At 48.7% G+C, this 41424-nt stretch carries 35 protein-coding genes; 3 read left to right on the top strand and 32 right to left on the bottom strand.

All coding sequences use genetic code 11. The annotated features are described in order from the left end of the window. Positions 1–214: 214 nt before the first annotated feature. From PMI05_RS19195 to PMI05_RS19205, 3 genes are read right to left on the bottom strand one after another with little or no spacing between them, the layout of a single operon-like run. Entirely contained in the window at positions 215–769 is a 555-nt protein-coding gene (locus PMI05_RS19195) for a peroxiredoxin (protein WP_007725301.1), read from the bottom strand. A gap of 36 nt (positions 770–805) precedes the next feature. Further along, entirely contained in the window at positions 806–1054 is a 249-nt protein-coding gene (locus tag PMI05_RS19200) for a glutaredoxin family protein (protein ID WP_007725302.1), read from the bottom strand. Positions 1055–1075: 21 nt separating this feature from the next. Then, positions 1076–1999 (bottom strand): NAD(P)/FAD-dependent oxidoreductase, encoded by a 924-nt coding sequence (locus PMI05_RS19205; protein WP_007725303.1) that lies wholly within the window; start codon positions 1997–1999, stop codon positions 1076–1078. Between the two features lie 333 nt (positions 2000–2332). Between PMI05_RS19205 and nhaC the strand changes: the two genes are divergently transcribed. Then, positions 2333–3685 (top strand): Na+/H+ antiporter NhaC, encoded by a 1353-nt coding sequence (nhaC, locus tag PMI05_RS19210; RefSeq protein ID WP_007725304.1) that lies wholly within the window; start codon positions 2333–2335, stop codon positions 3683–3685. On the opposite strand, the gene PMI05_RS19215 is transcribed toward nhaC, so the two are convergent. The 9 genes from PMI05_RS19215 to PMI05_RS19255 all read right to left on the bottom strand — a co-directional run bounded on the left by PMI05_RS19215 (position 3682) and on the right by PMI05_RS19255 (position 12883). After that, positions 3682–4896, bottom strand: a complete 1215-nt coding sequence (locus PMI05_RS19215) for a GGDEF domain-containing protein (protein ID WP_007725306.1) — start codon at positions 4894–4896, stop codon at positions 3682–3684. The genes nhaC and PMI05_RS19215 overlap by 4 nt on opposite strands. Positions 4897–4923: 27 nt before the next feature. After that, positions 4924–5238: a DUF3870 domain-containing protein gene (locus tag PMI05_RS19220; RefSeq protein ID WP_007725309.1), complete on the bottom strand. Its 315-nt coding sequence runs from the start codon at positions 5236–5238 to the stop codon at positions 4924–4926. 12 nt (positions 5239–5250) lie between these two features. Continuing rightward, positions 5251–6663, bottom strand: a complete 1413-nt coding sequence (locus PMI05_RS19225) for a PAS domain-containing sensor histidine kinase (protein ID WP_007725311.1) — start codon at positions 6661–6663, stop codon at positions 5251–5253. A 127-nt stretch (positions 6664–6790) separates the two neighbouring features. Next, positions 6791–7771 (bottom strand): N-acetylglucosamine kinase, encoded by a 981-nt coding sequence (locus PMI05_RS19230; protein WP_007725312.1) that lies wholly within the window; start codon positions 7769–7771, stop codon positions 6791–6793. Beyond that, on the bottom strand, positions 7758–8582 hold the full coding sequence (locus PMI05_RS19235) for a carbohydrate ABC transporter permease (protein ID WP_007725314.1): 825 nt from the start codon (positions 8580–8582) through the stop codon (positions 7758–7760). The genes PMI05_RS19230 and PMI05_RS19235 overlap by 14 nt, the downstream gene beginning before the upstream one ends. Positions 8583–8615: 33 nt before the next feature. Further along, the gene (locus PMI05_RS19240; RefSeq protein ID WP_039961028.1) at positions 8616–9509 is read right to left on the bottom strand and encodes a carbohydrate ABC transporter permease; all 894 of its coding nucleotides are present in this window, start codon (positions 9507–9509) and stop codon (positions 8616–8618) included. 144 nt (positions 9510–9653) lie between these two features. Next, a complete protein-coding gene (locus PMI05_RS19245) occupies positions 9654–10937 on the bottom strand; it encodes an ABC transporter substrate-binding protein (RefSeq protein WP_007725319.1) in 1284 nt (427 codons plus the stop codon). 24 nt (positions 10938–10961) lie between these two features. Further along, complete coding sequence (locus PMI05_RS19250; protein WP_007725321.1) at positions 10962–11999, bottom strand: serine hydrolase; 1038 nt, start codon at positions 11997–11999, stop codon at positions 10962–10964. 17 nt (positions 12000–12016) lie between these two features. Next, complete coding sequence (locus PMI05_RS19255) at positions 12017–12883, bottom strand: MurR/RpiR family transcriptional regulator (RefSeq protein ID WP_007725322.1); 867 nt, start codon at positions 12881–12883, stop codon at positions 12017–12019. Positions 12884–13093: 210 nt separating this feature from the next. On the opposite strand from PMI05_RS19255, the gene PMI05_RS19260 reads away from it, so the two are divergent. Further along, a complete protein-coding gene (locus PMI05_RS19260) occupies positions 13094–14386 on the top strand; it encodes an amidohydrolase (RefSeq protein WP_007725324.1) in 1293 nt (430 codons plus the stop codon). A 12-nt stretch (positions 14387–14398) separates the two neighbouring features. On the opposite strand, the gene PMI05_RS19265 is transcribed toward PMI05_RS19260, so the two are convergent. The 9 genes from PMI05_RS19265 to citZ all read right to left on the bottom strand — a co-directional run bounded on the left by PMI05_RS19265 (position 14399) and on the right by citZ (position 25304). Continuing rightward, the gene (locus PMI05_RS19265) at positions 14399–14857 is read right to left on the bottom strand and encodes a TspO/MBR family protein (RefSeq protein WP_039961029.1); all 459 of its coding nucleotides are present in this window, start codon (positions 14855–14857) and stop codon (positions 14399–14401) included. 644 nt (positions 14858–15501) lie between these two features. Next, a complete protein-coding gene (locus tag PMI05_RS19270) occupies positions 15502–16446 on the bottom strand; it encodes a VanW family protein (RefSeq protein ID WP_007725327.1) in 945 nt (314 codons plus the stop codon). A gap of 92 nt (positions 16447–16538) precedes the next feature. Continuing rightward, positions 16539–17627 (bottom strand): PRK06851 family protein, encoded by a 1089-nt coding sequence (locus PMI05_RS19275; RefSeq protein ID WP_007725328.1) that lies wholly within the window; start codon positions 17625–17627, stop codon positions 16539–16541. 192 nt (positions 17628–17819) lie between these two features. After that, positions 17820–18476, bottom strand: coding sequence for a phosphate signaling complex protein PhoU (phoU, locus tag PMI05_RS19280; protein ID WP_007725330.1), 657 nt, complete (start codon positions 18474–18476; stop codon positions 17820–17822). Between the two features lie 108 nt (positions 18477–18584). Continuing rightward, positions 18585–20348 carry a two-component system histidine kinase PnpS gene (gene pnpS / locus PMI05_RS19285; RefSeq protein WP_007725332.1) on the bottom strand — a complete coding sequence of 588 codons (1764 nt, stop codon included), beginning with the start codon at positions 20346–20348 and terminating at the stop codon, positions 18585–18587. A 13-nt stretch (positions 20349–20361) separates the two neighbouring features. Beyond that, entirely contained in the window at positions 20362–21057 is a 696-nt protein-coding gene (locus PMI05_RS19290) for a response regulator transcription factor (RefSeq protein ID WP_007725334.1), read from the bottom strand. A gap of 710 nt (positions 21058–21767) precedes the next feature. After that, on the bottom strand, positions 21768–22706 hold the full coding sequence (gene mdh / locus PMI05_RS19295) for a malate dehydrogenase (protein WP_007725335.1): 939 nt from the start codon (positions 22704–22706) through the stop codon (positions 21768–21770). Positions 22707–22758: 52 nt separating this feature from the next. Further along, complete coding sequence (icd, locus tag PMI05_RS19300; RefSeq protein ID WP_007725336.1) at positions 22759–24042, bottom strand: NADP-dependent isocitrate dehydrogenase; 1284 nt, start codon at positions 24040–24042, stop codon at positions 22759–22761. A 149-nt stretch (positions 24043–24191) separates the two neighbouring features. Next, positions 24192–25304, bottom strand: a complete 1113-nt coding sequence (gene citZ / locus PMI05_RS19305) for a citrate synthase (protein WP_007725337.1) — start codon at positions 25302–25304, stop codon at positions 24192–24194. A gap of 422 nt (positions 25305–25726) precedes the next feature. Here citZ and ytvI point away from each other — a divergent pair, with 422 nt between their 5' ends. Continuing rightward, complete coding sequence (gene ytvI, locus PMI05_RS19310) at positions 25727–26857, top strand: sporulation integral membrane protein YtvI (protein WP_007725338.1); 1131 nt, start codon at positions 25727–25729, stop codon at positions 26855–26857. A 77-nt stretch (positions 26858–26934) separates the two neighbouring features. On the opposite strand, the gene PMI05_RS19315 is transcribed toward ytvI, so the two are convergent. From PMI05_RS19315 to PMI05_RS19365, 11 genes are all read right to left on the bottom strand, one after another. After that, positions 26935–27330 (bottom strand): FxsA family protein, encoded by a 396-nt coding sequence (locus tag PMI05_RS19315; RefSeq protein ID WP_007725339.1) that lies wholly within the window; start codon positions 27328–27330, stop codon positions 26935–26937. Positions 27331–27332: 2 nt separating this feature from the next. Further along, the gene (locus tag PMI05_RS19320) at positions 27333–27764 is read right to left on the bottom strand and encodes a thioesterase family protein (protein ID WP_007725341.1); all 432 of its coding nucleotides are present in this window, start codon (positions 27762–27764) and stop codon (positions 27333–27335) included. Between the two features lie 619 nt (positions 27765–28383). Continuing rightward, positions 28384–30645 carry a ribonucleoside-triphosphate reductase, adenosylcobalamin-dependent gene (nrdJ, locus tag PMI05_RS19325; protein ID WP_007725342.1) on the bottom strand — a complete coding sequence of 754 codons (2262 nt, stop codon included), beginning with the start codon at positions 30643–30645 and terminating at the stop codon, positions 28384–28386. Between the two features lie 442 nt (positions 30646–31087). Continuing rightward, positions 31088–32842, bottom strand: a complete 1755-nt coding sequence (gene pyk, locus PMI05_RS19330) for a pyruvate kinase (protein WP_007725343.1) — start codon at positions 32840–32842, stop codon at positions 31088–31090. 39 nt (positions 32843–32881) lie between these two features. Continuing rightward, complete coding sequence (gene pfkA, locus PMI05_RS19335; protein ID WP_007725344.1) at positions 32882–33841, bottom strand: 6-phosphofructokinase; 960 nt, start codon at positions 33839–33841, stop codon at positions 32882–32884. A 221-nt stretch (positions 33842–34062) separates the two neighbouring features. Beyond that, positions 34063–35019 carry an acetyl-CoA carboxylase carboxyl transferase subunit alpha gene (gene accA / locus PMI05_RS19340; RefSeq protein WP_007725345.1) on the bottom strand — a complete coding sequence of 319 codons (957 nt, stop codon included), beginning with the start codon at positions 35017–35019 and terminating at the stop codon, positions 34063–34065. Further along, positions 34986–35930 carry an acetyl-CoA carboxylase, carboxyltransferase subunit beta gene (gene accD, locus PMI05_RS19345; RefSeq protein WP_007725346.1) on the bottom strand — a complete coding sequence of 315 codons (945 nt, stop codon included), beginning with the start codon at positions 35928–35930 and terminating at the stop codon, positions 34986–34988. The genes accA and accD overlap by 34 nt, the downstream gene beginning before the upstream one ends. A gap of 20 nt (positions 35931–35950) precedes the next feature. Further along, positions 35951–36133: a hypothetical protein gene (locus tag PMI05_RS19350; protein ID WP_007725347.1), complete on the bottom strand. Its 183-nt coding sequence runs from the start codon at positions 36131–36133 to the stop codon at positions 35951–35953. Between the two features lie 81 nt (positions 36134–36214). Further along, positions 36215–36886: a FadR/GntR family transcriptional regulator gene (locus PMI05_RS19355; RefSeq protein WP_007725348.1), complete on the bottom strand. Its 672-nt coding sequence runs from the start codon at positions 36884–36886 to the stop codon at positions 36215–36217. 105 nt (positions 36887–36991) lie between these two features. Continuing rightward, positions 36992–38236 (bottom strand): NADP-dependent malic enzyme, encoded by a 1245-nt coding sequence (locus tag PMI05_RS19360; protein WP_007725350.1) that lies wholly within the window; start codon positions 38234–38236, stop codon positions 36992–36994. 169 nt (positions 38237–38405) lie between these two features. Then, on the bottom strand, positions 38406–41424 hold a 3019-nt coding region (locus tag PMI05_RS19365; RefSeq protein WP_007725354.1), incomplete at its 5' end, for a DNA polymerase III subunit alpha.

Consider the following 41424-nt stretch of genomic DNA (forward strand, 5'->3'; position numbering starts at 1 on the left):
CAGCAACTACACACTACCAGGTGATCACCGCCGCTGCTCTAGGCTCTGCGGCTGGAATGAGTATCAACAACGAACTGCTTTTAGAGGAATGGAATCGTCAACGTTAGCTCCATCTCCACGTGTTCCTTCCATAAAAAAGGACAATCCCTCCGTCTGCAATAGACGAGTGGGACTGTCCCTCTTCTATATTATAGAAGCAATGCTCTTCCTTTGATTACAACGTCTTCTGTCCTGGCTTCCAGTTTGCCGGGCACAGACCGCCAGCCTGCAGGGCTTGCAAAATACGAGTCGTCTCTGCCACACTGCGGCCTACGTTCATGTCAGTTACCACTTGGTAGCGCAGAATGCCGTCTGGATCGATGATGAACAAACCACGGTGAGCTGCACCGGTCTCTTCGTCCAAGACACCATAAGCTCGTGCCGTCTCTTTTTTAAAGTCGCTCGCGAGCGGGAAGTTTACTTCACCGATACCATTTTCATCGCGCGGTGTTTTTATCCATGCCCGGTGCGTATGTACGCTATCGGTGGATACGCCCAGCACTTCGCAATCCAAATCTTCGAACTCTTCCATGTTGTCACTAAACGAAGTTACCTCTGTCGGGCAAACGAATGTGAAGTCGAACGGCCAGAAGAACAAAATCAGCCATTTTCCTTTATAATCAGCCAGCGACACACGTTCTTCCAGTGTCTCGAGGTTTTTCGTTGTGAGCATGTTAAAGTCAGGTGCTGGTTTTCCTACTTGTAGTTGAATCGTTTGCTGTGTTGTCATAATAAATCTCTCCTTTTATATGGTGTCTGATGAAAATTACTTCGCAGCCTCTTCCAATGCTGCCAGTGCTTTTTTAATACGTGTCGGGTTGAAGCCCAAAATTTGCTTCTCGCCAATGACGGTCAAGGGAACAGACATCATTCCTAAACGGCTCAGCTCCTGGAAGTACTCTTCTTTTTTATCGATGTTTCGCTCTTCGAAAGAAATGTTTTGTTCTGTCAAATACGTCTTTAATTGCTTGCAGAAGTTGCAATTCGTGCTGGAGTATACGATTGCTTGTGCCATGTTTGTTTCTCTCCTTTTCATCTATTTATATTGAGGGACAACTTTGGAACGCTTGTTGATGTATTTGTCTACAGCCATAGCTGCAATGGCACCGTCTGCCGCAGCGACTACTGCTTGCTTCACAGGTGTTTTGCGCACCTCACCCGCTCCAAATACGCCTGGAACAGAAGACTGCATGAACTCATCTAGAATCATAAATCCTTCCTCATCGAGAGGAACTTGTCCATCCAAGAAATCGGTACCCGGCTTGCTGCCAGACAGGAAGACGAAGACCCCGTCTACGGACAGCATTTCTTCTGCTCCTTCTGCCGTGCGAATACGCAACCCTTCGACCGCCTTCTCGCCAACGATTTCCAATGGGCGCGTACGGAAACGCATTTCCGTGTTCGGCAGCTCAGGTAGTCCTTCTACCCCTTGAAGATCAACGCGCGGCACCAAGAAAGTGATTTTGTCCGTAAATTTGGTCAGTGCATGCGCTTCTTCCAAAGCTTCCTCCGTATCACCGATGACCGCAACATGCTTGCCTTCATAAAAAGCTCCGTCGCATGTTGCGCAAGTGCTCACTCCGCGTCCGAGCAATTGCTCTTCTCCTGGAAGCATACGGTTACGTCCTTTGGAACCAGTCGCTATGATCACGGCCTTCGCTTCGAAAGTACCATGAGCCGTGAAGACGCTTTTTTCCTCATCCTCTACATCTACCGCAGAAATCGTTGTCTGGATGAATTCTGCACCGAATCCCTCCGCTTGTCTGCGCATTTTATCCAATAGTTCCTTCCCAGTCATCTCGCCTTCTACCCCTGGGTAGTTGGCGATTTTATGTGTCAGGGCAAGCGCCCCAGTTCCGGGTGCCTTATCGATGACGAGCGTCTTTAGATTTCCACGAGCTGTATAAATGGCAGCGGAAGCACCAGCTGGTCCTCCGCCGATGATGATGACATCATACATGAACGCTCCCCCTTTCCTTATTATCAAATTATAATTATTATCAACTAGGAACAATTATCATTGTACTTGATATAATTTGAAAGTCAATATCTTTTTATAATTAATCTAAATAAGGTCTTATTATAAAAAGGCGTACTAAAAAGTCCGCCCCTCTGCCCTGAATTATTTTACGATTCCGAATTCACCCGATTTCGTTGACGAAACAAGTAATTCAGGATAAAGTACCACTAACACTTGAACGCACAAAAGCAAAGAAGCAAGAAAGCACAAAAGTACGAAAGTAAAAATGTACCTTCTCACTGCTTCAGCCTGATTTAACAAGGAGTTGCCATTATGAACAAGCCATTATCTTTTTCGCAAAGTATTTGGGTGCTTGTCACCGTATTCGGAATCTTGTTTCCCGCCCTTTTCTGGGGCAAAGTTGAGCCGCATATGCCGCTCTTCCTCGCAACCATTGGAGCTTCCACTCTTCTCTTCCTGTTCGGCGTTCCGTGGAAGCAAATGGAGGAGGGCTTGATCAAAGGAATTCAAACTGCGATCGCCCCCATGCTGATTCTTTCTTTAATCGGAATTTTAATCGGGGTTTGGATGATGAGTGGAACCGTTCCGATGATTCTGCACCTCGGCATTTCGATCATCTCACCGGAGTACTTCACACTCTCCGCCCTATTTCTGACGGTAATCGTTTCTTCCGTAACAGGAAGCTCTTTTACCACAATTAGTACGGTAGGGGTCGCTATGATGGGGGTCTCGACTGCACTCGGACTTGATCCCTTGATTACAGCTGGAGCCATTATTTGTGGAGCATGCTTCGGGGATAAAATGTCGCCTCTCTCCGACACGACCAACTTTGCAGCAGCCATTGCAGGCGTTTCCTTGTCGGAGCACGTCAAGTTCATGTCACGCACTGCCGTTCCTGCCCTTGTCATTACCGCGGTTTTCTTCGGATTTCAAGGACAAAGTGCTAGTGTTAATCTAGACGCCATTCAAGAAATCCAGCTTGCTTTGGAACAAAACTTCTCACTTGGCCTTTTATCGCTGCTGCCAGCATTCGTCGTCCTGTTATGCTCAGCGCTGCGAAAACCGATTTTGCCTACATTGGTATTCGGGATTTTGAGCGGGATTGTCACAGCTGCTCTTTCGGAAGGAGTTACCTCTCCAGTCGAATGGATGACTGTCATGCAAAAAGGCTTCGTCAGCAATATCGCCAATGAAGCCGTTGCATCAATTGTGGACCGCGGTGGACTGTTGTCGATGACCTGGTCCCTCGCCTTGATTTTGATTGCCTTGTCTTTAGGTGGCATCCTGCAATACAGCGGTGTGTTTCATTCTCTCTTTTCCGGATTCATCAATCGAATCAAACGAGACTCTCAGATGGTCGGTCTTGCCGGATCTTCTTCTATTCTCGTGAATCTGCTGACAGGAGAACAATACTTGTCCATCCTGCTCCCTGGACAGATGTTTCGTGAAGCATTCGAAGCGCGCGGAATGGCGGGCAGACGACTGTCTCGTACTCTAGAAGACTGCGGGACACTCGTCAACCCACTCATTCCATGGGGGGTAAGTGGTGCATTCTTTACCGCTACCTTGCATGTATCCACACTGGAATACTTGCCTTATGTCATCTACCTGTGGATCTCGCCAATTTTGACGTTTCTATTCGCCATGCGTTGGCAGAAAGCTTAGCCGGCTGCATACACGGTCGTACAGTTTTTTCCTTTGCGCTTGGAGCGGTACAGTGCCTCATCTGCTGCCCGCTTCAAGCCATCTGCCGTGTTTGCGTCTTTAGGGAAGCGCGCGATGCCAACACTGACCGCAATCAAGATGCAGCAATCGTCCTGTGTTAAGGGGCGCAAGCGCAAATACTCTCGAATGGCATGCGCTTTTTCCTCCGCCATCTCCATAGATGATCCTGGGCAGAGCAGCATGAACTCGTCTCCCGCATAACGATACGCAGTATCCTCTGGTCCCGACACTTCTTTCATCGCTTCGGCAATTTGCTTAATCAGTGCGTCCCCTGCATGATGACCATAATGATCGTTCACCGCTTTTAAGCTGTCTGAATCCAGCATGATCAAAGAGACAGACGTATCCTCTTCACTCAGTAGCTTTTCCAAATCACGATGGAACGCACGATAGTTCGCAATCCCTGTCAGCTCATCCTGAAACGACATCTGGTACATTCGCTCATACAAACGCGCCGTTTCGATAGCACTTGCTACCTGAAAACCAATGATTTTCAGTAGTTCCTCATGCTCTTTTTTATAGGCGAATTCGCGATAAGACTGGGCAGAAATAACGCCCTTGATCTGATTCCCCAGCATGAGTGGAACGAAAATGCATGTATTCGTATCAATTTCCGGACTTCCCCAGCGGATCATTTCTGGCTCGCTTGGCTCGTTCTTCATCGTCTTGATGTGGATTGTTTCTCTTGTATCGATCACTTTGGACACCATCGCTTGCCCATAGGGAATCGTGAGCGGACCGTAATTGACCCCATTATCGATGCTGATCGGAATTTTGATCTCACTGTCGCCTTCATCATAAATGGCAATAAAGAAAGCATCTGCACGCATCACGCGCGAGACCAGCTCAAATGCTTTCCACAAAATTTTGCTTTCCTCAAACGTTTTCGCAAAAATGTGGCTGAGGTCATGTAAAATCTTCATGTGCTCGGAGATCCACATCATTTCGGTTACCTTATTTCGCAGCTCCACAATCTGCTTCAGCAGTTCTGCATGCAAGACACTGTCCTGCTCCGACAGTATGCTGTCTACCTCACGAGATAACGCTTCGACCTCGCCAAGCTCGACTTCTTCTATGTTTCCGAGCCATTGGCTATAACGCTCCAACAACTGTCTTGCATACGCTTCTCTAACGTCGTGCTTCTCATGCATATTCAACCCTCCGGCTATTGGGTAGCTTTACGCTTTTTTTTCATGATATCGCTCAATAGCTGCACGGATGGCTTGCAAGACAGCTCCCTGACCAGGTGCTAAAAAACGTTCTTGGATCGCCTTTGTGATCTCCTGCATGCCATCTGCAACTGTCTTGCCTACAAGCAAGCTAACCAAAAACTCGCTCGTCTTGTCCATGACAAAGGTAAAGCTGGCGTCGCAAATCACTTCGGCGTCTACATCAATGATGAGTACGCAGCCAACCATGGTAGAAACCTCGTACAAGGTAGTTCCCTTAGGAATTTGGGCGAAGCCTGCTGTCAGTACCGTATTTTTGTTCATCCAGTCGTCCTCCTAGCTGCTGATTGGCAAGCATACCTCGACTGCCGTTCCGTTACCTGGGGTGCTTATCAATCGCAGAGTCCCTCGATGGTTCTCAATGATTTTGCGGCTCACCATCAATCCCAGGCCCGTCCCCGTTTCCTTCGTCGTGAAAAAAGCCTCTCCCAATCTCGCAATCTGATGAGCCGGGATACCCACTCCATTATCTTCAAACCGAATGACGACTCGATCATCTTCACACCGCAGTCGAATGACAATTTCTCCATTCCCTGAGGTCGCTTCGATTCCATTTTTCAAAAAGTTAATGAAGGCTTGCTTCAACTGATTCTCATCGCAATGGATCAAGGGGACTTCCGATTCGAAAACGACCTGAATCATGACCTTTTTCAAAATCGCCTCCGTCTCCAAGAGCGTCACCACATGCGTGATCAGGTTGGACAGATCGCGGGCTTCAAACACAGCCGTATGCGGCTTCGCCAAGACCAACAGCTCCGTGACAATCATCTCGATTCGCGCCAATTCCGAGCTCATGATCGAGAAGTATTCTGGCTTTCTCATGCCATCCTTTTGCATTAATTGCACAAAGCCTTTTAGCGAGGTAAGCGGATTGCGTATCTCATGTGCAATCCCTGCCGCCAATTGCCCGACTAGCGCAAGTTTTTCCGAGTTTTGCAAAAATTCTTGCGCCCGTTTGCGTTCTGTGATATCTCGGATCAGTATGTACATGGAGGGCTTGTCCTGCATCGGCACGGATGTTCCACAAACTTCTACCTCCGTCCGAGTGCCATCCAAGCGGATCAGCTCGACTTCAATCGGCGTGGCCGTTTCCCCTTCTTCCAAAATGCGGAGGAGTCCCTTGATCTTCGGTACATCACGGGGATGGAAAAACGACTGAAAAGGATACCATAACAGCTCGTCCAAGCCGGAAGCCCCAACTAGTTCCATTCCTGCTTGGTTGACGTATTGAAGCTCCCCAGCATGGTAGATGAACGCACCTTCACCGGAAATATCCAATACTCTGCACTGTTTGGAGCCATAGCTGTTCCCAAACGAGGCTGGAAGCTTCTGCACCATTGAATAATACCCAATAGACGTGCCTTCCTCCCAAAAGGTTCCATATGTAATATACACGGGAATACTTGTCCCATCCTTATGACGAAAAGCGGTGTAAAAAGGTCTCGGATCGCCATTCATCGCAAACTGCGTTTGAAGGCGTACCATTTCCTGTTCTTCCGAAACAGCCAGCTTCCAAAATGAAGACCCTTCCCATTCTTCTACGGAGTAGCCATTCAACACTTGGCAGGCAGGATTGCCTTTAAAAACTCTACCAAATTGATCGAGCAGAAAAGTGGCCTGAATCATTTGATCAAAGAAGGAACGATAGAGATGACCACTTCTCCATCCACTGTCCAATAAGTTTTTCATCGTGCCCCTCCCTCCTGGGACGAGAAAACGGCTACTCCAAATTACGGAAATAGCCTACAACGTTCTCAAATCCTATTCTCACCCAATTTTACCCTATTCGCTCTGTTGTTTCCATCCCCCGAAAAATTTAAATGTGCAATTTTTCCAGTACCGCTGCGCTGACACGCAGTTGCTCTGCCATTTTTTCGTCAACAGCCAAGCCCAGCCTTGTAACTGCCGCGACCAGTGCTCCGACAACAGGTGATACTGCGGGAAGGATCGTTTGAAACGAAGCTCTCGCAACCAGTTGTTCCTGAAGGATTGTACCGGCAGTTAACAATCCTCCCGCCAAAACGACCGGTATAGGCTCCTGGACCTTTTTTAAGCACGCATCGGCCAATTCTAGCAAATCCTCCACTGCTTGCATGATCAACACATTCGCCACCGGATCGCCTAGTGTTGCGGCTTGTTCCACGAGCTGACTCGTTTTTGCCAGCTCCATTCGCGGATTGCTTCCCCCGTAGATCAGGTTGATCAGCTCATCAGGACGTACTACGCCATAGTGGTCCATAAACAGTCGCGTCAGTACTGTCGATTCACCGCGCCCATCGTATTCGCGCAATACGGCGATTGCCGCTTTTTTGCCCAAATCAAACCCGCTGCCCTCGTCTCCTACCAGATACCCCCATCCGCCTACACGGTGCCGCGCCCCCTCTTTTGAAAAGGCACAGGCAATCGAGCCGGTACCGGCAAGGAGAACGACGCCTGGCTGCCCCCATGTCCCCGCGTAAAGAGCTGCGACGACATCGTTATCAATCAACAGCCGTTCTCCCCACTCATCGGCAAAGGCATGCTGAATTCTTTCCTTGATTTGCGGACGATCTGCACCGCCAAGCCCGATAAACAGACCGGCTACTTCCTCTTCTTTGGCACCTGCCTTTATCCTCACAGCATCAATGAGTTGGCGCAGGGTAGATTCCACATCCCCCCAGCTCCTGGAGAGCGGATTTGATGATTCCCCCACTACAATTGCCTGTACCTGCCCCGCCTCATTGCAGATCGCTGCCCTTGTCCTACTTCCACCTCCATCGATCCCGACAAACCACTTTTCCCCATTACTTGACTGCACCTGCCGTCAACCCCTCCATAAACTGCCTCGATGCCATCAAAAACACGACGATCATCGGTAAGGCAGACAACGTGAGCCCAGCAAACAGCAGGCTCCAATCCGTTTCATATTCTCCAAACAACACCATCATGCCTACCGGAATCGTCTTGATCGCTTCCTCTTGAATGAAAATCAACGGGAAGAAAAAGTCGTTCCACGCATGGATGAAATTAATAATGATCACCGTAGCCAAGGCCGGACGAATCAGCGGCAGTAGCACGCGCCAAAACACCTGAAAATGGCTGCACCCATCGATCCGCGCCGCTTCCTCCAGCTCAATCGGCAAGGTCCGGAAGAAGCCCGTCAAAATAAAAACAGAGATCGGAATGCCACTCGCCGTATAAATTAGAATCAGCGACCACAGTGAATTCAAGAGCCCGAGATTCTTCATCAGCAAAAATAAGGGAACGATCCCCAGCTTGATCGGAATCATCAGGCCAACAATGAAAAAGAAATATAGCCCCCCTGTCCATTTAAAGGAAAAGCGCGACAAGTAAAAGGCCGCCATCGCTGAAAAAACCGTAATCAACAAGACAGACATGGCACTGACGAATACACTGTTCCATAAAAAATCAGCAAAAGGCACGGCTTCCCACAGCTTTTTATACGTATCCAGGCTAAACGTCTTCGGAAGGGAGAGCGGACTCGCAAATATCTCCATATTCGTTTTCAAGGAAGAAGAAATCATCAGTACGATCGGATATAGCGCGATTAACGCAAATAAATACGCTAGCACATAAGATACAGCTCTCCCACCCACAGTCATCTTCACATCGCATCCTCCTTTCCACTCAGGAACACGCAACTAGTGTTGGACTTCTCGTTTCCTCATCAAATAGAGTGACAGCGCCGAAACAGATCCGACGATGAAAAACAACACGACAGCCAACGCCGAACCGAGTCCAAGTGTGACATCCCCAGCTCCGCTGCTAAACGCCATGCGATAAAAGTATACAGCCAGCGTATCCGTCGAATAAAACGGCTCACCCATCGAGCCTTGCATGGCGTAGACGAGCTCGAACGCTTCAAACGCCTGAATGAATGTAAATATCGTCATAATCGTGATTGCTGGCATGCACAGTGGCAAAATCATTTTCCACAGCATCCGCCAGCCTGTTGCCCCATCCAACCTCGCCGCCTCGATCAAATCCTCCGGGATCGACTGAAGTCCCGCCAAAAAGATCAGCATAGCAAAGCCTATGCCAAACCAGCAGTTAATCAAAATAATCGCGAGAAGCGCTGTATCCGGGTCACCGAGCCATGGTCTGGCCCATTCTCCCAGACCAATATTTGCTAAAATGGTATTGAGTGCCCCGTAATTCGGATTTAAAATCAACTTCCATAAAAACCCAATAACAATAACAGACAACAGCCTTGGCATGAAATAAGCGATCTTGAGAAACCCGGAACCTCGTATTTTGCGATAGATGAGAAAAGCCAGTCCGAAAGCGATTCCATTTTGCACAATCATTTCGATCACAAAGTAGAAGACGTTATGACGAAAAGCATTCCAGAACATTTCGTTGAAGGGCTCTACCGTAAGCAGCGTTATGAAATTTTGCAGTCCGACAAAAACCCCGCGTTTGATGCCATTCCAATCGTACAAGCTGTATAAGAATGCCGAAAAGATCGGGTACACGACAAACAACGTATAAATAACAAGCGCGGGCAGCGGAAACAAGTGAATCATCCAGCGCACTTGCCCCTTTGTTCGAATGCTTTTCCTGTTTACCGTCTGTCTCTCGATGATACCCACCCCTTTCTTACGAAAATCATCGCGGCCTGTTTGGAAGCCAGGAGTGAACCACCTCGGGTCCACTCCCCTTTTTCCGTCTGCTATTTTCTACTTTTTAAAGGGAGGAAACCAGGTAGCCGCCGACTTTTGTACTTCTTCTACGACTTGTTCAGGGGTGAGCTTGCCTAAATACATGCCTTGGAGGGCGTTTTCCAATGTTTGCTTCGTGGTTGGTTTTCCTTCCGCGAAGTTGACGACCATCAAATAAGGTGTGGCGCTTGATTGGGACAGCTCTGCCATCTTGTTTACCAACGGATCGTCCGTCGATACACCTGGCACCGCGCTGATTCGTTTGAACTGATTCGCGAATAGCTCCCCGAACTTTTTCGTCGCCATGAATTCCATGAACTTCAATGCCTCTGCTTTGTGTTTGGACTTGGCATTGACGGCATAGGAACCATCGACCCAGGTTGTCAGGACTTGTTTTCCGTCATCGGTTGGCATCGGGAAGAAATCAAGTGGCAAATCGGGGTTGAGCTTTTTGATGCCTTCCAATTCAAAGCTGCCATTGATGAACATCGCTGCTTTTTCCGTGGCGAACAACGTCCGCATATCATTCAATTCGAGACCTACATAATTTTCCGGGAAATAAGGGATAAGTTCTTGCATACGCTGCACGGATTGGAGGAACTCGGCGCTTTTCAGGTCACTTTCTCCTTTTAGCAGCTTGTCGAGATAGTCCGTTCCGCTGTAGCTAGCTGGAGCAATCACACCATGACTGAGAGAGAGAAGCCAGCCTTCCTTTGCTCCGAAAGAGATCGGGACGATTCCTTTCTCTTTCAATGTTTTGGCTGTCGCGATCAACTCATCCCAGCTTTTCGGTGCCTGGAGTCCGTTTTGCTCGAAGATTTTCTTGTTGTAGTAAAATTGCGTGGAGTTCAGGGATAGTGGGACACCGTAGACTTTACCATCTTTACCTGTAGCCGCTGCGAGAACGTCTTTTGGTATGGTAGATAGGCCTGGCACATTGTCGAGAGGCTCCAGATGTCCAGCTTCAGCCAGGGTAATCCCCGGAGCATAGGGACGCAGCTGCAAAATATCTGGACCACTGTCGCTTTGGAGCGCCGTGTTTAGGATGGTATTGTACTCCGTTGCTTTAAATGGTTTGAAGTCGATCTTGATATTCGGATTGTCTGCCTCAAAAGCCTTGATGATGGCTTTGTAGCCCTCTGTGTCTTCTACACGCCAGCTATGCATCGAGAGTGTTACCTGCTGTCCTCCACCCTGCCTGCCGCCAGACGGTGTTTCGGTTCCTCCACTGCTACATCCTGTCACTACCATAACCGCAGCCAACACGATTGAAGCTACATAGCGAAAACGAAATTGCTTCATGCGAAACCCTCCCTTTTTCTTCCCTTAGGTCTGCAAAAGCTGGGCCGTAACAGCATCGTGCAAAATCGGTCGTAATTGCCGAAGCTGATGATTGCGGCCTAGATGAACGGCGTTAGTGAGAAAGATGACAGCAAACTGTTGCTCCGGGTCGATCCACATACTGGTTCCAGTAAAGCCCGTATGCCCGAAGCTCTTACGATGCAAGCCGTTTCCACAGCTCAAGGTGGTGGACGCTTGATTGAGCTCCCAGCCATACCCTCTACTCCCCCCTGCTTGTTCTGTATGATTGCGAATCGCCAGTTCGTACCATTCGCTCGCAAGTATTCGAGGATCTTGGTACAACCAGCTCATCGCGTATCGGCACAAATCGTCAGCCGTTGAAAATAGTCCAGCATGTCCGGCGACCCCTCCCATCGCAAATGCTTTCTCATCATGAACCTCGCCTGTAATGTAGGCGTTGGTGAGGCTACAATATTCAGAAGACGCAATATTCCGATAAATCAGCTGATTCGGACAGTAGACGGTATGTGCCATGCCCAATGGGGTGAAGATGCGGCGAGTAACAAACTGGTCCAAGCGCTCTCCGGTTACTTGCTCGATAACGAGGCCCAACCAGATCATGCCCAAATCACTGTAAACTACCTGGGCCCCTGGCTCGTGAATCAATTCTTGCGCATACAACAACTCTGGCAAATCGATCTCGCTATCGCGCCTTCTCTCTGCCAAATCTGCCGGCATTCCTGAAGTATGCGCAAGCAGCTGCGCGAGCGTGATCCGCTTTTTATCAGCGGGACAATCGGGAAAAAATCGACCAATCTGATCATCTAGCGCTACCACTCCCTCCTGCACGAGCAAGAGGATAGCAGGCAGCGTCGCTGTCACTTTGGTGAGCGACGCCAGGTCAAACATGGTATCCGGCGTCACCCGCTGGTCTTTGGCGATACTCGTCGTTCCGACATCACACGCATACCAGATACGACGATCACGTACGATTCGCAAGGCAGCTCCCGGCAGCAAACCGTTGTCCACCCATCCTTGCAATAGCAGCTCCAGATCGTCCATGTCTTCCCTCCCTTCTCCTACGTCGATGAGCGTTTCGTTCGACTGACAGCAAGCCTTGATTTTTCCAACAGGGGTATGACTTGCTCTTGCATCCTGCTGATCATGGTAATAAACAAAATATCGATGACGTTCAATTGAGCAATGCGTGAAGCCATGGCTCCACTGCGAATGCTTTTTTCGACCGAGCTGGTGAACAGCCGGATGTTGGCTAGTTCGGCTACTGGCGAGGGGCCGAATTTGGTCAGAGTAATGATGGTCGCTCCCTGCTGCTTGGCCTCCGTCAACGATTGAATAATGTCTTCGGTCTGTCCTGAATAAGATATGCCGATGACCACGTCTTTTTCCGTTAAAGTGACTGCCGACGTCAATTGTGCGTGAAAATCCGAATAAGCCTCACACCACAAGTTAATCCGCGAAAATTTTTGCCGGATATCGTCAGCAATGACTGCCGATGCACCAACGCCGTAGACATCGATCTTCCTGGCTACCGACAGCACGTCGACTGCTTTCTTTACTTCTTCGTTGGACAAGACGGAGAGCGTATCCTGGATGGATTGAATATTGTTCCAGCTGACCGCTTGCATAATCGATTCAACTGAACCCTCCATCATAATCTCCTGATAGCTGCCCATCGCCGTCTGTTTCGTCAAATCTCCCGCGACGCGCAGCTTTAGCTCCTGATATCCCTTCATATTAAGAGAGCGAGCCAAACGGATTATCGTCGCCTCGGAAACCCCACTAAATTCTGCCAGTTTTTGTACAGAAAGCTTCACGACATCTTCCGGGTGAGCCAGGATATAATCAGCGACTTTTCGCTCCGAAGGTTTCAATTGATCCAAGATTGCTTGTAGGCTGACAAGCCCTCCATTTAACATATGTGACATCGCTTTCTTCCCCCAAATCTTAACTACATTTTATGTAGCATTATTTCTCTCGTCAATTGTTATCTAATAAACAATATTTCAAAATCACGAAGCTCAGCACAACACTTCTGAATTTGTTCTCTCTTTTTCTAAAAATTCCCTCCTTGACTTTCTCGCGGCGTCAAGCTTTACGCTTGCATCGCTAACAGGAATAAAAAGGAGGATTTTCCCATGAAAACGTTACTGATTAAAGACTGCATGATATTGACGATGGCTGAGGGAGAGAAGCCATTTCTTGGGGATATTTGGATTGTGGATGGTCGAATCACCAAAATCGGACCATCCCTTGAGGAGGAAGCAGACCGTGTCATACTGGCTAAAAATAAGGTAGCGATGCCCGGTCTCATCAACGCGCACAACCATGCCAGCATGTCCTTGCTGCGTGCTTTTTCCGATGACCTCAAGCTGATGGATTGGTTGGACAAAAAGATGCTCCCGGCTGAAGCTCGGATGACAAGAGAAGATGTCTACTGGGGAACGACACTGGGGATCGCAGAAATGATCGCTTCTGGCACGACCGCTTTTGCCGATATGTACGTGCATATGGATGCTGTTGCCCAAGCGGTACTTGATTCCGGGATACGCGCTTCCTTGACTCGGGGCATGGTCTTTTTCGAGGATGACGGTGGACGACGAATGGCCGAAGCATTAGACCTCCTCGACAACTGGACGGGGGCTGGCGATGGCAGAATCACAACGATGCTCGGTCCACACGCTCCTTATACGTGCCCGCCGAAGCCTTTGCAAGGAGTCATCGAGCTTGCCCGCGAGCGCCAGATCCCGCTCCACATCCATCTGGCTGAAACGATTGAGGAAGGAGAGAAAATCCGGGCCAAGTACAATCAGACTCCCACGGAGTATTTGCATGAACTGGGCATGTTTCACGATACGCACGTCTCGCTCGCGCATGCTGTTCATTTGAATGAATCCGATGTCAAACTTCTTCGCGGGATGAGAGGCGGCGTCGCACATAATCCTGTCAGCAATTTGAAGCTCGGCTGCGGCATCTCCCCTGTCAAAGAGCTGATCGAGGCTGGGGTCACTGTCGGGATGGGAACAGATGGTGCTGGCAGTGCTACGACTCTCGATATGTTTGCCGAGATCAAAGCCGCAACTTGGATGCAAAAGCTCAAGCACGGCGATCCGACGGTACTGCCTGCCGAAGCAGCCTTGCGCATGGCTACCATCGAAAGTGCAAAACTGCTTGCGATCGATCACGAAGTCGGAACTCTGGAAGCTGGGAAAAGAGCTGATCTCATCCTGATCGATCTGGATAAACCGCACCTGCAGCCTGTCCATGACATACCTGCCTTACTCGCATACAGCGCGACGGGAGCCGATGTGGATACAACCATTGTGAACGGAGAAATTTTGATGCATCAGCGCCAATTCCAAACCCTCCATTGGGAGGAAATAAAGAGAGAAGCGACATCACGAGCCAGCCGACTCGTCGAGGGTCTGTAATTGCTATTGTGCTCACAGGTTGAGCAGGCAAAAGCCAATGGCGAGACACATCACAAACACGCTCCACATGAAAGAGGGAATGAGCAGCGAGGATGCGATTTTGTGGTGGGGACGAATGGCGCGAATGAGTACCCATGTCGAATACATCACCAGAATGGTATCCAGCGCAGCCAACACGAGCAGTTGATAACCGATAAACAACACGAAAAAAAGTTGATGAAAAAACCAATTGATTCCATATAGAAGCAAAAGCTCGCGGTCTATCTGCTTCGTTCGAATCAAGATCAGAAACGACCATGCTATGAGTGCGTATAAAATCAGCCAGATGATACGAAACAAGTAGATTGGCGGTGTTCCATTGGGCTTGGCAAGGGAATCATACCAGGCCCCACCGTCTGGAAAAGCAAGACCACCCAGTGAATAGAGGACTACTCCAGCAAGAAACAGAAGACTATTGTGCACCAATCTCATCCAGGCAGTCACCCTTTCCTCTTCTTTCTCTTCTATATCTATGAGTGGTCCTTCTGTTTTCATGCTAGTTTCAGAGATTTCTTTTTGGGATGGAAAAAATCTTGGTACGTTGCTGTAGTGGTGGGGAGGAAACAGGAGAAAACGCTCAGCTTCTTGTCCCACCCGCTGGGGGATTCACTGCCCGGCTCCATGCAAAAAGCGAAACCGCGTCCAAAGTGGCCCTTTCAGGATGCATTTTCAGAGGTGGACGCTTAAGGACGTGTTTCGCTTTTTGCATTCCGTCTCGGTCGGTGTACCAAAGATCTTCGCTTTTTTCTCCTGTTTCCTCTACGAGATTTCAGAGTTGATCGTTTTTTAAAGAAGGGAAAGAATGAAGAACCTATTCAGTTACGCTAGAGAAGAATATTTCCAGACGTAGCGACTTGTGGAGTCCTACCAAGCGGAGAAGGGATTTGCGGGCAAAAGAAACGCAACGTGCCCCTACGTCGAAGCGGCTACCACTTTTGCGTTTCCCCGCAAATCCCTTCGGAGCGGACAGTCTTGACCCTCAGTAGGACGGAGCACTGAGCCTAGACTGGAAATATTCTTCTCCCCACCGCAGCCTCGTACCCAAGACGTAAAAAGACCGACACCCCCTTTCATCTCTAAGGGATTGTCGGTCCGTTTCCATTCAAAATAGATGGTGCATCAGGTGCTTCCTCAGGGGTCGTGCGGCGTACGCTTGGTACATTTCGTGGCTCATGCTCAATTTCTGGAAAGGAGTGAACTGTCACGTACATGCTGCCATTGCTCGCGATCGCCCGGATCAAGACCGGATAGGCGTATTTGTTTTGAAACACAAAATCAGGGCCGTACCAGCTCACGGTCGCATCCCGGCCTGGAGGTACGTACGCTACGTTTCGGCTGTGAGAATAGCGCTGCATAATGTGCAAACCTGCCTGGTCTACCGCATTGAACAAAGTAGACGATACTTGGCAGATTCCTCCCCCGATGCCTTCCGACAGCTCTCCTCTAACAATAATAGGCGCCTGCAAATACCCTTTTTCTTTCGTACGCTGGCCCACTACCTTATTAAAAGAAAAAATTTCTCCTGGCAATACCACGTAATTGTTAATCGCCTGCGAGGCGAGCTTGATGTTGTGTACTCGGTTCCGGTTGCCTGCATTGAAATAGGTCGCATATTGTCCGATCCTTTTTTTCCGAACCTGACTCATGAGCGTCTTGTCTACCTTCGGGAATACCTCTTTGTAGCTGACATTCATGCTTGCGGCTCCCGTACCGTAAAAATAATCGTAAAAACGTTCGCGAAATACCGCGTCATCTAACCTTCTTCCCTTGGTTTCCGGAACGATGGCCCCAGCGTTATTAATCGTCGCATTGATGGGCTCGATGTGCGCTTTTTTCGCCAACTCTTCCACCATTCGTACAAGCTTGCTTTCATCAACCAAAGGAACGCCATCAAAGGGAAGAGAATAATCAGCCCGATTGAGAATAGCTACCGTCTTGTCATCCATCTCTATCTGCAAAAAATTCGTTGGGTCGAGGGGATTGATTAACAGTAACAGAGCCAACGTCATAGCAAAACCCATCCGGCTGCTCACCTCCATTCTCCAACAACGATCATCTTCCGTTATTGTAGTATGAGCAGTCGAACAGGTTTCATTCTGCGATCTAAATGCCATTAGCTCATCTTTGTTAGTCTGCTTACGAGAGCTTGCGAAACAGCCTTTAAACGCTGTTGGTCAACTGCTTCCTGGTACGTGGTGTTTAACTGGTCACGCAGATCCTTGGCTGCCACTAGATTGGCTGTGGCCTCTTTGATTTTTTGGGTATATCTTACCTTAATATCCAATAATTCTTCTTCGTATTTCTCATCGGTTCCTGGGGTAATCGCACGTTCGTACATATCAATGACCTCATCCGTATCTTTGCTAGGAAAATACTCATGCGGAGCCGTACTGTCAAAAATCGCGAGGCTCTTCTCAGGTACAATCACCATATCGAGGCTGTGCGGGTCCAAACCACAGTGGTACACTTCCACATCAAAGCCACGTGTCTGGGCTTCCTTCACCAGCTTTTTCAGCATGGTTGACTTGCCAGAGCCTGGTCTGCCCTTGATGAAATAGCGCTTCTCCAATTGGTCTGTCAGCTTCATGATATGATCGACTGGTCCCTGTGGAGTGGCAGCTCCCAAGTACATACGCCGAACTTTTGCTTTCTTCTCTAGCTGCTCATCCCTGAAGAATAGCCCGATGACTTCTTCCGTGACACGATTGGCTTCTTCTCTGTCCAGGTTTTCAATGTAAGGGGCTTCCCACTCATCATGGATGCGCAGTGCTTCGCCAAAAGCTTGATAAGCCTCTTCACTCTTATTAAAAATCTCTTCGTACCAGAAGGCGATCCGGTCTTTGTCATCCACGAGCTGATCAACGTCTACCATCGCCTGCAAATTGATCTGAATTTCAGTTACGCCAGGGGAAGCCGGTCTCCACAAGCGCGGATAACTTCCGTCCATGATCGCTACTTTATAACGGGGAAAAATGACACCATCAAACTGTCCGTTCACAAAAGGGGAATGAATCCATTCCACTTCATCTGTTTTTCGTGCCATTTGATTTCCAATCGACTCGATCAGTGGCGATGTAATTCCTTCCACTGTCCCTGTCAAAATATAAACGCGCTCCAAGCCTTCCAATACGGAGTCATAAAAAGTCTTGTATCCTCGCGCAGTATTCCCTGCCGCATATATATGGCGCACTTTTTTCGTCATTGCTTTTCCCTCCTGTGCATCTTCTCGCTGCGGTTGAAACGATGTATTGTATGCACAACAAGAGAAATAGGCGTCTGTCTACAACGATATGAAAAACTCTATCGAGGTTTTCTCATGGATGAGCGACCGCGTATGGAAAAACCGCTGCAAGCTATTATTCATAGCTCGCAGCGGCTTTTTGTCATTCGGGTATTATTTATTCAAATCCGTCATTTTACCAGTAGACATATAGATAATCCATTCGCAGATGTTCGTAACATGATCGGCAATCCGTTCCAAATATTGCGCGACCAAGAGCAAATGCGTTCCTTGCGAAATGGCCTGACTGTTTTTCGTCATCAATTCAATCAGATCATGGAAAATCGTGGAGTACAGTTTATCAACAATGTCGTCGCGTGCCGCAATTTCTTCTGCCGCTTCTTTGTTGCGTGCAATATACGCATTTAAGCAATCGCGCACCATAGCCTTGACGTGATCAGCCATCATCGGAATATCGATGAGGGGTTTCACGTACGGGTCCGCCATCAAGCGTCGGGTCGTCTTGGCAATGGAAACGGCATGATCACCCATTCGCTCCAAATCCGTCACCAGCTTCAACATGGTTCCCAAGCGTCGCAAGTCACCTCCGACTGGCTGCTGCAATGCAATGAGACGGAAGCAATCGCTCTGTATTTCTTGCTCCAACTCATTGATCACAGGATCGCTTGCGATAACCTGTTCAGCCAGTTCAGCATCTCGCTCAACCAGACTCTTAATGGATTTATGAATAGCTTCTTCCACCAATGTGCCCATCGTCATGAGCTTGCGGTGCAGTACATCCTGCTGTTCTTCAAAAGCGTGCCGTGACATTTCCCTTTTCCCCCTTCTAGTGTCTGACATGTCAAATGGTACAAGGCGATTGTATTGTAGAAGTAAAGCTACTATTTTGTTTGTGTAAATGTTTTTGCAGTAGCTTTTTTAGGTAAGGGGAAGTGTAACTGTGAAGGTTGTCCCTCTTCCTTCCTTGCTCTCCACACTGATATGTCCGTGCAAATTTTCCACGAGATGCTTCACAATTGCGAGGCCCAAACCTGTTCCACCTGAATCACGGCTACGCGCCTTGTCTACACGATAAAACCGCTCAAAGATACGCGTGAGTTCCTTTTCTGGAATGCCGATCCCGGTATCCATCACTTGAATGGTGATGTTTTCGCTGTCTGCCTGTGTCTTGACGTTGATTTTTCCACCTTCTGACGTATAGGCGATCGCATTCGTCAACAGATTCAAGATGATCTGCTGCAAGCAATCTTTATCCGTCATGAGCCAAATATCTGGCTTCGGTGAAGGGAGCGTGATCGTCAATTCCTTGCGCTGTGCCTGGTCATGCATGATGGCAACTGCCGAACTGATTAAATCCTGCAAGTGAACCTTACTCAGATGCAACGGGATTCGCTTCTGCTCGATTTTGGACAGGTCCAAAATATCGCGGATCATCCGGTAGAGTCGCTCGCTCTCATCCGAGATGATTTGCAGGAAATTGCGACATGTTTCCTCGTCCTGCATCGCCCCTTCAAGCAAGGTCTCTGTAAAGCCCTTGATCGAGGTAATCGGCGTGCGTAGCTCATGCGATACGTTAGCCACGAATTCACTGCGCATCTTCTCCAGGCGGCGAATGTCGGTAATGTCGTGCAGCACCACGACTACACCCCTCGACTCCCCCTTGAAGTTGATATAGGGAGCAAAATTTACGTCGAGGATGCGTTCCTGCGGGTAATAGATGTGTACCTCTTGGCGGAACTTCTCGCTTCTGTCGAGGCACCTGTCGATGTATTGGCTGAGCCCAAAGCTCTTGCCTGCCTCGATATGCAGCTTCCCTACGATCTCATGTCCAGCAGTCCCCAACAGCTTTTCAACGGCGGGATTGACCAGCATGATCCGACGTTGCTCTGAAATAAAGATCACGCCACTCGTCATATTGGTCAGCACACCTGCTAGGCGCTGCTGATTCTCCGAGATTTCGTACATCTGCTGCTCCAGGCTCGATGCCATGAAGTTGATCGCTCCTGCAAGCTGACCGATCTCATCCTTTGCTTTGATTCTCACACGGCTCTCGTATTGACGCTGTGTAATGTTGCGGGCTACCCGGGTGATCTCCTCGATCGGACGAATAATGGAAAAGGAAATGCGGGAAACAACAATCGATCCGACTACCAAAGTAACCAATAAACCGGTGAGCAAGCTGTACCACATCTTGTGGATCGTATCGGTAATATCTTTCATCGACATCGCTGAACGAACAACACCGAATATTTCGTTGTTCAGTTCAACAGGTACTGCAACGTACATCATGTCATAGCCGAGCGTCTCACTGAAACGGCGGGAAATCCCTGTTTCTCCTTTTAACGCTGCCATCATCTCCGGTCGGTCATGATGGTTTTCCATCTCTTCCGAGTGGGAGGAGTTGTCGTACATTACCTGACCATCTTTGTCGATAATGGTAATTCGTACTTCATCCGTTGGCGCTACTTGTGTGACCCGATCCGCTAACGTCGCTTTATCGGTAAAGACGTTCGGGAAACGGACCGCCTGAGAGATGAGCTTCGACTCGCGGGACAATAGCTCATTCAGTGATTGGAGGTAGGAATTCTCCAGCACTTTGGCAAAATACATCCCCATCACCAATAGTACGAGGGAGATTAAACCCAAAATAGTCAAAGTGAGTTTGATTCGAAAGCGAGTCAAGGTAAATCCTCCGTTATCCTTCCAGTTTGTATCCTAATCCGCGAACTGTTTTGATGTATTTCGGGTTCTTCGTGTCATCCTCAAGCTTTTCGCGTAAATGGCTGACATGCACGTCCACAATTCGAGAATCCCCGATGAAATCGTAGTTCCAAACAGCGTTCAACAATTGATCGCGCGTCAGTACACGTCCTTGGTGGCTCGCTAAATAGTTAAGCAGCTCGAATTCCTTTGGTGTCAGTTCGACCTTGACGTCTTTACAAAACACCTCGTACTTCTCCGGATAGATGCGAATATCCCCAAATTGGAGTAACACCTCTTGAGGCGCTGTAGTCGCTTCTGGCGTGTTCTGAAACCGCCGCAGAATGGCTTTTACGCGGGCAATTACTTCTCTCGGGCTAAATGGCTTTGTCAAATAATCATCGGCACCAAGCTCAAGCCCCAAAATCTTGTCGAGCTCATCATCTTTCGCTGTAAGCATTAAGATCGGCGTATTATTACGTTCCTGGCGCAAGGTTTTGCATACATCCATTCCATCCATCTTGGGAAGCATCAAATCAAGAATGATAAAATCAGGCTGCTCGCTCTTAACCATTTCCAAGGCCTGTTTTCCGTCAAAAGCAGTTACGACCTGAAAACCTGATTTTTCAAGATTAAATTGCAATAGCTTTACAATGGAAGCTTCGTCATCCACTACCAATACTTTAATCATCTGTCTGTTTCCCCCTAGCGTTGCAATGCTTGCGCTCGATTTTCTAACCTACGTCCCCTAAAAAATGCTTCTCTCTACAATACTCAGTCTGCCAATGCTCATTGCGGAAAACAAGTAATTTTTTTGTAAAGACATGCTGTTAGTACATAGAACTTAGTTGCTTGGCAATAGTATTCCTCTTTTAGGTAAAGGTATCTACTTTAAAAATCCTTGCCATCTTCCAGCTGTAGTGGTCGGGAGAAGCCCTGCCACATGTTTTCCAGTCGCCTGTACCCTCTCTGCGCTCGGGCGGTCTCCTTCCAAACATGTGACAGTGCTTTCGGACAGCTGTGGATATGTCTTGCTTTTACAACGTTTTGTAAGTGGGCTCAAAGAAGTTTTCTAGAGATTAAAACCACACGCTTTTTTCCTTGAGCCCTTTTTTAAAAAACTAAAAGCTACGTGGAAGAAGCGAATTTCCAGTCCAAGCGCCTCTGGAGCCCACCCTAGCGTAGGAAAAAATGGCGGGGAATTTCAGCTTCACTTATGAATGACATCCTCGAAACTTCTACGTTTGAAGCGCTCCCGCCATTTATTCCAGAGCGGACAGTCAATCCCCCTTGCGGGGCGTAGGCCGAAGCGTAGACTGGAAATTCGCTTCTTCCACCACCACAGCAGCATTAATAAAAAAAGACGCCTCCCCATAGAAAGGCGTCTTACATGTATTGATCTTATTTCAAAACAGCCATTACGCTGCGTACGGAGTCAGCAGACTTGTCGAGCGCTGCTTTCTCTTCGTCAGTTAGATCCAATTCGATCACTTTCTCGATCCCGTTTGCGCCGAGCAGAGTCGGTACACCCAGGTAGAGATCGTTGTAGCCGTACTCTCCTTGCAGAAGAGCGATAGATGGCAGAATGCGCTTTTTGTCCTTGATGATGGCTTCAGCCATTTGTACCAAGGAAGCCGCAGGTGCGTAGTAAGCGGAACCGTTCCCCAGAAGGTTTACGATCTCGCCGCCGCCCTTGCGAGTACGCTCTACAATCGCATCCAGACGGTCTTTCGGGATTAATTTTTCCAATGGGATACCACCAGCATAAGAGTAGCGAACCAAAGGAACCATGTCATCACCGTGACCACCCAAAACGAAGCCCGTTACGTCTTCTACAGATACATTCAACTCCATAGCCACGAAGGTACGAAAACGAGCCGAATCCAGAACGCCGGATTGACCGATTACGCGCTCTTTCGGGAAGCCCGATGTTTTGAAGAAGGTGTACGTCATCGCGTCAACTGGGTTGGACAGTACGAGCACGATAGAGTTAGGTGCATATGTTTTTACTTGCTCTGCAACAGATTTCATAATGCCAGCATTGGTGTTCACCAAGTCATCGCGGGACATGCCAGGCTTGCGGGCAATACCTGCTGTGATGATGACGAGATCAGCATCTTTGATGTCTTCATAGTTCGAAGTACCTGTGATGCTTGCATCAAAGCCTAATACTGGAGAGGATTCCATCATGTCGAGCGCTTTACCTTTTGTTGGGTTTTCCAGTTGCGGAATGTCAACCAATACTACGTCGCCCAGCTCTTTTTGCCCCAAAATGAATGCAGTTGTTGCACCAGTGAAGCCACTACCGATAACAGCGATTTTTTTACGGTTGAATGCCATGAACTATTCCCCTCCAAAAATGTAAGTGTAAAAATTTGTACCCAAATCTATCTTACATGTTTTGAATCAGAGCGTCAGCAAACTCGGAGCATTTCAGTTCTTGTGCGCCTTCCATCAGACGAGCGAAATCGTATGTTACTGTTTTCGCGGAGATGGTTTTTTCCATGGAGTTGATGATCAGATCAGCTGCTTCGTTCCAGCCCAGGTGACGCAGCATCATTTCTCCGGACAGGATCACGGAGGATGGGTTCACTTTGTCCAGACCAGCATATTTTGGAGCTGTACCATGAGTTGCTTCGAAGATCGCATGGCCAGTCAGGTAGTTGATGTTTGCACCTGGAGCGATACCGATACCGCCTACTTGTGCAGCCAGTGCGTCAGATACATAGTCACCGTTCAGGTTGAGTGTTGCTACTACATCGTACTCAGCTGGACGAGTCAGGATTTGTTGCAGGAACGCGTCAGCAATTACATCTTTCACAATGATTTTGCCAGCTGCTTCTGCTTCTTTTTGTGCTTTGTCAGCGTCGCCGCCTTCAGCTTTGATACGATCGTATTGTGCCCAAGTGAATACTTTGTCGCCGAATTCTGCTTCAGCTACTGCATATCCCCAAGTTTTGAAAGCACCTTCCGTGAACTTCATGATGTTACCTTTGTGTACGAGGGTAACGGATTTGCGGTTGTTCTCGATCGCGTAGTTGATCGCTGCACGAACCAGACGCTCAGTACCATCTTTGGAAACAGGCTTGATACCGATACCAGAAGTTTCTGGGAAGCGGATTTTCTTCACGCCCATTTCGTTTTGCAGGAAGTCGATTACTTTTTTCACTTCTGGAGTACCTTCAGCCCACTCTACACCAGCGTAGATGTCTTCAGTGTTCTCACGGAAGATTACCATGTCAGTCAATTCAGGATGTTTCACTGGGGATGGAACACCATCGAAGTATTGAACAGGACGTACGCATGCATACAGATCCAACTCTTGGCGCAGTGCTACGTTGATAGAACGGATACCGCCGCCTACTGGTGTAGTCAAAGGACCTTTGATTGCGATCAGGTATTCACGAACAGCAGTCAGCGTATCTTCTGGCAACCACTCGCTATATTGGTTGAAGGATTTTTCACCTGCGAATACTTCGAACCAAGCGATTTTCTTCTCGCCTTTGTAAGCTTTTTCTACAGCTGCATCCAGAGCGCGAACGGAAGCTTTCCAGATATCAGGGCCAGTACCGTCACCTTCGATGAAAGGAATGATCGGATTGTTTGGAACTACCAGTTTACCGTTATCCACAGTAATTTTTTCGCCTACAGTTGGTTGCGTCAGGTTTTTAAACACAAAAAATCCCTCCAGTGTTATATATATTTGGTGATTATGAATATTTCCAGACGTAGGAGAACTACCACTCACTTGTGGTAGTTCTCAAGCATGCGCTCAGGAGCGATCAGCCTGGCTGACCACCTGCCACGCTCGAAAATAGCGAGTTCTTAGCGGCGGTCAATTGGAACGTAGTGTTGGTTGACCGGACCGGTGTAGTCCGCGCGAGGACGGATCAGGCGATTATTTTCATATTGTTCCATGATGTGTGCCGTCCAACCGGACATACGGCTGATGGCAAAGATCGGTGTGAACAGGTCTGTTTCGAGACCGAGTGAGATGTAAACAGATGCGGAGTAGAAGTCAACGTTTGGCTTCAAGCCTTTTTCGCCGGAAATCATTTCATCGATCTTCACAGACATCTCATACAGCTCAGGGCGACCGATTTGCGCGGTCAATGCTTTAGACATTTCTTTCAGCCATTTCGCACGTGGGTCACCGTCTTTGTATACACGGTGTCCGAAGCCCATGATTTTTTCCTTGTTATCCAGCTTGGTGCGGATGTAGGATTCTACGTTAGCCATGCCGCCGATTTCATTGAGCATTTTCGCTACTGCTTCATTAGCGCCGCCATGCAGAGGGCCTTTGAGCGTACCGATTGCGGATACGATACCGGAATAAATGTCAGTCAGAGTCGCAACAGATACGCGAGCAGAGAATGTTGATGCATTAAACTCATGGTCAGCATGCAGGATCAGAGCAACGTCAAACGCTTTTACTGCCGTTTCTGTTGGCTCTTGGCCTGTGAGCATGTAGAGGAAGTTTTGTGCAATCGTGAAATCTGCACGTGGAGCTACTGGCTCCAGACCTTTACGCATACGCTCGTAAGCAGCGATCAAGGTAGGAGTTTGTGCCATCAGACGGATAGATTTCCGGTAGTTGGCTTCAGAAGACATATCTTGCGCTTCTGTGTCGTAGAGCGCTAGCGAAGAGACAGCTGTGCGCAACGCCGCCATTGGGTGTACGCCTTTTGGATAGTGGCGAATGCTTTCCAGCACTTCTTGAGCCACTGCTGCATTTTCACCCAATTGTTTTTTCAAAGCGTCTAGCTGATCACGCTTCGGTAACGCTCCATGCCAGAGCAAATATACAACCTCTTCAAAAGTTGCATGTTCTGCCAGCTCATCGATGTTGATCCCGCCATAGCAAAGAACCCCATCGACGATCGAACAGATGGATGATTGAGCGGCAACAACGCCTTCAAGTCCACGAGTAGTTGTCATAGAACTCCCTCTCCTTTTCCACTCAAGTAGTAGTGCTTATCTAGTCTTCGCTTGTCCGCCATGACTGATAAACAACCTGATCACGTTCAAAAAAGACTTTTTGAACATCCTATCTATGCAATTGTAAGCAGCGGTTTCTTTCATCCACCACTCTTGACAGGGAATGTATCCACGCAAATCCTCACATGGTCGTACATGAAAATGACGCTCATGTAAGGGGAGAGGCGAGAGAAAAGAATCCACTAAGACGACCCAATTATAAAAGATTATTGCGATTTTGTGAATAAGGTTGGCGAAAAAATGTTTCGAAGGGTGAAACGGAGTTTTGTTTTTTCGCGATTCTTGCTCCACCCATCAGGCATGCTGCATAATAGAAACATCAGTATTTTGTTCGCACCTTCGCGGCGGAAAGGAGAAATCGTTTGAATCAGGAAAACTGGGTAGAGCGCCTCTTTCAAATCATTCGCTTGTTATGGGTTTGCCTGCTTGTCTATGTAGGGATTTGGGTATTCCAACACGCAACACCCTTACTGTACCCATTTATAATCGCTTTAATCATTGCGCTCATCATCAACAAACCAGTTACGTTCATGACCAGAAAGTTCCGGATTCCACGCTGGCTTTCGGTCATAATCGCGCTCTTGGTTTTGATGCTGCTCGCTGGTGGAGCGGTCACACTGATCATCACGGAAACGGTCGTGGAAATCGGAGAGCTGGCCAAACGCTTGCCCGTCGTTTCACAGGAGCTAGCCCATTATTTGCAAACTACGATTTCTCAAGACTTTTTAATGGGACTGTACAATCAGATTCAGTGGTTTTATGCTCAGCTTGATCAAGGATATCAAGAGAAGCTCGCCAGTACGGTAGGCAGTACAATCTCGACCATCACGAATGTCGGACAGAACTTGATCGTCAAATTCCTGGATGGATTGAAAAACTTGCTTGTCTCACTCCCAAATATGGCGACGGTTTCTGTCATTTCCATCATGGGTGCCTTCTTTATCTCCAAAGATTTTGCTCTTTGGGAAGCGCGGGCTCGCCGTCTTTTGCCAACAGGGGTAAACAGCCGCCTCGATCAAATTTTTATTGATTTGCGCAATGCCTTGTTCGGGTTCGTCAAGGCGCAGCTGACTCTCATCTCCTTAACCGCTGCCATCGTGATTATTGGTCTGTTGTTCATGCGTGTCGAATATGCAATTACGATTGGCTTGATCACGGGCTTGGTCGATCTCTTGCCTTATCTTGGGACAGGGACCGTCTTTGTTCCTTGGATCATCTACATGTTTTTCAAAGGCAATTACACGATGGTCATCGGCTTGTCTATTTTGTACGGGGTCGTCTTGATTTTCCGTCAAATTATTGAGCCAAAAGTCGTTGCGGAAAACGTCGGTCTCGACCCTCTCCTCACGCTGGTCGCGCTGTTTGTCGGCCTCCAGCTGTTTGGATTCTTGGGCTTGATCATCGGACCTGTTTCACTCGTCATGATCAATGCTTTGGTAAAAGCCAACGTCTTCGTCGATGTATGGGGCTACATCCGCGGGAAGAAAACCTGACCCAATGTAAAAAGAACCGCTTACGAGCAGCATGTCACACAGCTCGGAGCGGTTCTTTTTTATAGGGAATATCTGTATTAGCGGCGGAAAAACAATTGAACACGACCAGACGAGATGAGATTCCACAGCCAGCGCTTCAACAGATGACGAATAATCATCCGTGTGTACGGAATGAGGAAGACCAGTCCAATCACATCCGTGACGAATCCAGGCAACAAGAGCAAAATGCCACCGATCAAAATCAAAACACCATCGATGAGCGAATCCGTAGGCATTTGCCCACGCGACAACTGGTGTTGGACCATCCGGAATACTTGCATCCCCTGCTGCCTTGCGAGCCAAGCTCCCAAGATCCCCGTAAGAATGACCAGCACGACTGTATTCCAACCACCGATCCACGATCCAATGGTAATAAGCCCCCAAAGCTCTAATCCAAACGCGACGACAAACAGAATGGCAAAAAAGCGGAACATGCCTATTCCCCTCCTTTATGCTGGGAGTCCAACCAATCATAGATGTCAGGCTCCGCTCGCGACAAGCGAATCGGCCTCAAAGCTGTGTTGGTAAATACATGCATCGTCTCTCCTGACACCAACAGCTGTTGGTCAGGCAATCTAACAATCTCGTAAGCAAAAGTGAGACGGACAGGACTCATCTCTTTTACTCGCGTCCGTATCTCTACCTCATCGTCATAGCGGGCGGGTTGTTTGTAAGAGATGTTCGCATCTGTGACAGGCAGAAGTACGCCTTTTTCCTCAAGCTCACGATAGGTGATCCCCGCATGGCGAATCAATTCTGTTCTTCCTACTTCAAACCAGTTCAAGTAATTCGTATGGTAGACCACACCCATCTGATCGGTTTCGCCATAGCGGACGCGCAATCGATGGGAATGAATAATGGGAGTCATTTTGGATCGCTCCTTTCTCTATAGGATGATTGTACCATACAAGGACAAGAAAATACGTTGCTGTTGTGGTGGGGAGGAAACAGGAGAAAACGCTCAGCTTCTTGTCCCTCCCGCTGTAGGATTGACTGCCCGACTCCATGCAAAAAGCGAAACCGCGTCCAAAGTAGTCCTTTCACCGAAGTAATTTCAGAGGTGGACGCTTAAGAGCGTGTTTCGCTTTTTGCATTCCGTCTCGGTCGGCGTCCCAAAGATCTTCGCTGTTTTCTCCTGTTTCCTCTCCGACCTTTCCGTGTTAGACGTGTCTTAAAGACATTAACAGATTGAAAAATGGCATCAGTTACGTAGAGAAGAATATTTCCAGACGTAGCGACTTGTGGAGTCCTACCGAGCTTCGAAGGGATTCGCGGGCAAAAGAAACGCAACCGCGCCCACGCGACGTAGCAGCTACCACTTTTGCGTTTCCCCGCGAATCCCTTCGGAGCGGGCAGTCCCAGCCCCCAGCAGGACGGAGCCTGGAGCCTAGACTGGAAATATTCTTCTCTCCACTACAGCCACATAAAAAAAACAGAGGTAAACTGATTTTTTTCAGTCTACCTCTGCCTTTCATTATTCGGATCGCTTAGCGAATCGGGCAAGCGCCGCCTTCGCAAGATTCAGCCGTGGACAGATCAGCCTCTCCGCCGGTTTCATACTGCTGTAAAATTGCAGGATCAAACGGCTTCATGGACTGTTTCAATGCCTCATACTGTTCTTTGGTGCACTCTTCGTATGGAGCCAATTGGTAGTTTCCTCCATCCAATTGCAAGAAGGATACACCTACGAAATTATCCCAGTTGTCGTAAACAATATCTTCTACTTCTACCCACTCTTCCTTGCGAACCGTAATGGTGTTCGAAGAGTTGTGCTCGGTATATTCTTTCTGGAAACGGAAGTACGTATCGAATTGGCGTTTTGCACTTACTTCGTTCTTCGTTTCTTCTGCACCTGATGCTACAGGGAAATCGATCACGAGTGTGCGTGCATTTGCCATGCGCTCTTCATACGTTTCACCTGGTGATCCTACCTCTGGGTTTACAGTCCAGCCAAGAGCTTGCACTGCTTTTGCCAATGGATCCTCAGCATTGATACGAATGCGGCGGATGTAGTACGGCGAGTGGGACCAGTGCAGACCACTGGAGACACCACCAGCTACCTGAGACAGCGTACCTTCCGGCTTCACGGTCGTTACCAGGAGTGGAGAGTTCACACGCAGCTCATACGCATAACGGTTCGCCTCGTCACGAGCAGCATCGCCCAGCTTGCGCAGCAGTTCGAGCTCTTGCTCTTCTGTATATCCAAGGGATGCCAACGCATCCTTCACACCAGTAAGGGAAGTTCCGAGCAAACGGTCACGCTGTTGAACGGTATCCCAATGCGGCAGCTCCAACGTAACCAGCGTCATGCGCAGACCGGCACGAGCAGATTTGCGTTGTGCTTCCAGCAAGCCATCGAGATCCAGATACTTGGATCCATCCGCGCGATCCTTCACGAATTCAACCAGATTGACTGTCGTCAGGTTGCAGACGCCATAAGAATCGAGCAGGATTTCTGCACAAGGGTTCAAGCCTTCTGCATTTGGACGACGACGGTTTGCTTCTTCCAAGTTAATGAAGCCTGGTTCGCCTTCCAATTGCATCAAGGTGAACACAAGGTTCAGGAAAGGCTTGGTCGGTTGTTTGGTAAAGGCGATCGAGTTGTTGGACATGCGGCGGTGATCCAGACCGGAGCGTCCATCTCCTACATTTTGGATGCTGTCAAACCACACAGGCTTGTGCACTCCCAACAGCTCGCCCACACGACGGTGGTGGTTCAACTGATCATCTGTCCAGAAGCCATTGATGCCGTATTTCGCCAGCATGCACTCGTAATCATCGTGATCGAACAGGAAAATTTCCGCTGTACGGCGTACGCCACCTACTACGACGTTTGCTCCGATGAGGTTTCCAATGTCGAGAATATGTATCGGACGGATTTTACCGTATCCTTTTTCATCACTCTCGATTGGTGCCAAATGCTGATCGATTTGGTTTTTCAACACTTTATCGATTCCTTCAAACATTTCGCGAAGCGGCTCATGACCACTAGCAGTACCACCAAAACGCTTCAGTCGCTCGCCTTTCGGACGCACACTGTTGTAAGAGATTTTCACAGTGTGAATGTGTTCATAAGTGGAATCTGTCAAAATTTGCAGGTAGAGACGCAGGGATTCTACCCAGCCTTCTTTACTGTCTCCCACATAAATTTTGGCAAAGCCGTTATCCAGTACATTCAGCTCAGAACGCTCCAGGCGTTGATGCTTTGGCAGCGGTCTGTATTCAGAAGAAAGCAGCGAAACATTCGTGCGAATCGGGCCCAGTCCAGCAGCCATTTCCTTCGTGCATTTGAAGCCTACGCCAGTTCCTACCAAGAGAAGGTAGAACAAATCGCCCAAGTCATCCCAAGACTTGATGTTCAGGAAGGAGCAGTTGAAGTTCGCCAACGGATACAAATCCGCTACACCGTTGTCTGCACCGCCAACCCACAAGGTACGGCCAGACAAAAACTGGCGAAGGTTAAACATGTTGTCAAACAAACCTTCTGCCTCTTTTTCCATTGCGCGAGAATCGGCGTACATTCCGATTTTGTTCAAATGCTGATAAGCCAGCTTAATATTGTAATCCACCGAGCGGCGGCAAGTTTCTTTCCACGTTTCTCGTCTTCCCTTTTCCGGTACAAAGCGAGAATAAGTACGGTAGTAAACAAATTGTCCCAGAGGACTCATATGGATCGGAAAATCAGAATATTGGTCTAAGAATTCATCCCGCAAAAATTGAGTTCGGGATACTGTTTCGGTCGCCAGCATATCGTTCCTCCTTCGAATCTTTCCTCTCTAGTTTAACTATCTTTATCTGAAAAACTCAATAGTTTTACCTATATATTGTGCGAAATAATTTTCGACAATACTAGATGTTGTGTTTGCTCTAAAAAAACACTTGACACAAAATCCCGAACATTGGACGTACAGAAGGACCCTTTTATGTTCAGCCTTTTCTTGGCAACGAGCGCTACAACACCCATTCTGTCATGATTTGGAAACCCCGAACGTATGGATTTAATCCGTCCTGACACAAAGCCACCGACCGATTTTAACAGATTCCCATTCGCTTTGCACCACCTAATAATCACCGTTATCTGGTAAAACTTATCAGGTAGTTCGTCGGCTAATCCTTTTTACCCCAAGCCAAAAAAGGGTGACGCTTGGTCACCCTTCAGAGGTATGCTGTATTAAAGATGAATAGTATTACCTATAGAATCCGGGCATGTCCTGAGTAAATATGCCCACGTTCAGAATCCACCGTTACGATTTGCCCGTCCTTCAATACATCCGTAGCAAATTGCACACCTACGATGACTGGAACGCCGAGATTCAGGCCTACAATGGCTGCGTGAGAGGTAAGTCCGCCCTCTTCGCAAATCACTGCTCCAGCCTTGCCAAACGCTTCAATCATATCGGAGTCGGTACCGATGGTTACGAGGATCGCCCCTTCTTCTACCTTTGCCAGCGCCTCTTCAGCGGATCTGGCAATAACTACCTTGTTTGTGACAACTTTTCGGCCGATTCCCTGTCCTTTTGCTACCACATCGCCAATGACGTGGATTTTCATCAGGTTCGTTGTCCCAACTTCACGGACAGGTACACCTGCTGTGATTACAACGAGATCGCCATGACGAACGAAGCCTGCATCAAGCGCCTCCTGGACAGACATCTCCAGCATTTCATCGGTTGTATTCGCCATTTCGCCCTTCACCGGGTACACACCATTTACGAGTGCAAGACGGCGAATAATCGCTTCATGCGGCGTTACAGCCACGATTGGTGCTTTTGGACGGAACTTTGATACCATGCGAGCTGTGTGTCCGCTTTCGGTCGCAGTAATGATTGCCGCTGCGTCCAGATCCAATGCTGCATTGGAAACAGCTTGGCTGATGGCATCGGTAATCGTCACTTGTTTGAGCTGTGCTTGTGCGTACAAGATCTCACGATAATTCAGCTCTTGCTCTGCACGTACAGCGATGCGCACCATGGTTTCGACAGACTCAACCGGGTATTTACCGGCAGCCGTCTCACCGGAGAGCATGATTGCGTCTGTACCATCGAAAATGGCGTTCGCAACGTCACTCGCTTCTGCACGTGTCGGGCGTGGGTTGCGCTGCATAGAATCAAGCATTTGTGTCGCCGTAATGACTGGCTTCGCGAGTTCGTTACACTTCTTGATCAGCTTCTTCTGAACAAGTGGTACTTCTTCTGCCGGAATCTCTACGCCCAAATCACCGCGCGCAACCATGATTCCATCTGTTACTACCAGAATTTCGTCTACGTTATCGACGCCTTCCTGGTTTTCGATTTTCGCGATAATATCGATACGCACGTTATGGCGCTCCAGGATTTTGCGAATCTCCAAGATATCCGATGCTTTTCGGACGAAGGAAGCCGCAATGAAATCGACTCCTTGTTCAATACCGAATTCGATATCCTGTGCATCCTTTTCTGTGATACCTGGCAAGTTGATTTTGACACCCGGAACATTGACGCCTTTTTTGCTCTTCAGTGTTCCACCGTTTTTGATCAAGCAGACGATTTCGGTGTCACTCACTTCCTGTACAGTCAACCCGATCAAACCGTCATCGATCAAGATCGTATCGCCGATTTTTACATCGCGAGGCAATTCTGGATACGTAATGGAGACGCGCTCAACAGTACCTGGTACTTCCTCAGTGGTGAGGATCAGCGTATGTTCTTCTACGAGCTCGACTGCATCTACTGCAAGCGTACCCGTACGAATTTCAGGACCTTTTGTATCCAACAGGATTGCAACGGGTTTCCCGGTTTCTTTTGATGCCTGACGAATGTTTACAATTCGTGCCGCATGCTCCTCATGGGAACCGTGCGAGAAATTCAAACGAGCTACGTTCATTCCTGCTTCGATCAATTTTTTCAGTGTTTCAACCGATTCACTCGCCGGTCCAATGGTACACACGATTTTTGCTTTCCTTAACATAGGATGTAAGCCTCCTCTACACTCCGAAAACTGTTAGTTTTATATAGATAGCGTGCGCGCCAATTGATAAATGGATAAATCCAATTGATGCTTTTTCGCCAATGCTTCTTGAAAATCAACGTCAACGATCTCGTTGTTCTGAATCCCAACCATTCGGTCCTGCTTGCCTTCCAGCAACAAATCGACAGCTGCTGCACCCATTCGGCTCGCCAGCATTCGGTCCATCGCAGTAGGGGAACCACCGCGCTGAATATGACCTAGTACCGTTACGCGAGTCTCCCAGCCTGTCTCTTTCGTGATCGCTTCGGCGTAAGAAGCGGCACTTCCTACCCCTTCCGCCACAATGATGATGGAATGCTTTTTACCACGGCGCTGTCCAGCATGCAAACGTTCAATAATGTCGTCCATATCCTGCGACGCTTCCGGGATAATAATGGACTCGGCACCAGCTGCAAGCCCTGCCCACAATGCCAGATCGCCAGCATCTCGCCCCATGACTTCAATAATGTACGTGCGTTCATGCGAGGTGGCCGTATCGCGGATTTTATCGATCGCTTCCACAACGGTATTCAATGCCGTATCAAACCCGATCGTGAAATCGGTGCATGGAATATCATTATCAATCGTACCCGGTACGCCAATAGTCGGGAAGCCTTTTTCGGTTAGCTTCTGTGCACCGCGAAACGACCCGTCTCCCCCAATGACAATCAGACCCTCAATTTCATGAGCATGTAATTGTTCCACCGCTCTTTGCTGTCCGGCTTCCGTCTTGAACGCTTCACTGCGAGCGGAGTAGAGAATGGTTCCTCCCCGTTGAATAATATCCCCAACAGAGCCTAGAGACATCTCCTTGATATCTCCCCTCATCAGCCCTTCGTATCCGTGGTAAACCCCAAACATCTGTACCTCGTGAAAATGAGCACGACGTACAGCCGCCCGGACCGCGGCATTCATTCCAGGAGAATCTCCACCGCTAGTGAGAACTGCAAGTTTCCGCATGGAATCCACCTCTCCAATCGTATCGTCTTTAGCATGTCATTTAACGGAAACAGTATGTACCATACTTTGTATGAAACATGCTGTATCACTCAAAACCTCATATCTGTTATACACTCAAAAGATATGTGCCATACTTTTTGAAAGCTCTGATAACTCTTTCATTCGACTTCGATTGTAGCAGATTTTCCTCGGAGAAAAAAGAAAAAAACGCCCCCTGTTTCTTACAGGGTGGCGAATTCTCCAATCTGTTTAAACTTCTCGTAACGGTCCTGTATCAATTCATCTGGAGTTAAACGGCCCAGCTGTTCTAGTTGTTCCGCGATGACCGCCTTGACCATCCCTGCCTGCGCGATCAAATCACGATGGGCTCCTCCGAATGGTTCATCAATAATTCCGTCAATGACTCCTAATTCCAACAAATCAGGAGCCGTAATTTTCATCGTCTCCGCTGCACGCATACCCAAGCTGGAGTCTCTCCAGAGAATCGCAGCGGCACTCTCCGGTGCAATCACGGAGTAATAGGAATTCTCCAACATAAAGATGCGGTTACCTACGCTGATCGCCAAGGCTCCACCGCTTCCGCCTTCCCCGATAACAATACAAATAATCGGCACGCCAAATGTCGCCATTTCACGCAGATTGCGGGCAATCGCTTCGCTCTGGCCGCGCTCTTCTGCCGCTTTTCCAGGATAAGCACCTGATGTATTGATAAAGCAAATAATCGGACGACCGAACTTGTCCGCCTGCTGCATAATACGCAATGCCTTCCGGTAGCCTTCTGGGTGAGCCATCCCGAAGTTGCGCTTGATGTTGTCTTTTGTGTCTTTCCCTTTTTGGTGACCGATGATCGTAACGGGGCGCCCATCCAGCTTGGCAATTCCACCCACAATAGAATGGTCGTCTCCGAACAAACGGTCTCCATGAACCTCGATAAAATCAGTAAAAAGTAGTTGTATATAGTCCAAAGTCGTTGGCCGTTCCGGATGACGAGCCAGCTGTACGCGTTGCCATGGAGTCAAATTACCGTAAATTTGCACAGCAAGCTCTTTTGATTTTTGTTCGAGACGCTGTATTTCATCAGAGAAATCAATTCCCTTTTCCTCAGTAAAACGGCGCAATTCCTTAATCTTATCTTGTAATTCTACTAATGGCTTTTCAAAGGAGAGCTCGCCTGCCATGTTTCTACTCCTTCCCGAGACGTGTGCATCTCTACCAGTTTGGACAGCGTATTTCGCATATCCTTACGGTGTACCACCATATCGAGTTGCCCGTTTTTTAACAAGAATTCCGCTGTTTGGAAGTCTTTTGGCAACTCCTGACGGATCGTTTGCTCAATGACTCGACGCCCAGCAAAACCGATCATAGCTCCTGGTTCTGCGATATTATAATCTCCCAACGAAGAAAAGCTGGCTGATACGCCACCATATGTAGGATTCGTCATGACCGAGACAAACAACAAGCGTTCGCGATCCAATCGAGACAACGCTGCGCTGGTTTTCGCCATTTGCATCAGACTCAATACGCCTTCTTGCATACGTGCTCCACCAGATGCACTGAACAAAATGAAAGGCAAACGCCGTTCGATCGCTTGCTCAATTGCGCGCGTGATTTTTTCCCCGACGACTGATCCCATACTCGCCATACGGAAACGAGAATCCATGACCCCAATCACGATGCGGCTTCCAGCCAGAACACCTTCGCCTGTAATGATCGCCTCGTTCAAATTGGTGTTGGCCATATCTTGCTCCATTTTTTCCAGATAACCAGGAAAACCGAGTGGATTGGCGGTAATCAAATTGGCATCAAATTCTTCTGTCAGAACCCCATCATCCAGAAGCGCTTGCAGACGCTCTGGAGCGGACATGGAGTAATGGAACTGGCAGCCTTTGCAGACGCGCAAGTTCTTCTCCAAATCCTTTGAGTAGTGAATCGTCCCACAATGTGGGCATTTATTCATTAATCCCTCAGGGACTTCCTTTTCTTTCGTACCCGCTTCCTTGCTAATGTCGGTGGAAGCAGGGACACGTGCTAGTGTCTCTGAAGGAACTGTAGCGAATTTGCGCTTCTTCCCAAAAAGATCTTTAAGCACAGGTACACCCACCTTTCTCTTCAGTGAAGGATCGTGCCGAGTACATCCCGGACTTCGTTTAGTTCGCTCTCCGGCACGAGAATCTCGTATTGCTTGGAGACCTTGCCCTCGCGAACCTTTACCAAAAACCCTTCATCTGTCAAACGTTGCTGTATCCGTTCTGCAATTCTAGCGCTAGGAGCGATGTAGATGACCGTCCACATACTGGCTTCCTCCTCAATCGTCCAATACAGGACTGCATCATCATATCACAGCGCCAGCGCCCCTCGCAAATTGGGGGAAAACTAAAGCTTGCTGTTCTCCAAATGCTTCTTCATTCTCTCTAATGCGACGTTCACATCGCCTTCGCGAATGGCTTCCATAATCTGTCGATGCTCTACGAGTGCTGCACTCGCTCTGCCTTCGCGCGACAGTGATTCAATGCGGATACTGTTGCTGTACTCAACCAAAGGCGTCCAGATGCGATGCAGAATCGAGTTGCGGCTGGAGCGACATATGACACGATGAAACTGATAGTCTTCCTCCGCAGGTACCTCGCCTCTTGCTACTCTTTCCTCCGCAATTGCCAGGATGCGCTCCATTTCATCAAAATGCTTGTCAGTCGCCCGTCTACAGGCTAAGCGGACAGCATCCAGCTCTAGCATTCGCCGCATCTCGATCAAGTCCTTCTTGGTTTTGGTATCCCGTAGGATAAAAAAGCCAAGAATATCGATCAGCCTATTGTGTCGGTAATGCTTGAGGAAGGTGCCTTCCCCGCGACGCGTCTCAATGAGTCCGAGCAGCTCCAGAGCCCGAAGAGCCTCGCGTACAGAGGAACGACCTGCTCCCAGCTGCTCGGACAGCTCTCGCTCAGACGGCAGCTTGTCCCCGGGTCGCAAGTTTTGCTCCTGAATGATTTCATGAAGTTGCAGGAGAATTTCTTCGTAAACCTTTCGATCTTGAGAAGAGTCGAGCACGATTATCCTCCTTACTCGTACCTTTAACGAGGAGCACCCTCCACGTTTGTAAGAATCCTACGTTTTTTCGCGGAGGGTGTCGTCGGTGCCTCGATAAAGAGTATTTTACGCTTCTTGGTAAGAGATAGCTGTCAATTTCGTCGTTTTTTGTTTTACTTCTTCCGGATCAACTGTGATGCGAGCAACACCCGTTTCCATCGCTGCTTTTGCTACTGCCGCAGCTACGTTTGGCGCTACACGTGGATCGAATGCGGAAGGGATCACTTTATCCGCAGTAAGCTCTTCTGGCGTGATCAGGTCTGCGATTGCATATACAGCAGCCAGCTTCATTTCTTCGTTGATCTCCGTTGCACGTACATCCAAAGCGCCACGGAAGATTCCCGGGAATGCCAGAACGTTGTTTACTTGGTTCGGGAAGTCGGAACGGCCTGTACCGATTACTGCCGCACCTGCTTCTTTTGCTTCTTGCGGCATGATTTCTGGTACTGGGTTTGCCATAGCGAAAATGATCGGATCGCGGTTCATCGAACGAACCATGTCTTGTGTAACAGCGCCAGCTACGGATACACCGACAAATACGTCAGCGCCCTTCATTGCATCAGCCAGGTCACCTTGCAGCATGCTACGGTTCGTGATTTTCGCCATTTGTTCTTTCACTGGGTTCATACCGAATGGACGGCCTTCGTACACGATTCCTTTTGTATCAACCATGATCACTTCTTTAACACCCATGGAAATCAAAAGCTTCATGATCGCAATACCAGCTGCACCTGCACCGTTCGCTACTACGCGGATATCTTCCAGCTTTTTGTCAACCACGCGCAGAGCATTGATCAGACCTGCCGCTGTAACGATTGCTGTACCGTGTTGGTCATCGTGGAAAATCGGGATGTTTGTTTCGCGCTTCAGACGCTCTTCGATTTCGAAGCATGCAGGAGCTGCGATATCTTCCAAGTTAACGCCACCAAAAGTAGGCTCAAGCAGCTTTACTGTCTCTACGATTTTATCTACATCTGTTGTATTCAAGCAAATCGGGAATGCATCTACGCCTGCGAAGGATTTGAACAAAACTGCTTTACCTTCCATAACCGGCATTGCTGCTTCTGGTCCGATGTTTCCGAGACCCAGTACAGCAGTACCGTCGCTGACTACTGCAACCAGATTCCCTTTCATCGTGTAATCGTACACTTTGGACTTGTCATCAAAAATATCTTTGCAAGGTTCAGCAACCCCAGGAGAATAGGCAAGACTCAGATCGTAAGCATTGCGAACGGGTACCTTGGTCACTGCCTCCAATTTTCCTTGATGCTTTTTGTGAAGCTCCAGTGCTTCCTCTCTCAGGTTGGACATGAGATCCCACTCCATTTCACGATAATAGTTTCTATGATGGCTTGTAGGCAGTAAAAAATGCCTGGGTTATTCTAAGTGGTCTGACCACTTTTTGAGTTATGCTCTCAATATAATAAAAAACTGTTCTCCTGTAAACCTGCCGAAAACGGCGAAAAAGGGAGGACATTCCTCATCCTCCCCAATTTATAGGCATTTCTTTCCGAATTACGCTGTCAGGCCCCACAATTTCTCGCGCTTGCTCCAAAAATGACTTATCTACGTCTACCCAATTTGCTTCTGGCAGGCGAATTGTCTGTCTTTTTCCTTCGTAGAAGAGGATAACGGGAATCGTTCCTTTTTTTTCGACAAATAAGCGTGAAAGTCTTTGCAGCGTCGAATCATGCTCTTGCTCTGCTGATATTTTGACAAATAATACGGTCTCGGCCTTCGGTTGCGGCAGCGTTTGTGCATCCCAGAAACGGGAAGCCAAGAGCTTGACCATGTCGTCCTGATGATCGACGCGGGCTTCTGCCACGACGATTTGTTCGCGCTCGAGCAGTGGTGCATACTTCGCATACACCTGTGGGAAAACGACCAGCTCTACGGGTGCCGTTTTGTCCTCTAGCGTAATAAACGCCATCGGGTCCCCTTTTTTCGTTTGGATGCGTCTGGCTTCCGTTATCATTCCGAATACTTTCACCGTCTTGTCGCGCGGTACGTCACCCAATGAAGAGATAACCGCTACTTCCGGGCGACTGGCGACATGGGCAAACTGATCAAGAGGATGACCCGAGATGTATACCCCGATCAAATCCCGCTCCTCTTTTAATTGCTGTGTATGTGAGAGCGGCGGTACCTCGGGATATTCTACCGGCTCAGGCAAAGGTGCCGCATCTTCTTCTCCCGCAAATAAATTGAGCTGGTTGGCATCTCGCTCGATTCTCTTGCTGTTTGCCTTCCCTACCGCTTCATCCAGCAATAGCAAAAGCTGACTGCGATGTCCTGGCAACGAGTCCAGTGCGCCGCATAAAGTGAGCGACTCTACTACTCTGCGATTGACTAACCGCGCATCCACGCGCGCACAAAAATCAAAGACATCGCGATACGGTCTGCCTTTTCGCTCTTTCACGATTGATTCAATGGCACCGTAGCCGACGTTTTTCACTGCTGCCAAACCAAAACGAATCGCATCCTGCTCCACTGTAAAGTAGGCCAGGCTTTTATTCACGTCAGGCCCGAGCACGGTAAGCTGCAGTCGCCGCGCTTCTTCCGTGTACTCGGCAATTCTCGTTTGGCTGCCAATGGACAAGGAGAGTAGCGCTGCCATGAACGCAAGCGGATAAGTTGCTTTCAAATAAGCCATCTGGTAAGCGATGACCGCATAAGCAACCGAGTGGGCTTTGTTGAAGCCGTAATCTGCAAAACGCACAATCAAATCGTAGACTTGATTGCCCAGCTCTTCTCCGTACCCTTGCCGGACACAACCAACCACGAACTTCTCCCGCTGCTCCGCCAGTAGCTCCCGTTTCTTTTTCCCAACTGCTCGGCGCAAAATATCTGCCTCACCAAGACTAAAGCCTGCGAGTGTCGAGGAAATCTGCATGATTTGCTCCTGATAAATCATAAAACCGTGTGTCTCCTGCAAAATCGGCTCGAGAACAGGATGGGCGTACTGTACTTTGCTCTGTCCGTGTTTGGCGGCGATGTACTGCGGGATGATCTCCATCGGCCCCGGACGATACAATGCCAGAACCGCAATGATGTCGTCGAGGTTGCCCGGCTTCAAATCACGCAGCACATTGCGCATCCCCGAAGATTCCAGTTGGAAAATGCCGGTTGTCTCCCCACGGGAGAGCATACGAAACGTTTTCTCATCGTCTGTCGGCAGCTTATCCAGATCAAGCGATATTCCCTGCTCCTGCAAATGACGCAACGTCTCCTGAATGATTGTCAAATTGCGCAAGCCGAGGAAGTCCATCTTCAACAGACCGACTTCTTCGAGAATCTCCATCGGATACTGCGTAAGTGCCAAGCCTTCATTACCCGTCTGTAATGGAACGTAATTCGTCAGCGGTTCACGCGAAATGACGACACCCGCCGCATGTGTGGAGGCGTGGCGCGGCAAGCCTTCTACGCCCCTTGCCGTTTCGATCAATTGTGCTGCCTGTTTGTTTTCCGCGCACAGCTTTCCGATATCCGGGTTGATCTGCATCGCCCGCTCAAACGTCATACCTGGCGATTGCGGAATCATTTTGGCCACGCGATCCACGATGCCCAAAGACAAGCCTAACGCCCGACCAACGTCACGCACTGCTGCACGAGCCGCCATCGTTCCAAAGGTAATGATCTGGGCGACACGATCATGACCGTACTTGCTCGCTACATAGTGAATGACTTCGTCACGGCGCTCTACGGAAAAATCGATATCAATATCGGGCATCGTCACCCGCTCCGGGTTGAGAAAGCGTTCAAAGAGCAACTGAAAGCGAAGTGGATCGACATTCGTGATTTTCAAAACATACGCGACCAGACTACCTGCCGCAGACCCGCGTCCAGGTCCAGTCGGTATCCCGTTTTCGTGAGCGTACCGCATGAAATCCCATACAATCAGGAAGTAATCGGTGAATCCCGTCCCTGTAATAATCGCCAGCTCGTGATCCAGGCGCGCTTGCACCTCTGGCGTAATCTCACCGTATCGCTCCAGGCAGCCCTTTTCACACAGTTCACGCAAATACTGTGTGGAAGCTTGTCCCTCTGCCAAAGGAAATTCCGGCAAAATATGCGCACCAAAGGTAAGCTCCAGCTTGCACCTGTTTGCAACGGCTATCGTATTCGCTAACGCCTGGGGAGCAAAGGCAAAGAGCGCCGCCATTTCCTCGGCACTTTTTAGATAGTATTGATCCGTCTCGTAGCGAAAACGGTTTTCTTCGCCAATCGTCTTGCCTTCTTTGATCGCCAACAAGATATCATGCTGCTGGTGATCCTCTCTGTGGATGTAGTGAACATTGTTCGTCGCAATCAGCGGAATCCCCGTCTCCTGGCTCAGTTTCACGAGACGAGTATTCAGCCTGCGCTCCACTTCCAAGCCATGATCAGCCAGTTCCAAATAAAAATGCTGTTCCCCAAACATTCGCTGATACTTGCGCGCTGCTTCTTTGGCAGCGTCTGTTTCTCCAGCCAGTAACAGCTTGGCTACTTCCCCTTGCTGG

This window comes from Brevibacillus sp. BC25, assembly GCF_000282075.1.
Classification (GTDB): Bacteria; Bacillota; Bacilli; order Brevibacillales; family Brevibacillaceae; genus Brevibacillus.

Coding starts and splice junctions, on each gene's coding strand:
- PMI05_RS19215 (WP_007725306.1), bottom strand. CDS start 4,896: ATGCATGAGAAGCACGACGTTAGAGAAGCGTATGCAAGACAGTTGTTG.
- PMI05_RS19255 (WP_007725322.1), bottom strand. CDS start 12,883: ATGTCACATATGTTAAATGGAGGGCTTGTCAGCCTACAAGCAATCTTG.
- PMI05_RS19205 (WP_007725303.1), bottom strand. CDS start 1,999: ATGTATGATGTCATCATCATCGGCGGAGGACCAGCTGGTGCTTCCGCT.
- PMI05_RS19315 (WP_007725339.1), bottom strand. CDS start 27,330: ATGTTCCGCTTTTTTGCCATTCTGTTTGTCGTCGCGTTTGGATTAGAG.
- PMI05_RS19270 (WP_007725327.1), bottom strand. CDS start 16,446: ATGGGTTTTGCTATGACGTTGGCTCTGTTACTGTTAATCAATCCCCTC.
- nhaC (WP_007725304.1), top strand. CDS start 2,333: ATGAACAAGCCATTATCTTTTTCGCAAAGTATTTGGGTGCTTGTCACC.
- PMI05_RS19290 (WP_007725334.1), bottom strand. CDS start 21,057: ATGATTAAAGTATTGGTAGTGGATGACGAAGCTTCCATTGTAAAGCTA.
- PMI05_RS19225 (WP_007725311.1), bottom strand. CDS start 6,663: ATGAAAAACTTATTGGACAGTGGATGGAGAAGTGGTCATCTCTATCGT.
- mdh (WP_007725335.1), bottom strand. CDS start 22,706: ATGGCATTCAACCGTAAAAAAATCGCTGTTATCGGTAGTGGCTTCACT.
- citZ (WP_007725337.1), bottom strand. CDS start 25,304: ATGACAACTACTCGTGGACTTGAAGGCGTTGTTGCCGCTCAATCATCC.
- PMI05_RS19200 (WP_007725302.1), bottom strand. CDS start 1,054: ATGGCACAAGCAATCGTATACTCCAGCACGAATTGCAACTTCTGCAAG.
- PMI05_RS19320 (WP_007725341.1), bottom strand. CDS start 27,764: ATGACTCCCATTATTCATTCCCATCGATTGCGCGTCCGCTATGGCGAA.
- PMI05_RS19260 (WP_007725324.1), top strand. CDS start 13,094: ATGAAAACGTTACTGATTAAAGACTGCATGATATTGACGATGGCTGAG.
- PMI05_RS19360 (WP_007725350.1), bottom strand. CDS start 38,236: ATGTCCAACCTGAGAGAGGAAGCACTGGAGCTTCACAAAAAGCATCAA.
- PMI05_RS19220 (WP_007725309.1), bottom strand. CDS start 5,238: ATGAACAAAAATACGGTACTGACAGCAGGCTTCGCCCAAATTCCTAAG.
- PMI05_RS19195 (WP_007725301.1), bottom strand. CDS start 769: ATGACAACACAGCAAACGATTCAACTACAAGTAGGAAAACCAGCACCT.
- PMI05_RS19245 (WP_007725319.1), bottom strand. CDS start 10,937: ATGAAGCAATTTCGTTTTCGCTATGTAGCTTCAATCGTGTTGGCTGCG.
- nrdJ (WP_007725342.1), bottom strand. CDS start 30,645: ATGCTGGCGACCGAAACAGTATCCCGAACTCAATTTTTGCGGGATGAA.
- PMI05_RS19265 (WP_039961029.1), bottom strand. CDS start 14,857: ATGAGATTGGTGCACAATAGTCTTCTGTTTCTTGCTGGAGTAGTCCTC.
- accA (WP_007725345.1), bottom strand. CDS start 35,019: ATGGCAGGCGAGCTCTCCTTTGAAAAGCCATTAGTAGAATTACAAGAT.
- PMI05_RS19350 (WP_007725347.1), bottom strand. CDS start 36,133: ATGTGGACGGTCATCTACATCGCTCCTAGCGCTAGAATTGCAGAACGG.
- pyk (WP_007725343.1), bottom strand. CDS start 32,842: ATGTTAAGGAAAGCAAAAATCGTGTGTACCATTGGACCGGCGAGTGAA.
- PMI05_RS19250 (WP_007725321.1), bottom strand. CDS start 11,999: ATGGACGATCTGGAGCTGCTATTGCAAGGATGGGTGGACAACGGTTTG.
- phoU (WP_007725330.1), bottom strand. CDS start 18,476: ATGTCACGGCACGCTTTTGAAGAACAGCAGGATGTACTGCACCGCAAG.
- PMI05_RS19275 (WP_007725328.1), bottom strand. CDS start 17,627: ATGACGAAAAAAGTGCGCCATATATATGCGGCAGGGAATACTGCGCGA.
- pfkA (WP_007725344.1), bottom strand. CDS start 33,841: ATGCGGAAACTTGCAGTTCTCACTAGCGGTGGAGATTCTCCTGGAATG.